Origin of the sequence: Trinickia symbiotica, assembly GCF_002934455.1 — a bacterium.
GTDB classification, from domain to species: Bacteria; Pseudomonadota; Gammaproteobacteria; order Burkholderiales; family Burkholderiaceae; genus Trinickia; species Trinickia symbiotica.
Window position 1 is genome coordinate 115,344 of sequence record NZ_PTIR01000011.1, and the last position, 57,671, is coordinate 173,014.

At 62.6% G+C, this 57,671-nt stretch carries 45 protein-coding genes, 1 tRNA gene and 1 pseudogene (2 of these 47 cut by a window edge); 15 read left to right on the forward strand and 32 right to left on the reverse strand.

All coding sequences use genetic code 11. The features are described 5' to 3' along the window. A protein-coding gene (locus B0G57_RS17045) for a D-(-)-3-hydroxybutyrate oligomer hydrolase (protein WP_018444144.1) crosses the window boundary here: on the forward strand, window positions 1-674 show its 3' end. 1,450 nt of this gene lie to the left of the window's left edge; 674 of the gene's 2,124 nt are visible here — the last part of the coding sequence; its start codon lies beyond the left edge, outside the window; the stop codon is at window positions 672-674. Here B0G57_RS17045 and B0G57_RS17050 read toward each other — a convergent pair. The 9 genes from B0G57_RS17050 to B0G57_RS17090 form a co-directional block, all read right to left on the reverse strand. Continuing rightward, window positions 637-2,199, reverse strand: a complete 1,563-nt coding sequence (locus tag B0G57_RS17050) for an efflux transporter outer membrane subunit (RefSeq protein ID WP_018444143.1) — start codon at window positions 2,197-2,199, stop codon at window positions 637-639. The genes B0G57_RS17045 and B0G57_RS17050 overlap by 38 nt on opposite strands. A 2-nt stretch (window positions 2,200-2,201) precedes the next feature. Continuing rightward, a complete protein-coding gene (locus tag B0G57_RS17055; RefSeq protein WP_018444142.1) occupies window positions 2,202-5,531 on the reverse strand; it encodes an efflux RND transporter permease subunit in 3,330 nt (1,109 codons plus the stop codon). Next, on the reverse strand, window positions 5,528-8,638 hold the full coding sequence (locus tag B0G57_RS17060) for an efflux RND transporter permease subunit (RefSeq protein WP_018444141.1): 3,111 nt from the start codon (window positions 8,636-8,638) through the stop codon (window positions 5,528-5,530). The genes B0G57_RS17055 and B0G57_RS17060 overlap by 4 nt, the downstream gene beginning before the upstream one ends. A gap of 18 nt (window positions 8,639-8,656) precedes the next feature. Then, the gene (locus tag B0G57_RS17065; RefSeq protein ID WP_020566590.1) at window positions 8,657-9,922 is read right to left on the reverse strand and encodes an efflux RND transporter periplasmic adaptor subunit; all 1,266 of its coding nucleotides are present in this window, start codon (window positions 9,920-9,922) and stop codon (window positions 8,657-8,659) included. 274 nt (window positions 9,923-10,196) lie between these two features. After that, a complete protein-coding gene (locus B0G57_RS17070; protein WP_018444139.1) occupies window positions 10,197-11,402 on the reverse strand; it encodes a vWA domain-containing protein in 1,206 nt (401 codons plus the stop codon). Beyond that, entirely contained in the window at window positions 11,399-12,355 is a 957-nt protein-coding gene (locus B0G57_RS17075) for an AAA family ATPase (protein WP_018444138.1), read from the reverse strand. The genes B0G57_RS17070 and B0G57_RS17075 overlap by 4 nt, the downstream gene beginning before the upstream one ends. A gap of 14 nt (window positions 12,356-12,369) precedes the next feature. Beyond that, the gene (locus tag B0G57_RS17080) at window positions 12,370-14,733 is read right to left on the reverse strand and encodes a xanthine dehydrogenase family protein molybdopterin-binding subunit (protein WP_026230313.1); all 2,364 of its coding nucleotides are present in this window, start codon (window positions 14,731-14,733) and stop codon (window positions 12,370-12,372) included. A gap of 12 nt (window positions 14,734-14,745) precedes the next feature. Continuing rightward, window positions 14,746-15,192, reverse strand: a complete 447-nt coding sequence (locus B0G57_RS17085; protein ID WP_199189640.1) for a (2Fe-2S)-binding protein — start codon at window positions 15,190-15,192, stop codon at window positions 14,746-14,748. A 26-nt stretch (window positions 15,193-15,218) separates the two neighbouring features. Continuing rightward, window positions 15,219-16,085 carry an FAD binding domain-containing protein gene (locus B0G57_RS17090; protein WP_035469832.1) on the reverse strand — a complete coding sequence of 289 codons (867 nt, stop codon included), beginning with the start codon at window positions 16,083-16,085 and terminating at the stop codon, window positions 15,219-15,221. A 350-nt stretch (window positions 16,086-16,435) separates the two neighbouring features. Between B0G57_RS17090 and B0G57_RS17095 the strand changes: the two genes are divergently transcribed. Both B0G57_RS17095 and B0G57_RS17100 read left to right on the forward strand, forming a co-directional pair. Continuing rightward, window positions 16,436-17,416, forward strand: a complete 981-nt coding sequence (locus B0G57_RS17095) for an AraC family transcriptional regulator (RefSeq protein WP_018444134.1) — start codon at window positions 16,436-16,438, stop codon at window positions 17,414-17,416. A 200-nt stretch (window positions 17,417-17,616) separates the two neighbouring features. Beyond that, window positions 17,617-19,008, forward strand: coding sequence for an aminotransferase-like domain-containing protein (locus tag B0G57_RS17100; protein WP_026230312.1), 1,392 nt, complete (start codon window positions 17,617-17,619; stop codon window positions 19,006-19,008). Here B0G57_RS17100 and B0G57_RS32140 read toward each other — a convergent pair. The 11 genes from B0G57_RS32140 to B0G57_RS17155 form a co-directional block, all read right to left on the reverse strand. Beyond that, window positions 18,963-20,252 (reverse strand): methyl-accepting chemotaxis protein, encoded by a 1,290-nt coding sequence (locus tag B0G57_RS32140; RefSeq protein ID WP_018444132.1) that lies wholly within the window; start codon window positions 20,250-20,252, stop codon window positions 18,963-18,965. The genes B0G57_RS17100 and B0G57_RS32140 overlap by 46 nt on opposite strands. A 78-nt stretch (window positions 20,253-20,330) precedes the next feature. Next, entirely contained in the window at window positions 20,331-21,467 is a 1,137-nt protein-coding gene (locus B0G57_RS17110) for a porin (protein ID WP_018444131.1), read from the reverse strand. Between the two features lie 89 nt (window positions 21,468-21,556). Next, window positions 21,557-22,921: a purine-cytosine permease family protein gene (locus tag B0G57_RS17115; RefSeq protein WP_026230311.1), complete on the reverse strand. Its 1,365-nt coding sequence runs from the start codon at window positions 22,919-22,921 to the stop codon at window positions 21,557-21,559. 142 nt (window positions 22,922-23,063) lie between these two features. After that, complete coding sequence (gene capA, locus B0G57_RS17120) at window positions 23,064-25,154, reverse strand: caprolactamase subunit alpha (RefSeq protein WP_018444129.1); 2,091 nt, start codon at window positions 25,152-25,154, stop codon at window positions 23,064-23,066. 10 nt (window positions 25,155-25,164) lie between these two features. Next, the gene (capB, locus tag B0G57_RS17125) at window positions 25,165-26,931 is read right to left on the reverse strand and encodes a caprolactamase subunit beta (RefSeq protein WP_026230310.1); all 1,767 of its coding nucleotides are present in this window, start codon (window positions 26,929-26,931) and stop codon (window positions 25,165-25,167) included. Window positions 26,932-27,291: 360 nt separating this feature from the next. Continuing rightward, entirely contained in the window at window positions 27,292-28,725 is a 1,434-nt protein-coding gene (locus B0G57_RS17130; protein ID WP_018444127.1) for an aldehyde dehydrogenase family protein, read from the reverse strand. Further along, a complete protein-coding gene (gene gabT / locus B0G57_RS17135) occupies window positions 28,722-29,999 on the reverse strand; it encodes a 4-aminobutyrate--2-oxoglutarate transaminase (protein ID WP_018444126.1) in 1,278 nt (425 codons plus the stop codon). Before gabT ends, B0G57_RS17130 begins: the two co-directional genes overlap by 4 nt. Before the next feature lie 184 nt (window positions 30,000-30,183). Further along, on the reverse strand, window positions 30,184-30,795 hold the full coding sequence (locus tag B0G57_RS17140) for a PqiC family protein (RefSeq protein WP_018444125.1): 612 nt from the start codon (window positions 30,793-30,795) through the stop codon (window positions 30,184-30,186). A gap of 20 nt (window positions 30,796-30,815) precedes the next feature. Further along, window positions 30,816-32,462: a PqiB family protein gene (locus tag B0G57_RS17145; protein ID WP_083925841.1), complete on the reverse strand. Its 1,647-nt coding sequence runs from the start codon at window positions 32,460-32,462 to the stop codon at window positions 30,816-30,818. Next, window positions 32,437-33,705, reverse strand: coding sequence for a paraquat-inducible protein A (locus B0G57_RS17150; RefSeq protein WP_018444123.1), 1,269 nt, complete (start codon window positions 33,703-33,705; stop codon window positions 32,437-32,439). Before B0G57_RS17150 ends, B0G57_RS17145 begins: the two co-directional genes overlap by 26 nt. A gap of 217 nt (window positions 33,706-33,922) precedes the next feature. Further along, the gene (locus B0G57_RS17155; RefSeq protein ID WP_018444122.1) at window positions 33,923-34,522 is read right to left on the reverse strand and encodes a TetR/AcrR family transcriptional regulator; all 600 of its coding nucleotides are present in this window, start codon (window positions 34,520-34,522) and stop codon (window positions 33,923-33,925) included. Between the two features lie 206 nt (window positions 34,523-34,728). On the opposite strand from B0G57_RS17155, the gene B0G57_RS17160 reads away from it, so the two are divergent. Next, complete coding sequence (locus B0G57_RS17160; protein ID WP_018444121.1) at window positions 34,729-35,391, forward strand: DUF3313 domain-containing protein; 663 nt, start codon at window positions 34,729-34,731, stop codon at window positions 35,389-35,391. Here B0G57_RS17160 and B0G57_RS32270 read toward each other — a convergent pair. Beyond that, window positions 35,383-35,652, reverse strand: a pseudogene (locus B0G57_RS32270) (aspartate/glutamate racemase family protein); the annotation flags it as partial. The gene B0G57_RS17160 and the pseudogene B0G57_RS32270 sit on opposite strands and share 9 nt — an antisense overlap. A gap of 209 nt (window positions 35,653-35,861) precedes the next feature. Here B0G57_RS32270 and B0G57_RS17170 point away from each other — a divergent pair. Continuing rightward, complete coding sequence (locus B0G57_RS17170; RefSeq protein WP_020566587.1) at window positions 35,862-36,803, forward strand: LysR family transcriptional regulator; 942 nt, start codon at window positions 35,862-35,864, stop codon at window positions 36,801-36,803. Window positions 36,804-36,919: 116 nt separating this feature from the next. Here the strand turns inward: B0G57_RS17170 and B0G57_RS17175 are convergent, their stop codons facing one another. Further along, on the reverse strand, window positions 36,920-37,714 hold the full coding sequence (locus B0G57_RS17175) for a substrate-binding domain-containing protein (protein ID WP_018444118.1): 795 nt from the start codon (window positions 37,712-37,714) through the stop codon (window positions 36,920-36,922). Window positions 37,715-37,727: 13 nt separating this feature from the next. Next, window positions 37,728-39,032, reverse strand: coding sequence for an MFS transporter (tcuC, locus tag B0G57_RS17180; protein WP_020566586.1), 1,305 nt, complete (start codon window positions 39,030-39,032; stop codon window positions 37,728-37,730). Between the two features lie 123 nt (window positions 39,033-39,155). Here tcuC and B0G57_RS17185 point away from each other — a divergent pair, with 123 nt between their 5' ends. Then, a complete protein-coding gene (locus B0G57_RS17185; protein ID WP_018444116.1) occupies window positions 39,156-39,659 on the forward strand; it encodes a hypothetical protein in 504 nt (167 codons plus the stop codon). Window positions 39,660-39,791: 132 nt separating this feature from the next. Here B0G57_RS17185 and B0G57_RS17190 read toward each other — a convergent pair. Beyond that, window positions 39,792-39,867, reverse strand: a tRNA-Ala gene (locus B0G57_RS17190). Between the two features lie 136 nt (window positions 39,868-40,003). Continuing rightward, entirely contained in the window at window positions 40,004-41,416 is a 1,413-nt protein-coding gene (gene gltX, locus B0G57_RS17195; RefSeq protein WP_018444115.1) for a glutamate--tRNA ligase, read from the reverse strand. 277 nt (window positions 41,417-41,693) lie between these two features. Here gltX and B0G57_RS17200 point away from each other — a divergent pair, with 277 nt between their 5' ends. Beyond that, window positions 41,694-42,650, forward strand: a complete 957-nt coding sequence (locus B0G57_RS17200) for a patatin-like phospholipase family protein (protein WP_018444114.1) — start codon at window positions 41,694-41,696, stop codon at window positions 42,648-42,650. 369 nt (window positions 42,651-43,019) lie between these two features. Here B0G57_RS17200 and B0G57_RS17205 read toward each other — a convergent pair whose 3' ends face one another. The 5 genes from B0G57_RS17205 to B0G57_RS17225 all read right to left on the reverse strand — a co-directional run bounded on the left by B0G57_RS17205 (window position 43,020) and on the right by B0G57_RS17225 (window position 49,528). Further along, window positions 43,020-43,703, reverse strand: a complete 684-nt coding sequence (locus B0G57_RS17205) for a C40 family peptidase (RefSeq protein WP_026230307.1) — start codon at window positions 43,701-43,703, stop codon at window positions 43,020-43,022. A gap of 134 nt (window positions 43,704-43,837) precedes the next feature. Next, on the reverse strand, window positions 43,838-45,490 hold the full coding sequence (locus B0G57_RS17210) for an ABC transporter ATP-binding protein (RefSeq protein WP_018444112.1): 1,653 nt from the start codon (window positions 45,488-45,490) through the stop codon (window positions 43,838-43,840). Next, a complete protein-coding gene (locus B0G57_RS17215; protein WP_018444111.1) occupies window positions 45,487-46,599 on the reverse strand; it encodes an ABC transporter permease in 1,113 nt (370 codons plus the stop codon). The genes B0G57_RS17210 and B0G57_RS17215 overlap by 4 nt, the downstream gene beginning before the upstream one ends. A gap of 1 nt (window position 46,600) precedes the next feature. After that, the gene (locus B0G57_RS17220) at window positions 46,601-47,653 is read right to left on the reverse strand and encodes a microcin C ABC transporter permease YejB (protein ID WP_018444110.1); all 1,053 of its coding nucleotides are present in this window, start codon (window positions 47,651-47,653) and stop codon (window positions 46,601-46,603) included. Between the two features lie 6 nt (window positions 47,654-47,659). Beyond that, window positions 47,660-49,528 (reverse strand): extracellular solute-binding protein, encoded by a 1,869-nt coding sequence (locus B0G57_RS17225; protein WP_018444109.1) that lies wholly within the window; start codon window positions 49,526-49,528, stop codon window positions 47,660-47,662. A gap of 129 nt (window positions 49,529-49,657) precedes the next feature. Between B0G57_RS17225 and fabI the strand changes: the two genes are divergently transcribed. Beyond that, window positions 49,658-50,449, forward strand: coding sequence for an enoyl-ACP reductase FabI (gene fabI, locus B0G57_RS17230; protein ID WP_018444108.1), 792 nt, complete (start codon window positions 49,658-49,660; stop codon window positions 50,447-50,449). Between the two features lie 177 nt (window positions 50,450-50,626). On the opposite strand, the gene B0G57_RS17235 is transcribed toward fabI, so the two are convergent. Both B0G57_RS17235 and B0G57_RS17240 read right to left on the reverse strand, forming a co-directional pair. After that, entirely contained in the window at window positions 50,627-50,959 is a 333-nt protein-coding gene (locus B0G57_RS17235) for a hypothetical protein (protein WP_026230305.1), read from the reverse strand. A gap of 180 nt (window positions 50,960-51,139) precedes the next feature. Next, on the reverse strand, window positions 51,140-52,048 hold the full coding sequence (locus tag B0G57_RS17240) for a LysR substrate-binding domain-containing protein (RefSeq protein ID WP_018444106.1): 909 nt from the start codon (window positions 52,046-52,048) through the stop codon (window positions 51,140-51,142). Window positions 52,049-52,251: 203 nt separating this feature from the next. On the opposite strand from B0G57_RS17240, the gene B0G57_RS17245 reads away from it, so the two are divergent. The 7 genes from B0G57_RS17245 to B0G57_RS17275 form a co-directional block, all read left to right on the forward strand. Continuing rightward, entirely contained in the window at window positions 52,252-53,289 is a 1,038-nt protein-coding gene (locus B0G57_RS17245) for an ABC transporter substrate-binding protein (RefSeq protein ID WP_020566585.1), read from the forward strand. A gap of 94 nt (window positions 53,290-53,383) precedes the next feature. Further along, window positions 53,384-54,451: an ABC transporter ATP-binding protein gene (locus B0G57_RS17250; protein WP_018444104.1), complete on the forward strand. Its 1,068-nt coding sequence runs from the start codon at window positions 53,384-53,386 to the stop codon at window positions 54,449-54,451. After that, entirely contained in the window at window positions 54,444-55,349 is a 906-nt protein-coding gene (locus tag B0G57_RS17255; RefSeq protein ID WP_018444103.1) for an ABC transporter permease, read from the forward strand. The genes B0G57_RS17250 and B0G57_RS17255 overlap by 8 nt, the downstream gene beginning before the upstream one ends. 14 nt (window positions 55,350-55,363) lie before the next feature. Further along, window positions 55,364-56,158, forward strand: coding sequence for an ABC transporter permease (locus B0G57_RS17260; RefSeq protein WP_026230304.1), 795 nt, complete (start codon window positions 55,364-55,366; stop codon window positions 56,156-56,158). 7 nt (window positions 56,159-56,165) lie between these two features. Beyond that, window positions 56,166-57,299: an NAD(P)/FAD-dependent oxidoreductase gene (locus tag B0G57_RS17265; protein WP_018444101.1), complete on the forward strand. Its 1,134-nt coding sequence runs from the start codon at window positions 56,166-56,168 to the stop codon at window positions 57,297-57,299. Beyond that, a complete protein-coding gene (locus tag B0G57_RS17270) occupies window positions 57,289-57,636 on the forward strand; it encodes a (2Fe-2S)-binding protein (RefSeq protein WP_018444100.1) in 348 nt (115 codons plus the stop codon). The genes B0G57_RS17265 and B0G57_RS17270 overlap by 11 nt, the downstream gene beginning before the upstream one ends. Next, window positions 57,623-57,671 carry the beginning of an FAD/NAD(P)-dependent oxidoreductase gene (locus B0G57_RS17275; protein WP_018444099.1) on the forward strand. 1,334 nt of this gene lie beyond the right edge of the window, so the window shows 49 of its 1,383 coding nt (coding positions 1-49); its start codon is at window positions 57,623-57,625; its stop codon lies off the right edge, out of view. Before B0G57_RS17270 ends, B0G57_RS17275 begins: the two co-directional genes overlap by 14 nt.

The following is a 57,671-nucleotide window of genomic DNA, read 5'->3' on the forward strand; positions in this document are numbered from 1 at the left end:
GCACGACGAATCCGTCGACGGGCGCGGCCGGCTTCACGCCCGCCGTCTCGCCGATGCCGACGATCTTCGGTCTCGGCAATGGCGTGCCGCCTACGAACGGGATCAACCTCGTCTATAACGAAGCGCCCGCGGGCGGTGCCGATCATCGACTGGCCACGCCGGATGCCAGTTTCGCCGGGGCCGCCTGCTTGCGCGCGCTATGGACGAATCAGGACCCGCGCATGGTGGCGAGCGTCGACGCGATTCGTGTGCGCGCCGATCTGCATGGCAAGCCCGCGATCGTCGTTCAGGGCCGCAGCGATGCGCTCGTGCCGATCAATCATGCGTCGCGCGCGTATCTGGCGGCGAATAGCGTCGTCGAAGGGTCGCGCAGCAAACTGTCACTGATCGAAGTGACGAACGGCCAGCACTTCGACGCGTTTCTCGGCTTCCCTGGCTTCGACACGCGCTTCGTGCCCGTTCATTACTACTATCTGCAGGCACTCAACTTGATGTGGAATCACCTGAAAAGCGGCACGCCGCTGCCGCCGTCGCAGGTCGTTCGCACGGTGCCGCGCGGAGGCACCCCGGGTGCCGCTCCCGCGCTGACGATCGCCAACCTGCCGGCGATAACCGAAAGCCCGGGCGCCAACGCGATCAGCGTGAAGCATGGAGTGGTGAACGTTCCGCACTAGCATTGGAGCTGGCGGGCGCGGAGGCGGCGGGAGCCGATGCGCCCGAATTCCCCGAGGCGGGCGCTTCGCACTTGGCGTGCCGAGGATCGCAAAGCGCGTCGGCCGACCATCCGCCGCCCAGGTCACCGATCAGCGAGACAGCATCGACGAGCCGCGTCTGCTCGACACCGAGCGCCGTCTCCTGCGCGCTCAGCAGCGTCGTCTGCGCCGTAGCCACCGTCGTGTAATCGACCGTGCCGGCCTGATATTCGTCGAGCGCGATCTGCGCGCCGCGCGTCGCGTCCTTCACTTCGGCGTCGAGCACTTTCGCCTGTTCGCCGAGAATGCGCAAACCCGCCAAGTCATTATCGACACCTTCGAACGCCGTCAACACCGTCCCCCGATAGTTGGCCACCGCCGCATCGTAGGCCGCCTTCGCGGCGGCGACCTTGCCGCTACGCTCGCCGCCGTCGAAAAGCGTCTGGCTCACATCGGCGCCGAGCGACCAGACGTAGTTGCCGATATTGAGCAAGCCGGCTAGCGGCGAGGCCGAGAAACCGGCGGCGGCCGAAAGCGAGATCGTCGGATAGTAGGCCGAAACAGCCACCCCGATCGCAGCATTTTGGGCGGCCATCTCGCGTTCGGCCACGGCGATATCGGGCCGCCGCTGCAGCAGAGTCGACGGCACACCGACTGGGATCGACGGCAGCACCGGCATCGACGTGCTATGCGAAATGTCGAGGTCCTCCGGATTCTTGCCGACGAGTACCGCGATCGCATGCTCGTACTGCGCGCGCGACACGCCGAGCGCGATCAGGCTCGACTGTGCACTCTCGAGCTGCGTTTTGGCGGTGATGAGATCCGACGGCGGCTCCGTGCCGGCCTGGGCTTGGTCCGAGACGACGCGAAGGTACTCCTTGTAGTTCTCGACCGTCTTCGTCAGAAGGTCGATATTCGCATCGGTGATGCGCAAGTCGATGACGGCAGTCGCGAGCGTCACCTGCTCGGACAACGTCGCGTTGGCCAGCGTCGCCTGGCTCGCCTGCGCCGACGCAGCGTTCTCCTCGACCGTGCGCCGCACTTGGCCCCAGAGATCGGGGGCCCAACTGACGCTGCCTTCGAGAGACGCGGAATTATTGACGTTGCGTCGCGACACCGAGAAGTTGCTCGCCGAGAGCGACGAGCTGGACGAGCCGGTCGACGACCGTTCGCGCGTCGCGGAGCCGGTTACGCCGATGCTGGGAAAGAGCGACGCCCGCGCGACGCGCACTTCGGCGAGCGCCTCCTCGTAGTTTGCGTAATCCTGCCTCACCGTCTGATTGGAGACGACGACCATGGGCTCGAGTTCGTCGAGCAGCGGATCGTGGAAGACGGTCCACCAGTCGCCCTTCGACGCCTCGGCCGCGGGCTGCGCCTGCGTCCAGCCGTCGAGCTCTTTGAACTTGGTGGGCACCGCGACCGCCGGCCGACGATAATCCGGCCCGACCGCGCAAGCGCCGAGCGCCAATGCCAGAGCCAGAACGATAGGAGTGCGAACGAATTTCATGCTTATGCCGCCGTGTCGGGTGTGGTGCGATTCCACGGGAGACGTGAGGACCATCTTGCGAGCCTTGCACGCAAGCGGTCGAGGTAGAGGTAGATGACGGGGGTCGTATAAAGCGTGAACACCTGCGATAGCAGTAGGCCGCCCATCACGGTGACGCCGAGCGGCTGGCGCAACGACGCGCCCTGCCCGATCCCGACCGCGAGCGGTACGGCGCCGAGCACGGCGGCGGCCGTCGTCATGAGGATCGGCCGCAGACGCATCACGGCGGCTTCATGAATCGCCTGCCTCGTATCGCGGCCTTGCTGGCGCTGAAGCTGGATCGCCACATCGACCATCATGATGCCGTTCTTTTTGACGATGCCGATGAGCAGAATGATGCCGATCAGCGCGATCACGGAAAACGGCGTACCGAAGATCAGCAGCGCGAGCGTGGCCCCAATGCCGGCCGACGGGAGCGTCGACAGGATCGTGAGCGGATGGATCGTATTCTCGTAGAGGATGCCGAGCACGATATAGACGACGCCGAGCGCGGCAAGAATCAGCAGCGGCACCGTGCCCATCGATTGCGAATACGCTTGAGCCGCGCCCGCGAACGCGCCGTGCACCGAGGCGGGCATGCCGATGTTCTCGGTGGCGTCGCGGATCGCCACCGCCGCCTGGCTCAGCGACCCGTTCGGCGGCAGGTTGAACGATATCGTCGCGGCCACGAGCCCGCTTTGATGGTTGACTTGCGTCGCGGTATGGCTGTTCGTAAAGGTCATGAATGCCGGCAGCGGTACCATCGTTTCGGCCGCGGTGCTGTCCGCGCTGCCTGTCGAGCCGCCGCCCTTGCTGTTGGCGATGCTGTTCGTCGTCGCGTTCGCTTCGGCGTTCGCGTTCAGCGAGCTGGTGCCTGACGTCGAGGCCGTCGTGCTGCTCGTGCTGCTCGTGCTCGACACGGCCGAGTAGGAGGAAACCGCGGAGACCGTGCCCGACGACATTTGCGTTTGCGCCGTTCCGCTCGCGTTACCCGCCGCTTTGCTCAAGAAGATCTGGTTGAGCGTCTGCGGGTACTGCCAGTACTGGGGCGCCACCTCCATGACGACAAAATACTGATTGAGCGGGTTATAGATGGTCGATACGGTGCGCTGACCGAAAGCATCGTAGAGCGTATTGTCGACTTGATTGGGCTGAAAGCCGTACCGCATCGCCGTGGCACGGTTGATGTTGATGAAGGTTTGCAGGCCGTTTTGCTGCAGGTCGGAGTTGACGTCCTGCAGTTGCGGGTACTTGCGCAGTGCATCGACGAGCTTCGGCGTCCACTCGAACACGGCTTGCGTGTTGTCGCTCGTCAGCGTGTATTGATACTCGGCCGCCGATTGCCTGCCGCCGATGCGCAAATCCTGCTGCGCCTGCAGAAAGAGCCGTGCGCCCGACACCTGATTGAGCTTTGGCCGCAATCGATTGACGACCTGTTGAGCGGAGGCATGCCGCTCGTTGAGCGGCTTCAACTCGATGAACACCATCGCCGTGTTCAGCGCGCGGCCTCCGGCGAAGCCCGCGACCGATGCCACGGCCGGGTCCTTCTTGACGATCGCCTGCAGCTGCGCAAGCTTCTTCGCCATCGCGGGGAACGAGATGCTCTGGTCGGCGATGATCTGACCCATCAGAACGCCGTTGTCCTGCTCGGGAAAAAACGTCGACGGCAGCAGCTTCGCGAGGAACACATTCGCGACCAGCAAGCCCAAGAGGATCAGGACGACGATGAACGAGTGATCGAGCGCCAGGTAAAGCGAGCGCGAGTAAGCCGCTTTGAACCGTTCGAACTGCGCCTCCGTCCAACTCGCCCAGCGGCTCGTCGAATGCGAGGCGTTCTCGCGGCTCAGCACGTAGGCGCACATCGCCGGCGTCACGGTCAGCGAGACCACGAGCGAGACGAGGATCGCAATGGAAAGCGTCACCGCGAACTCGTGAAACAGCAGGCCGACGATGCCGGGCATCAGTAGGATCGGCAGGAATACGGCGATCAGCGAGAGGCTCATCGAGATCACCGTGAAGCTCACTTCGGCGCTGCCGCGCATCGCCGCCTCTCTCGGGCTCAACCCCAGCTCGAGATACCTGACGACGTTCTCGAGCACGACGACGGCATCGTCGACGACGAAGCCCGTGCCGATCGTCAGCGCCATCAACGAGAGATTGTCGATGCTGTAGCCAAGCAGGTACATCGGGCCGAACGTGCCGACGATCGACAATGGCAAGGCGACCGCGGGCACGAGCGTCGCGCGCGGCGAGCGCAGGAAAACGAACACGACGCCGACGACGAGCAGCACGGCGATGAAAAGCGTGCGCTGTGTATCGGCCACGGATGCTTTCACCGACTCGGAATGATCGAGTGCGACATCGACATCGACGCCTTTCGGCAGCGTCGCCTCGATCGACGGCAGAATCTTGTGGATCTGCTCGACCGTGTTGACGATATTGCTGCCAGGCAGCGGATAGAGAATCGCGATGACGGCCGACTTGCCGTTATAGAGCCCGACGTTGCGGATGTTTTCGTTCGAATCGATGACGGACGCGACGTCATGAAGCATGACGGGCGCGCCGTTTCGATAGGCGATCACGACGTCGCGATACGGCGCGGCTTTCGTGATCTGATCGTTCGAGAGCACTTCGTAGCGCTCGCCTTCGACGTCGAGATGCCCTTTTGCGCTATCCGCATTGGCGGCGCCGATCGCGGCGCGGACGTCCTCGAGCCCGATGCCATAGCTATTGAGCTTGCCCGGATCGAGTTCGACGCGCACCGAAGGCAGCGCGCCGCCGCCGAGCGTGATCTCGCCGACGCCGCTCACTTGCGAAAGTTGCTGTTGAAGGACCGAATCGGCGGCGTCGTAGAGTTGGGCCTTGGTCAACGTATCCGACGTCAGCGCCAGCACCATGATCGGCGCGTCGGCCGGATTATATTTGCGGTAGGTCGGGTTCGCGCGCAGCGTCGTCGGCAGATCGGCGCGCGCGGCTTGCATCGCCGCCTCGACATCTCGCGCGGCACCATTGATGTCGCGATCGAGCGCGAATTGGACGATGATTTGCGACATCCCCACGTAGCTGATCGAGGTGAGCTCGTTCACGCCCGCGATCGTTCCGAGCCTCCGTTCGAGCGGCTCGGCCACGGTCGTCGCCATGATCTCCGGGCTCGCGCCCGCCATCTGCGCCTGCACGACGATCACGGGAAACGTGACGTTCGGCAGCGGCGCCACGGGCAGCTTGAAATAGGCGAGCATGCCCGACAAAACGATCGCGACCGCGACGAGCGTCGTCGCGACGGGCCGGCGAATGAAAAGCCCCGGGAGGTTCACGACGGCAGCTCCCCGCCCGCCGCGGTGCTGGGCCTGCGCCCGAAGCGACGGGCCAGCCGGTCGAAGAAGAGATAAATCACCGGCGTTGTGAAGAGCGTCAGCACCTGGCTCACCGTCAGCCCGCCGATGATCGCGAGGCCGAGCGGCCGGCGCATCTCCGAGCCCGTGCCGGTGCCGACGAGCATCGGCAGCGCGCCGAGCATCGCGGCCAGCGTCGTCATCAGGATCGGCCGAAAGCGCAGCAAAGACGCCTCGAAGATCGCTTCTCTCGGCGACTTGCCCTCATCACGCTCAGCCGCGAGCGCGAAGTCGACGATCATGATCGCGTTCTTCTTGACGATACCGATCAGCAGCACGATGCCGATGATCCCGATGACGTCGAGATCCTTGCCCGCGATCATCAGGGCAAGCAGCGCGCCGATGCCGGCCGAGGGCAGCGTCGAGAGGATCGTCACGGGATGGACGAAGCTCTCGTAGAGCACGCCGAGCACGATGTAGACGGCCACGATCGCCGCGACGATCAGATAGATTTCACTCGAGAGCGAATCCTCGAACGCCTGCGCAGCACCCTGGAACGATGCCGTGATCGACGGCAGCAGGCCGACGGCGTTTTGCGCATCTTCGATCTGACGCACGGCCGTGCTCAACGATGCGCCGTCGGCAAGATTGAACGAGATCGTCACGGCGGGGAACTGCGCAAGGTGGCTGATCACGAGCGGCGACTTCACGATCTTTATCGTCGCGATTCCCGAAAGCGGCACCTGACCGCTCGATCCCGTCTGCGTCGGCACATAGAGGTTGCCGAGCGACTGCACGTCGGGAATCGCTTCGGGCTTCGCGACGAGAATGACGCGATATTGATCGGACTGTTGGAAGATCGTCGAGACGATGCGCTGCCCGAGCGCGTCGTAGAGGGCATTGTCGATCGTCGCGGGCGTGATGCCGTAGCGCGCGGCGAGCTGCCGGTTGACCTCGACATCGATGCCGAGACCATCGTTGTTGAGATCGCTCGTCACGTCGACGATCGAATCGATCCGCTTCATGCGGTCCACGAGTTGAGGGACGTACTTAGCGAGCACGGCCTGGCTCGGCCCGCGTAAAACGAAGCGATACTGATTCGGGGAGATCGTCGTATCGAGCGTCAGGTCCTGTTCGGGCTGCACGTAGAGCTTGATGCCGGGCACGTTTTCCACTTCGCGCCGCAGCCGCCTTGCGATGGCTTCGGCGCTATCGGAACGCTCGTCGACGGGCTTCAGGTTGATCAGGAAGCGCGCATTGTTGAGCGTGACATTTGTGCCGTCGATGCCGACGTATGAGGTCAGCGAAGTCACGTCAGGATCGCGCAGAATGACGTCGGCCAGCGCCGATTGGCGCTCGACCATCGCCCGGTACGAGACCGAGTTGTCGGCCACGCTGATGCCTTGGATGACGCCGACATCCTGCACGGGGAAGAGTCCCTTCGCGATGACGACATAGAGCAGCACCGTGAGCGCCACCGTCGCGCCCGCGACCGCGAGCGTCAGCCGCTGATGATCGAGCACCCAGCGCAGCCCGCGCTCATAGGCGGCGAGCGTCTTGTCGAAAAGTCGCTCGCTCACGCGCTCGAAGCGGCTTGGATGCCGCTCGGCTTGCGCGCGCAGGATGCGGGCGCAAAGCATCGGCACGACGGTCAGTGAAACCACGGCCGATAGTACGACCGTTACGGCCAGCGTCACGGCGAATTCGCTGAATAGACGCCCGATCACGCCGCCCATGAACAGCAGCGGAATCAGCACCGCGATCAGCGATACGGTCAGCGACAGAATCGTGAACCCGATCTGCCCTGCCCCTTTGAGCGCCGCCTGCAGCGGACTGTCACCCTCCTCGAGATAGCGGACCACGTTCTCGATCATCACGATCGAGTCGTCGACGACAAAGCCCGTGGCGATGATGAGCGCCATCAGCGAGAGATTGTCGATCGAGTAATGGAGCTCGTACATCGCCGCGAGGGTGCCGATCAGCGAGACGGGCACGGAGATGCTCGGAATGATCGTCGCCGGCACGTTGCGCAGGAAGACGAAGATGACGGCCACGACGAGCACGACGGCGAGCACCAGCTCGAGCGCCGCGTCGCGCACCGAAGCGCGAATGATCCCCGTGCTGTCCGAGACGACCGTCACCTTCATGCCCGCCGGCAGCGTCGATTCGAGCGCCGGAAGCTGCTTCATGATCTGATCGACCGTCTTGATGACGTTGGCCCCCGGCTGGCGCTGCACGTTCAGAATAATGGCCGGCGCACGGTTATAGGTCGCTCCCTGCGCCACGTCCTGCGCCGCCGAGGTCACGCGCGCCACGTCGTGCAGATAGACAGGCGAGCCGTTCTGATACGCAATGACGGTATCGAGGTAGTCCTTCGGGTCCGCGATCTGATCGTTGTCGTTGATCGTATAGTCGAGCTCCGGGCCGTCGAAGTTGCCCTTCGGCTGACTCACGTTGACGTTCGCGAGCAGCGTGCGCAGGTCATCGAGATTGAGGTTGTAGGCGGCGAGCTTCTTCGGGTCGGCTTCGACGCGAACGGCCGGCACATTCCCGCCCGCCGTCGTGACCAGGCCCACCCCGGGCACTTCAGAGAACTTCGTGCCGAGCCGATTGTTCGCATAGTCCTGAAGCTGAGTCAGCGACATCGACTTCGACGTAACGGCCAACGTGATGATCGGCCGGTCCGCGGGATTGACCTTGGCGTACGTCGGCGGCGCGGGCAAGCCGCTCGGCAAGTAACTGTTCGCCGCGTTGATCGCCTGCTGGACGTCCTGCTCGGCCACATCGAGGCTCAACGAAAGATCGAATTGCAGCGTGATGATCGACGAGCCGTCCGAGCTGTACGACGTCATTTGCTGCAAGCCCGGGATCTCGCCGAGCTGCACTTCGAGCGGGGCTGTCACCGTGGTCGCCATCACGTCGGGGCTCGCGCCCGGATATGACGTATGGACTTGGATCGTCGGATAGTCGACGTTCGGCAACGACGAAACAGGCAGATAGCGCACCGCCACAATGCCGATGAGCACGAGGGCGATCATCAGCAGCGACGTGGCAACCGGCCGGAGAATGAACGGACGGGAAAGACTCATCGGGTCGTCGGCCTTTGTTCAGGACGCTCGAGTTTCATCATCGCTCGAGCGATGGTGCGCATGCGCCCCGCTGGCCGCGCTGGCCCCGCTCGACGCTGCCGCGCCGCGCGCGCCAGCGGTACCAGCACCGGCGACGCGTATCTTGGCGCCGTCGCTCAATCGGTCCATGCCGTCGGTGACGACCCGCTCGCCTTGCGAAAGACCCGAGAAGATGGCCGTGTACCGTCCGTCGGTCGGCCCTGTCGTCACTTTGTGCACGGAGACCGTATCGTCCGCATTGACGATATAGACATACGTGCCCGGCGCCCCGGTTTGAACGGCCGGCGTGGGCACGAGCACGGCATTGTGCAAAGTATCGACCAGCAGCTTCACGTTGACGAACTCGTTCGGGTAGAGCTTTTCGTCGTTGTTCGCGAACATCGCGCGCAGCGTGACGGTACCCGTGCTCGTCGCCACCTGATTGCTGATGGCGTAGAGCGTGCCCGTCGCGATCTGCTTGTTGTCGTTGCTGCCATAGACGGTGACGGGCAGCTTCGCGCCTGACTGCATGCGCTCGAGCACCGAACCTAGCGAGTCCTGCGGCACCGTGAATTCGACCGTCGTCGGCTTCATTTGCGTCACGACGGCGACGCCCGTCGAGCTCGACGCCGTCACGTAGTTGCCTGGATCGACGAGACGCAGACCGACGCGCCCCGAGATCGGGGATGTGATTCGGCAATAGGCCAGATCGAGGTCGTATTGCGCGATGCTGGCCTTGTCGGCCTTCACGGCGGCCTCGTCTTGCTGGACCGTGAACTGCTCGTCGACGTAAGTCTGCTGCGCGATCGATTTTCTGGCGTTGAGTTCCGCGTAGCGTGCAAGGTCGGAGCGCGCTTGTCCGAGCGCCGCCTGATCCTTCGCGAGCTGTGCCTCGGCCTGCTGCTTGTCGATCTCGTACTGGCGCGGATCGATCTGCACGAGCAACTGCCCTTTTTCAACGTCCTGACCTTCCTTGTATGCGACGGACGTCAAATAGCCGCTCAATTGGGGCAGCACCGTCACGGTCGCGACCGGCGTGACTGTGCCGAGCTCGGCGAGCGTTTCGGGCATATCGCCGAGCGTCGCGGGCGCGACCGTGACGACTTGTGCCGGCGTGCCCGTGCGCGCTGCGCCTCGATGCGTCACGTGATAGATGATGAGGGCGACGACGAGCGCGACGAGCAGCAGCACCGCGACCGTGCGCAAGCGACGCGAACGGTTGACCGGGTTCGAGACGGTTTGACCGACTTCGTTCAATTCCTGCATAGGGCGAGCCAAATAGTTGAGCGCCGCGACGGTTCGCCGTGGCAAGCGGAATGCAGGCTCGACTTTATCGAAAAGTCAGGAAGATGGCGGCAACGATCCGTTACGGCGCATTTCGTTCGTTAACATGAAGGCCGTTTGTAATACTGTGTGATGTGGCGCGCCGCTCGCGCACGTGGCTCAATCCGGCTTGCGGCGGCCTCCATATTTGCCAACCTGAATCGTCCGCAGACGCTCGGCCGCACATGCCGCGCTTGCCAAGACGTGAGCGACGTCTTCATGCCGATGCCAGCAATCGCGCGAGATGCGCCGCGGCTTCTTCGAGCCTATGAAGGTTGTGGGCCGCAAGCATCGTGTCCGCATATCGATGAAGTGCGCTCGCTCCGCGGGCGACTGGTGTGTATTCCTCGAAGCGCATCATCGGATTGAGCCATAGCAGACAGCGCGCACGGCGTTTGAGCCAGCTCAACTCGTCGTGCAGCGCCTCTGGGCTGCCCGTCTCCAGCCCGTCGGTGATGATCACCACGATGGTGCGCCCGCCGACGAACCGGTGCGCGTAGCGCCGCCGCAATTGGGCGAGCGAACCTCCGATACGCGTACCGCCCGCGAAGTCGTCGATCGCCGCATTCGCGCGCGTCAGCATCTCATCGACATCGCCGCACCCGAAACATCGCTTCAAATCGGTGATATGCGTGCCGAACGCAAACACATCGCGCCTGCCATCGAGCGGTATGGCCATATGCAAGAATGCAAGCCACATCCGCGCGTAGCGCTCCATGGAACCGGAGACATCGACGAGGGCTAGCAATGGAAGCCGTTTCTGCCGACGCCTTGCTCTCGGTAGGCGAATCAGCTCACCGCCGGTACGCACGCCTTCGCGCAGCGCACGCGGCCAATCGATTGGGCTTGAGCTCGCGGAGCCGACTGTCGCCTGATGACGTCTCGCCTTCGCGCTCGGAAGTGCCACGGCAATGCTGCGAGCCAGCCGCTGCACCTCGCGATACTCGAGCGCGTCGAGCGTACCGAAATCCGAAAACCTGAGCCGTTCCTTGTCGCTTGCGGTCAGCAGGCCGCTGAATCGAATGCGGTACTCCACGGCGGGCGCTATTTTCGCACGCGGCCATTGCGGGGCCGCGTCTCGGACCCGTCGGCGCTCCTGCGTTGCGGCCGAGCCTACCGCTTCCTGGAAGGCCTCTTGCGCAATGGGCTGACCGTGCGATGCGCCCGCATCGAACCAAGCGTCGAATAGCGCATGAAAAACGAACCGGTCCGCTTCGCGGCAAATCAACACGCATTCGAGCGTCGCACAAACGTCTTCGCGCGTATCGATGCCCACGAGCGAAACCGCCTCCAGGGCGAGAGCGATCTTCGATGAATCGGCACGAATGCCCGCCGTCCTCAGCGCGCGTGCGAACGCGAGAACGTGCCGCGAAAACGCGATGTGGGAGGACGCGCCCGGCTTCGAGACGCGTGCGTCGCTCATTGCTCGAATGCCGTGCTCGCTCGAAGAAGGCCTGCCGCGCGCTCGGGCGTCAACGCATCGAGGTCATCCGGGTCTTTGAAGAGCACGCCGGCCGTTTCAGCGACGATGTCCGGATCGAGTTCGGAGATGCCGAGCACGTTCAGCGCGCGAGCCCACTCTACCGTTTCGGCGACGCCCGGGACGCGATGGAAATCCCCATCCGCTGCCCCTTCCCGCAAACGCCGGGCGAACGCGGCGATCTGCTCGCCGAGGGCTTGGCTCGTGTTGGGAACCTGTTCGAGGATGATCGACAGTTCACGCTGGGCGTCCGGGTGATCGAGCCATTGATAAAGACAGCGGCGCTTGACCGCTTCCCCGAGATCTCGCGTTCGATTGCCGGTGAGGATCGTGATCGGCGATACCTCCGCCCTGATGGTACCCAGCTCGGGAATCGTGACCTGATATTCGCCGAGATATTCGAGCACAAAGGCTTCGAACGGCTCGTCGGCACGATCGATTTCATCGATGAGCAGGATGGCGCCAGGCGCCGGCGTCAGCAGCGCCTGCAACAGCGGGCACCGTAAAAGGTAACGTGTGTCATACACCGCCGATTCGCTCTCGCCCCCCTCGCCGGCCGCCTCCGCTGCGCGGATATGCAGCAACTGCGCGGCGTAGTTCCATTCGTAAACGGCTTGGCGCTGCTCGATCCCGTCATGACATTGCAGCCGAACCAGGCTGCGCCGCAGCATCTTCGCGAGTGCCTTGGCGAGCTCCGTCTTGCCCACACCGGGCTCGCCCTCGAGCAGCAGCGGGCGATTCATCCTCAGCGCCAAAAAAACCGCGGTAGCGAGTCGCCGAGTCGCATGGTAGCCGACACTGCGGAGGCCATCGGCCACGCTGTCGATCGTAGGAAAAGTCGCGCCGATCGCCGCGTCGCAGCTTTCATCGGCCCCTTCTTGCGGATCGATGCGCATGTCTGGAGCCGGGGCTACGCACATTTGGGCTTAGCGAGGACGTTGTCAGACCATGTTTCGCGAATGTGCGGAAAGCTTGGCTGGGAACACTCTCCGAGCATTATCTCGAGCACACGCGGCGGTGTCAGGGGCAATTCGTAAACGCTCTTGCCCGTGGCATTCGAAACCGCGCAAGCAATAGCGGCGGCCACATTCAGGATTGGAACTTCGCCGGCCCCCTTGACGCCCAACGGTCCGATCGAAGGCGCGCCTTCGTGGAGGTGGATGTCCACCGGGACGACATCCTGCGCAAGCGGGACACGGAATGTATCGAGCCCGTTCTGGCGAACACGCCCTTGGTCGTCGAGCGTGATCTCCTCATGAAGCGCATACCCAAGGCCTTGTACCACACCGCCCTGGATCTGGCCGGCGATCGCACGCGGATTGAGTGCCCGCCCAACATCCTGAACGACCGTGTACGAGAGTACTTCGACATGTCCGGTCTCGGCGTCCACCGCGATCTCGCAATCGTGAACGGCGAAGACGGGAATATCGATCGCATCGATGAAATGCCCCGCCGCGCAGCCGGGCATTGCCGCGACGCCCGGCCTGGTGAACGAGCCGGTGCCGGCTAACGGCCCAACGGTTTTGTGCGCGTGCTCCACCAGTTTAGAGAGGGTGACACCCGAACCGTTTGCGCCGACGATCTCGACTCGCCCGTTCCGAAGAACCAGGTCATCGGCACCCACCTCGAGCATCTCGGAGGCGATGTCGAGCAGCTTCTTGCGAACCTCGACGCTTGCCGCGAGGCTGGCAGCGCCGAGGGCGACTGTTTGCCGACCTCCTCCGATGCCGACATCGTATCCGGCCGCATCGGTATCAGCCGCGCGTACGACGACGTTTTCGGGCTTGATGCCGAGCGTATGCGCGACGATCTGAGGAAGCGATTGCATCATCGATCCCGATCCGATCTCGACGCCCGATGTGACGAGCGTCGCGCTGCCGTCGGCATTGACGTTGACCGTCGCCGCCGAAGGGCCGACGAAGATGAACCATGTCCCGACCACCGTCGCGCGTCCGTAGAGACGGCCATCGGCCAGATGACGCTTCGAGCCCCGATCCTTGATGACGTTCGACATCTTGTCGAGCATAGGACCCAGGACATCGCCCTCGAAGACCTGCCCTGTCGATCCGAGATCGCCATTGCCGAGCACGTTGCGCCGGCGAAATTCGGAGCGGTCCATGCCGATCTCGGCGCAGATCTCGTCGGTGTGACGCTCGAGCGCAAAGGTGTTGTACACGCCGTTGCAGGCCCGGAACGCGCCGTTGGGCGGCGTGTTCGTATAGACGGCGCGCGTGGAGATCCGCACGGACCGGAGCCGATAATTTCCGCCGAGCGTGTGTGCGGTCATCGTCGTCAGGAAGATCTGCTCTCCGCCATACGCGCCGCAATCCATCAGCACGACCGCCTCCCGTCCAACGATCTCTCCTTCGCGCGTCACGGCAGACCGGATCCGTATCTCAGCGTTCTCGCGGCACAGGCAGATCTGCATCTCCTCTTGACGGCTGTTGACGATGCGCACAGGTCTTCCGGTCGCACGCGCAAGCAATGCCGCAAACGGCTCAAGCGCGCAGTCGAACTTGAGACCGAACGCTCCCCCCACGGGCGGCACTGTCACGCGAACCTGACTCGGCGGAACGCCCAGCACGCGCGCCGTCGTATTGCGGATCGTCCACGGAACCTGCGTCGACGTTTCGATGTGGAAACGCCCGTCCTCGTAGCTTGCCAATACCGCGCGCGGCTCGAACGACAGATGGTTCTGGCGGCCCACACGGAACGTCGTGTCGACGATGCGAACGTCGGGACGCGCAAAAGCGGCCTCCGTATCGCCGCGAACGACGGTCGCTTCCCAGGCGATGTTGCCGGCGCGCTCGCTGCCCTCGAAAAGTACTTCGTAGTCCTTCCAATTCGGGTGGACAAGGGGCGCGTCATCGGCCAGCGCTTCTTCCATCGTCAGCACGGCGGGCAATGGCTCCCATCGCACGATAATGGCTTCGGCGGCGTCGCGCGCCTGCTCGAGCGTGTCCGCGGCGACCGCCGCAATCGGCTCTCCGACGAAGCGAATTTGGTCCGTGGCGAACAATTGCTCGTCGGCGATGCCAATGCCGTGACGGTTCGGCGCGTCCTCGCCGGTCACGATCGCGCGCACGCCTGGCATCGTGCGGGCGCGCGTCAGGTCGATGCCTGTGATACGCGCCGACGCGACTGTCGAGCGCAGTACGAAGCCATGCAGCATTCCGGGGCGTAACCGGTCGATCGTGTACTGCGTGCGGCCCTGCAATTTGTCTCGGGCATCGCGCCTAGGGAGGTTCGACACCGCGGTTGTCGGGTCTGACATATCGGAGATCCCCTATTTGGCCGCCGCGAGCGACACGGCTGCGTCGATGATGCGCTCGTAGCCTGTGCACCGGCATATGTTTCCACTCAACGCCGATCGAATCTCTTCGCGCGTGGCGCCAGGCAGGCGCGCCAACACGCCGGTGAGCGCCATCACCATGCCGGGAAAGCACATTCCGCACTGCACGGCATCATGTTCTTCGAGCGCCGCCTGCACCGCGGATAGCTGCCCGCCTGCGGCCAGCGATTCGACCGTCACGACTTCTCGCTCGCCGAGCGCGCCGATCGGCGTCAGACACGAGGCCGTCGGCTTGCCGTCGACGAGCACCGTGCATGCGCCGCAAAAGCCTTCCCGGCATACCGGCTTCACGCCGGTCAGATAAAGTTCGTCTCGCAGGACATCGATGAGCGGCGTAAGCGAGCCGCCGCGCGCCGTGCATGATTCGCCATTGACTTTCAAGCAAATCGCCAATTTCTCCTCCCGCCTTAGGTCCGAAGTTGTGTCTGGATGTCGGCGACGGCGCGAGAAAGAAGCGTCGGCAGCACTTGCAGGCGGTACCAGCCCGGCGCTTCCGCACCCTCTCGGCCTTTGAAGACCTGAGCGTGGCGCGTGGCGAGCAGCTTCGAGTGCTGCGCATCCAACGGGCGTCCGACGAGTTCATTCTCCAACTCGAACCATCTCCGTGCTTTGTCTTCAACGGATCCAACCGCGACCATCGCGTTGCTCACCGATCCATTGGAAGCGACGTCCAGCGCGACGCTGACGATCGCAACGGGGTAATCTCCGGCCTTGCGCAATGGGAGCCTCGCATGCGCCGAACGATACGCGCGCTTCGGTATCGAAACGCAGCGGACGATGGTGCCCGGCTCGAGCGACGCCCTCGTCTCGAGGAACGCTTCCATCGACATCCGTTTCGATCCGTTCTCGGATGCCAGTTCGACCTCGGCAGAAAGACTCATCAACGCTGGCACAAGATCGGCCGCGGCAAAATCGGTCGCGGACAGGTTGCCGCCGATCGTCGCGGCGCCGCGCACGGCGGGGTTCGCCGATTTGCCGGCCGCGTCGGTCAACGCCCGGAAGCCTGGTATGGCGGCGAACTGCAATACCAACTGATCATGAGTCACGCAAGCGCCGATGCTGAACTCCCGGTCCGTGCTCCTGATGGCCCTGAGCTCGTCGATCGCGGCGAGCGATACATACGCCCTCTTGAGCGTTTCTCGACGAATCGGCGCCCGCATAATCCACGTTGCACCGGCCAGGGGCGCGCCGCCGTCGCCATAGTCGCGCAAAGCAGCGACCGCTTCTTCGACCGTTCCGGCTAGATGTAGGTGGGGGTCAAGCTTCGAGGCCATTCGGCTGTGTCCTTTCATCAACGTTCGCATTGCAAGACGAATCCGCAAATGGGCTCGATGGCCGAGTCCGAGACCGCGGTATCCGAGAGTAAGAGTCGCAAATTCCAGCCACCAGATACATCCGAGCCCCCGCACTCGCGCACTGTGCGGCCATCGGGAGCAGCACACTAGTCGCGAGTTTTCGCTGGGCTTCGGTAAACGCTTCATTCGATTTCCAGCGCATACCCTTGTTGCTCAGGCTATTTCGGCGATGTAGAGTCAGGCCGCAGCTGCTTCATTGGCGCCAAGACATCACCTCTTGCTGCTCCGCAGACCTGCAGTGACCAGTCCGTCGTAAGGGGTACGCGAGCATGCGGAATCAGACCGGCAAGCCAACGCCGATCGCACCGGTTGTCCGGCAGACTTGCACCTATGAAGTGCCGGCTTATCTACAGCGCGAGCGCACCGCTCACGAGTGGGCCGACATCATCGAGATCAATTACTTCCCGATGGACGTCAAGATCGGGCCGGATTTTCGCGGCGGATCGATCGAGCGAATCGATGCGGGCGGGATCCGCGCGTGCACGTTGTACTGCGATCCGATGGTGACGCAGCGCCATCGCTCACATGCGAATGCGGAAGCCGATGAGTTCTACGTCATCGAGATGCCGCAACTGAGCCCGGTGCTGATCACTCAGCGCGGCCGAGAGGCTTTCGTCGAACCGGGAAACTTCACGATCGTCAACGGTGCCGAGGCCTATCTGTTCGAGAATCCGGAGCACCTCTGCTTACGGACGCTGCGTATCCCGTGCCGATCGCTGCGCTCGAGGTTGCCTGGCGTCGATGACTGCGTCGCGACGCTCGCTTCCGCCAACCAGCCCTGTACGGCGCTCTTTCTCGATTTCGCCGCGTCCTACTTCAGGCATGCGCCTGCGTTGCCGGCGGAGATCAATGCGCGGATCGAGCAGCAATTGCTCGACCTGCTGATACTCGCGCTCACCGATGAAAGATCGAGCCCGAACGAGACGTCAGTCCGTAGCGGTCACAGGCTTCGCGCGATGAGATTCATCGAGCAACGGTTTTCCGATCCTGCATTACAGCCCGCAGACGTGGCGAGCGCGATCGGCGTGTCGGAGCGGTATCTGCAGAAGATTTTCTCCGAGAATGGAGAAACGCTGACGGCAGTCATTCGAAGCCGGCGACTGACCGAAGCGAAACGGCTCCTCGCCAATAGAAGGCAAAACAGACTCAGCGTGACGCAAATCGCCATGATCGTCGGATTCTCCGATCCGGCTTATTTCAGCCGCGTCTTTCGACAGGACGCCGGCATGGCGCCCATCGACTACCAATAGTCGGCGTTCAGCGGCCAAAGCCGCCCCTGTCCAAAAGTTTGGACGCTCACGGACAAGCCCGATTCTTTTCAGCTTCGTAAAGTAGCGGCATGGCGGCCATCGTCATGGAGACCAGGCGTGCGCCGTGCCTTCACGAGCGCTGCCCGTCAGACTCACAACTACAGCCAAGCTCAGTTGCAGCAAAGTAAAGGATCGGTACCGTGCTTTCGTTGTCCGCTGACCCGACAAAGTCCCTGACGCAAAGGATCATTGAGCATTTTCATCGGTTGATTGCGGAAGGCAAGCTCCAATCCGGCATGAAGGTGCCTTCGATTCGCAGCTTCGCCGAATCGCATGGCGTCAGCGTCTCAACCGTTGTCGACGCCTATGACCGTCTCGTCGCCGACGGGTCTCTCGTTCCGCGCCAGAACTCCGGGTTTTTCGTCCGAAGCTTCCAGCACGCGTCTTATCTGAACCCCGAGACGGTTGCCAACGAGAATACCTCTTTCGACTCTCTCTGGATGCTGAACCGGATATGGCAAAACCATTCGGCCGAAATCAATCCAGGGTGTGGCTGGCTGCCGCCGCGTTGGCTCGACGAGGAAGGATTGCGCCGCACCCTCCGGAACATGGCACTGAATTCGGCAGGCTCGATGACCGGCTACGGCATACCGAAAGGCTACTTGCCGCTGCGGTGGAAGATCTCGGATTGTCTCAATCAGCAGGAGATATATTGCCCACCGGAACAGGTGCTGATGACGAGCGGTGCCGCGCATGCGCTGAGCCTGCTCATTCATCATCTGATCAAGCCCGGCGACACCGTGTTCGTCGACTCTCCCGGCTACAGCCTGCTTTTCGCGCATTTGAAACGGATCGGAGTCGATATCGTCGGAGTGCCGCTGACACCGACCGGACCGGACCTCACCACCTTCACGGAACTACTTGCAAAGCATCAGCCTAAAGCGTACTTCACGAATCCGCGCCTTCACAACCCGACCGGGATCTCCTGTTCGTCCGCCACGGCGCATAAGGTCCTGCAGCTCGCGGCCAAGCATGACTTCCTCATCGTCGAGGACGACGTCTGCGCCGACATCGACGCGTCGGCGCGCCGACCGCTCGCGAGCCTCGATCAACTCGAACGCGTAATCTACGTCGGCAGTTTCTCGAAGACCATATCACCGAGCCTGCGCGTCGGGTACATCGCTGCGCATCCGGACCTCATCGAGGACCTGGCGCAATTGAAAATGGCAATGGGCTTGACGAGCTCCGAGATAGGCGAGCGCATCGTCTACCAGGTGCTCATCGACGGACGCCATCGCAAGCATCTGAAAGGCTTACGTGAGCAGCTTGCTAACGCGCAATGCAGCGCGCGGCAAAAACTCGCCGAGGCGGGCCTGGTCATGTTCAACCAGGCCCCGGAGGGAATCTTCGTATGGGCCCGTCATCCGCGTTACGAAGACTCGCGCGCCCTTTCAAGCCTTGCGCTCGACAAGGACATCTATCTGGCGCCAGGGCATCTTTTCACTCACCACGAAGCGCCAACTCCCTGGCTGCGGTTCAACGTGAGTTACTGCGACAACAACGCACTCTTCGAATTCCTTGCCGCCGCGTGAGTGGACTGACTCGAATTTGACCGGGCACGTTGTCGGCGATCGAGCTCCGACTGGATTTTCATCGCTGCTTCGGTCGCCTCGCGCGTACGGGTGGATAGCAGCCGAACCTCGCCCGCGATCACCGAGAAGCCCCGGCCCGACGCGCCGGCTCGCGCTGCTTCGACGGCTGCGTTCAGCGCAACGAGGTTCGTCTGGCGCGCGATGTCGCGTATCGTGGACACGATTTCGCCGATCTCCTTGATGCTTTCGAGCATGCTTGCCTTCAGCGCCTCCTCCGCGGCGGCAAGCTGTTGCGCGATCTTCGACGCGTGGATGTCCGTCATGACACCCACCGTCCGCAACGGCAAACCGCGCTCGTCGCGAAGCGTCTGGCCGCGCGATCGGACCCAGCGGTATTCGTCGTTCTTGCAACGCAGCCGATATTCGACGTCATAACCGGTACGCCCGGAGCGATCGGACAAGTGCTCGATGAAGGCCTTCCCCGCTTGTTCGGCATCGTCCGGATGAAGCCGGCATGTCCAGCTCTCGGCGACATCGGGAAACTCCTCGACCGTCGAAAAGCCGAGCAGCCGCCTGACCTGATCCGACCACCACAGGACGTTCTTTGGATTGAGCGGATCGCCCGCAATGATCTCGACATCCCATATGCCGTCGACCAGCAGTTCCCGCGATAGTTCGAAGCGGGCGCGTACCTTCTCGAGTTCGCGCTGGTGTTGCGCGGCTTCTTCGGTATCGGTAAGCGTGCCGACGATCGTGACGCCGTGCGGCGTGTGCCCATCGCCGGGCCACTCGTAGCGCCCGGCGATGTGCATCTCGTACCATCGATAGCCGCCGCGCCGATGCTTGGCACGGTGCGCCACCGTCGCCGCCGCATCGGCACCGCCGCGCGCCGCCCGCCGCAGCGCGTTCGACAACGCGGGCTGATCGTCGGGATGCACGCAAGCAAGCCACGCATCGAAAGCGGGCCCGAGCTCGCCCCCGCCGTATCCCAACAGCTCGCAAAACCGTTCGGACCACGAGCTTAAGGCCCGGCCGACGGGTACCGCATCGTCGTGCAGATGAATTTCCCACCAACCGCAACGCATCGCGCGCTCGACCGCATCGAGCCGAACGATGAGTGCGGCGTTCTCCCGCTCGAGCTCGTCGGCCTGTTCTCGCAACGTCGAGACACTCGCGATGAGCGCGTCCTCGTGACTTTCTTCCTTCGTCGGCGCCGTCCCGTTGCGCTGGCCGAACCATTTCATCAGCTTTCTCCGAGAAACCTCGATGCAAAGCGCGACGCAGGCGTGCCGAGACACGCATGCGCCAAGCTTCGCCCGACGTCAGAACGAATGCGTGATCCCGAGCCGGGTCGCGAGCTGCCGCTTCGAGCTCGACGGGTTGAATCCGGCTATCTGTGCGACCGGCGCGTCGCCGGACGCTTTCTGCCCGGCCACCATCGCGTAGACCGATGTCCGCTTCGAGAGCGCATATTGCGCGAGCAAATTGAGCTGCTCGTACTTCGGCGAGGTATCGGTACGATCGTCGTGGCCGACCGTGTACGTGAACCCGCCGGCGACCACGAGCGCAGGCGTCAGCTGATACGACCCGGACAGTTCGTAGTTCTGGAACGTCAGGTTGGCGCCGCCCGACTTCGGCCGAAATACGGTGTTCGAAAAGTCCGTCGATACCTTGAACGCGCCGAGCTTGTACGACGCGCCGACGGCGAGCACCGATTGGCTGCGTGCGGCGGCCAGCGCATCGCCATAGACGGCATTGGCGAAGCCGCCGCCCGACACGTAGCCTGCAACAGCCGTCGACGGATCGGTGATATGCAGGTATCCGACGGCCGCACTGACCTGCGAGCCGGCATACGCCACCGCGGCGCTGTAGGTAGAGTTCGTCGAGAACTGTCCGGCTACGCCGCCCGGCGAGTAATGGCCTTCGACCGTCACGCCGCCGAACGTCGGACTCACATACTTGATGGCGTTCGGCACGGAGAACCCATTGTCGAGGTTGTCCATATCGTTCGGGTGCGCGAAATACCAGCCGCCAAATTGGCCGTTGAGCGTAAAGGCCTCGAGCTGATCGACGTTTGCGTCCCACTGCCGGCCGAACGTGACCGTACCGAACTGCTTCGAAGACAGACCGACATAAGCGTTGCGCGAAAATGCGAGGCCACCGCCGAGCGCACCGTTTGCGGCGTCGAAACCGCTTTCCAGCCGGAACACCGTTCTCAGGCCGCCGCCGAGGTCTTCGCCGCCGAGGAGCCCCCAGCGGCTTCCGAGCGGCACGCCGCTTTGCATCTGGAAGAGCCGGCCGCCGCTTCCCGCTATGCCGGTCCCGTTCGACGCCTTGCTCACATTACTTGCATAGTCGATGCCGAGATCGACAATACCGTACAACGTCACCGTGCTTTGCGCACGCGCACCCAAAGACATCAGGGCGAGCGTGGCCCCTACCATTGCTGCTTTTTTCATTACCGGATTCCTCTTGTGTCGTCGTTTTGCGCGCAGCGACAGGCGCGCGGTTTTTTGTGGAGCAGTCGATCAGGCCGCCGCACGGCGGCTCATTCGCTTGCGACTAGCTCGCGAACGAACGACCGCTTGCTCGCGAGCGAAAGCCCGATGCGATAGATGATTGCGGAAGCCACGGCTGCCGCGGGCGCGGAGAACGTTGCCGTCGTGCCGCCCGCTTCGAGCAAAGCGATACCAAGCGCCGACGACGCGAGCCAGGCAACGAGGCCACACGGATTGAACGCGACGACGCGCTCGGAGCGATACTCGATCTGCTTGCCGAAGATCGCCTCGTAGTGCGGGGAGACGATATGCATGACGGCGATGCCCACCCACGCGACGACGAAAATGCCCTGGAACGCCAACGCCTGGAGGATGAAGCTGAAGACGTTCGTCAGCATCAGGAAATAGACGATCACGCCCGCCACCACGGACCAGAAGAACTTGGGCAGATGAAGACCGAATACGGCGGTGAAGAACGAATGCATATTCGTGGAGGCCAGATAGAAATTGGCCGTATTGATCCGCGTCTGGCTGACCCAGACGAACAGCAGTCCAGCGAATCCCATCAGCTTCAACAACGCGAAGACGACCGATACCTCGCTCAGCGCTCCGCTTCCCGCCAACGTGCTCGCGAGGAAAATTCCGGCGATGCCGTTGATGACGAATGTGAACGTGTAGAAGGACCAGCCGAAGTTGAAATTCTCGTGGTAGCGCGTGTCCGACTGGCGTCCGAAGCGGGCATAGTCCCAGGTGTACATCATCATGATCCATACACCCATGAACGCGGTGAAGCAATTCCACCAGCCGTACGTCGGCGCACCGCCCGCCGGGCCAAGATGGATCCACGCCGTATGGTCCCCGCCGCTCATGAGCGCCAGAACAACGGCTGCGATCAGGCCGAGCAGATAGAACGGAAGCAGCGCCCCGTTGAACTTGTCGAGCCACGTCTGCACGCTGCCGAAAACGAGCAAGACGCTGTAGACAACGACGATCAGGTACGCCAGCTTCACCGATATCGCCGGGAAATAGGCGTTGATGGCGACCGCAATGACCGATCCCTCGAAGAGCGCGTAGTAAATCGCCGTCGCGAAGAAAATCAATGTCGCCAACGCGGCTCCGACGCTGCCGAACAGCACTCGTGAAAAGAGCGCCACCGACAAACCGTTGGAAACCACGTATCGGACGATGACTTTGTTGATCAAGCTATAGAACACGACGGATAGCCCGAGACCGATCAACGTGTTGACCGTACCGAAATTGATCGCTAGCGTCGCCGACACGACGAGCCAGAACATGGCGCTGCAGGTCGCCCACCATGCCATCGTCAAAGACCACTTCGACATCCTTGCATTTGCCGGAACGGCTCTCGTCGCATAACCGTCGTCCGAGCCATCCTGTATAGCGTTCAGTTCCATATGCGCTCCCACGTAACGAATAAAAATCGGCTCACATCGATGCAACCTCGATGGCCAGCCAATGAGGACTCCTAAGCAATAAACTTCAGTCGCCGACGCATCGGCCGATTTGCGTCGGCGTGGTCTCCTTTGTTGTCCGGAATCAGCTTTCGTCGGTCAGGACGTAAGCGCCTGTCTGGTCCAGCCGTGCACGCCAGCCGGGCGGCAGCACGATGGACGTCGTGATTTCCTCGATGACGGCGGGACCGACGATCAGATCGCCCGCGCCGAGGCGCGTTCCGTCATAGACAGGCGACGACAGCGTTTCGATATCATGGCCGTTGGCGAAGACCATATCGCGGCGTGCCTTGACCACGACCTCAGGATCGCCAACGCCGGGGGGGATCGCCTGAGCGGGCGGCTGATCGAGCACGCCGTAGACCGTGCTCTCGATATTGACGATCTCTACCTGGCTGTCGGGCTCGGCGTACGTATAAAGCGCCTTGTGACGCGCGTCGAACATCTCGCGAATCCCGTCGATGGTATCGGCGCCCACGTTCATGGAGCCGATGGTCACCGAGCATTCGTGGACTTGGCCCGTGTAACGCATATCGAGCTGGCGCTCGATGCGGATTCGATCGCGCGCAAAGCCCTCCTTTGCGAGGGCGGCCACGGCATCGGCTTCGAGCCGCTCGAACTGCTGTTGAACGCGGCCCAGATTGGCATGCTTGTCGACGCGCATCGGGCAAGCCGCCATATAGTTGTATTTCACGTCGGACAGCAACTGCCCGAATGCGCATAGGCCCGAGGCCAGCTTCGGCACAAGGACGGTCTTCACGCCGATCTCGCGCGCCAGCGCGGCAATGTGCAAAGAAGTGGCACCGCCCGCCGCGATCAGCACGAAGTCGCGCGGGTCATATCCACGCTCGATCGACACACGGCGAATGCCGTTGATCATGTTGACGTTGACGATGTTATAGATGCCGTATGCCGCCTTGCCGACGGAAAGGCCAAGAGGCTTTGCAATCTTCGTTTTGATCGCCGTCCGCGAGGCCTGACCGTCGATCTTGACGCGTCCGCCGAGCAGCGAGACCGGGTTGAGGTAGCCCAGCGCCACGTTCGCATCCGTCACGGTGGGCTCTTGCCCTCCGCGCATGTAGCAGGCCGGCCCCGGCACGGCACCCGCGCTCTGCGGGCCCACTTTGAGGAGCCCCATCGGGTCGATCCACGCGATCGAACCGCCCCCCGCGCCGAGCGTCTCGACCTGAATCATCGGCGTGCCGATCCGGTAGCGCAGGAAATCGATGTCCTTGTTAACGTTCGTCACGCCCTCCTTCGTCAGCGTGATGTCGAACGACGTGCCGCCCATATCGACCGTGATGAGGTTGCGGTAGCCGAACGGCTTCGCAACGAACAAGGCAGCTTGCGGCGCCGATGCCGGGCCCGAGTTGATGGCGTTGACGGCGCGCGCGCTCATCACCTTCGGCGAAGCCATTCCCCCATTGGATTGATAGAACCGCACCGGCGCCTTCAGGCCGTTGTCCAGGTAGAAGTTCTCGATCCGGCTGACATATCGGCCGAGCACCGGCCCCAGATACGCATTGACGACCGCCGTCGACGTTCGCGTGTACTCGCGCATCTGCGGAAACACTTCGAGACCCACGGACACGTAGACGTCGGGAAGCAGCTCGCGAACGATTTCGGCCGCCCGTCTCTCATGCACGCCGTTCGAGACCGACCAAACGAACGAGACCGCCACGGCCTGCACGCCTTGTGCTCTGAAGAACTCGCAGGCCTCCCGAACGTCGTCCTCGTTCATCGGGGTATGAATGGTGCCATCGGCAAGTACCCGCTCGCGAATCGGCCGGCGCAAGTAGCGCTCGACAAGCATCGCCGCCGGCGGATACTTGGCGTCATAGCGATGCCCCTCCTCCTTGTGCCCGAGACGGATTTCGAGCGAATCCTCGTGACCCGAGGTGCAGATCAGACCGGTTTTGACGCCCTTTAGCTGAATGAGTGCGTTCAATGCCACGGTGGTGCCGTTCACGCATAAATCGAGGTTCGACAATATCTCGCTGACCGGCTTGTCGAGCGCTTCCGAGATTTGTGCGAGGCCGTCGGCGATCGCGCGCGTACCATCCTCCGGCGTCGACGTCGCCTTGAAGAGGCGCATCTGGCCCGCTCCATCGGCGAGGACAAAATCGGTGAAGGTGCCGCCCGCATCCACACCAAGGCGGTATCGTGTGCTCGTCATTTGGTTGGCCTCATTGATGTTGGGATGTTTGGCGCTCGGCGCGCAATGCCTCGGTTGCCGCGAAGTCGATCTCGAGGCTTTCCGCATCGATGACGACGCCGTATTCGGCACGAGCGGCTTCGATCGATACGATCCCGTTGCGCACGTCGCCCGCCACGCTTTGCGGCTGGCGACGCAGCGGCGAACCCCAGCCGCCTCCGCCCGGATTGAAGGTGGCGAGCGAATAACCGTCGCGCACCGTCATCACGGCGTTTTGCTTGTAGGTCTCGATAACCTTGCCGTGACGCTTGAGCTCGACGCGCCCGAGCTTGCGCTCCGGCATCGCGCTCGTGGCTTCGTTCGCGCCTATCGCGGGCAGCTTGCGGCCTTCGCCGAAGCTGACGACCGTCATCTCGTGTCCAATCGGCTCGACCTCCCAGACCGTGCCGCTGCCGCCGCGATATTCGCCGGCCCCCGCGCTGTCGGTGACGAGCCCGAAACGATGAATGACGATCGGATAGGAATATTCGAGCGTTTCGATGTCGCCCGAATAGAGCGCGCCGAAGCAGCATTGCGGCCCGCACGCGTGCCAGCCGTCCATATAACCCGTCGCGCCTGCGCCCGAGATCAGCGAAGCGAGGACCATCGTGACGTACTCGTCGCCCGTGCGCTGATCGTGGCCCGCGATGTTGACGCCGCTCGAATGGCCCCAGGAGCCGACGGCGCGCTCGCCTTGTGCTTTTTCGAGCGCGAGACGCACGGCGTCGGCGAGCGTTTCCATCGGTGTCGTCGTGCAGTTGACGTGCGGCGCGGGCTCCTCGGCGTTGCAGAGCGTACCCTTCGGGCCGAGATCCACGCTGACGCATCGATAGAGGCCTTCGTTGTACGGCGGATCGAGCTGGGCGAACATCATGAGACCGAGGTAGACGCCCGACATCGAATTGCCTTCATAGGAATTGATGAAATAGGGAATTTGCGGCGGGCTCTCGATCTTGATGTGACACGTATCGGCCTTGATCTCGACTGTTGCCTTGATTTCGATCTCACCGTAGCCATGCCCGGAATCCTCGAGCCTCGCGCTCGCTTCGTAGACGCCGTCGGGTACCGCGTGGATGATCTGGCGCATATGGCGGTCCGCCATCTCCATGAGTTCGTCCACGCACGCACGGACCGTCTCCACACCGTATTTGTCGAGCAGCGCGATCAGGTTACGAGCACCGACGTTGACAGCGCCGAGCTGCGCCTTGAGGTCGCCCTCCTGGTCGCGGCGCGAGCGCATGTTGCTTAGCATGAAGTTGACGACGTCGTATCGCTCGACGCCCTTCTCCCATAGCTTGACGGGAGGAATGCGCAGGCCTTCGGCATAGATCTCGCGCGCGTCGGGGTTGTATCCCGCCGGGACCGGGCCGCCGATGTCGGTGACGTGCCCCTTGCAGACGGTCCAGAAGAGGAGTTCCCCGTGGTAGAACACCGGCTTGTACATGCAACAGTCGACGATGTGACTGCCTTTGTAAACGGGGTCGTTGTGGTAGACGATATCGCCGTCGTGGATGTCCTTTCCAAAGAAGCGGGCGACCTCTTTCATCGCGGGGATAAGGCCGCCGAGGTGGATCGGAATGTCTTGCCCCTGCAGGATCATCTCGGGGCGATGGTTGAAAATGGCGTTGCTGTAATCGTGTGCGACATTGAACACACTCGACCGAGCAGTCTTCTCGAGCGTCATGGTCATTTCGCGCTGAGTGGTCTCCAGCACCCCTCGCACGACGGCCAGCGTAATCGGATCGACATCTCGTGACATCACGTTCTCCGGTTGATCGTCTTCGTTCGTCGGGCCGCGCGTTTGCGTAGCCCAGTTCGATGTCAAGCAGGTTATAAACGTCAAAATCCCGGGGCAATGCACAGCCGCACAACCCGTCGCGGATGCTGTGCTGCTCGCGCGAGCCATACACGTGGGAAGCCGACGTTCGACGGCGTTCGACGAAGAACGCCCTACGGTGCGGCGCAAGCGCCGCCCACTGCCTCAAGACGGGAATTCGCGGAGAAACCGCTGGAAAGAGGAATGCATCGAGTCACTCGTTGCGACTCGAGAACGAAAGCCGGAGCCGGCTTCTCGCGGCAGCCGGCGGGCGGCGGGTAGCGAGGCGGTGCGATGCCTTCGTTACCCGTGATGGGTGTATGAAGTCTTTACTGTGGTGAAGAATTCGGCTGCGTAGCTTCCCTGCTCCCGGGAGCCGTAACTCGACGCTTTCCGGCCGCCGAACGGCACATGGTAGTCGACACCCGCCGTAGGTGCGTTCACCATGACCATGCCCACTTGGGCTTCCCGCTTGAACCGATTCGCGAGCTTGAGTGACGTGGTGCAAATGCCGGCCGAGAGGCCAAACTCCGTGTCATTTGCTATCTCTAGCGCGTCATCGAAGTCCTTTGCATGAATGAGACAGGCGACCGGCCCGAATATTTCTTCCCGCGCGATACGCATGCGTGCATCGACGTCGGCGAAGAGCGTGGGTTCCATATAGAAGCCCTTGGTTTCGCAATCCTTGAGCGTGCCGCCATAGACGAGCGTTGCCCCCTCGTCGGAACCGAGCTTGACATACTCCAGATTGGACCTCAATTGTTGCTCGCTCACGACCGGGCCGATATCCGTGTACGGCGACAGCGCGTGCCCCACGCGCAATCGCGAGACGCGCTCGACTAGCGCGTCGCGAAACTCCGCGTAGATTCCGGACGTGACAATGATGCGGCTCGTCGCGGTGCATCGCTGCCCTGTCGAATAGAAGGCGCCTTGGATTGCGCAGTCGAGCGCGACTGCCATATCGGCATCGTCTGCGACGACCAACGGGTTCTTGCCGCCCATTTCGAGCTGCATCTTCGCGAACCGCGGACCGGCCGCGGCCATCACTCGAGCGCCGACGCCTGTCGAACCCGTAAAGCTGATGGCTCCGACTTTCGGGTTCGACAATATCGCCTGCCCCGCACCACTTCCGCGTCCCAGTACGAGATTGAACACACCGTCGCCGAATCCAGCGCGGCCGATCACATCGGCCAGCGCCCACGCCGAGGCCGGAACGAGCTCCGCGGGCTTCAGCACGACACAGTTTCCGTACGCCAATGCCGGGGCGACCTTCCATGCCGGGATGGCGATCGGGAAATTCCACGGCGTGATGATGCCCACGACGCCGACAGGTTCTCTGACCACATCGATCGTCATGCCCGGTCGCACGGAATCGAGGCGCTCGCCGCGCTGGCGCAGCACTTCCCCCGAATAAAACTTGAAGATCTGGCCCGCTCTCCTGACCTCCGCGATACCTTCCGGGCGCGTCTTGCCCTCTTCGCGCGAAAGCAGTTCACCCAGCTCCTCGGCTCTCGCGAGGAGTTCGCTTCCCACCTTGTCGAGCGCATCGGCTCGCGCCTGGATCCCGAGCATGCGCCCGCCCTTGAATGCATCGAACGCCGCGTCGATGGCATGGTCCGCGAGCGCTTCGTCGCCGAGTGAGAACTCGTCTACGACATCGGAGGTATCGGACGGATTGACGTCGCGGTAAACATCGCTGCCCGGCACCCACTTCGCGCCGATGTAGCTGTGCTTCATGCGAACACCCCACCGACACTTTGCGCCGATGTGTGGGCGAGCAAGATCTGCTCGATGATGTCGAGGCCTTCATCGACCAATTCGTCGGAGACCGTGAGCGGCAGCATGATTCGCAGCACGTTGCCGTGCGTCCCGCTCGTGAGAAGCAGCAAACCACGCTCGAACGCCTCGGCCTTGACTGCGTTCGCAATCTCGGGAGCGGGTTGCCCCTCCTTGCAGAACTCCACGCCTGTCATCGCGCCGAGACCGCGAACATCGGCGATTTCCGGAACGCGTTGCCGCAACGCATTCATGCGATCACGCAGGCGCTTGCCGAGCGCTTCGCTGCGCGCGCACAGTTGCTCCTCTTCCATTGCGTCGAGGACGGCGAGCGCTGCAACGCATGCCATCGGATGACCTGCGTAGGTGCTCCCGAGTCCGCCGGCCGGGATGGAGTCGAGCACGTCGGCGCGGCCGACGACCGCCGAAATCGTCATGCCGCCCCCGAGTCCCTTCGCGAGCGTCGTCAGATCCGGCACCACGCCCGAATGTTCCATCGCGAACATGCGCCCGGTGCGTCCAATGCCCGTCTGGATCTCGTCGGCCACGAGCAGTATCCCGTGCTCGTCGCAAAGCGCCCGAAGCTGTCTCAGGAATTCCGCGGGCGCCGGAATGTAGCCCCCTTCCCCAAGAACAGGTTCGACGATGATGGCCGCGACACGATCCGGGTCGACTGTATACTTGAACAACCGCTTGATGCCCGCGATCGAGTCCTGGATAGAGATGCCGTGCAGCGCCGACGGATAGGGGGCTTGATAGACATCCGCCGAAGTCGGGCCGAAGCCTGCCTTATAGGGCGCGACTTTTCCGGTGAGCGCCATCGCCATGAAAGTCCGACCATGGAAGGCCCCGTCGAACGAAATGACGGCGGTGCGCTTCGTATAGTGGCGTGCCACCTTGATGGCATTCTCGACGGCCTCGGCTCCCGTCGTCATGAAGAACGCCTTCTTTTCGAAGTCGCCGGGGGCCAGCGACGAGATCCGCTCCGCCAACTCCACGTATGATTCGTAGGCCACGACCTGGAAACAGGTGTGCGTGAACTTTTCGGCCTGTCGCGCAACGGCGCTCGTGATCTTCGGATGGCGATGCCCGGTATTGAGCACGGCGATGCCGGCGCAGAAATCGATGTAGCGCTTGCCTTCCACGTCCCAGATCTCTCCGTTTTCCGCACGCGCAGCGAACAGGGGATGCGCGTTGCCGATACCCTGTGGAATGGCCTTTTGACGGCGGGCCATCAAAGCCCGGTTCGTTTGCTCGGTGTGCGACACGTTCGACTCCTGGTTGTTGAGGTACAGGGCAATCGTCGGAATGCGTCTGGGCTCTGCGACTTTGGCAGGTGTGTGTCTTGCTTCGATTGCCGGACTGTCCGGTCAGAATATGCCGTGGGCCGATGTGGATGCCAGACACATTGGGACAGCGCTATTTGGGCACTGTATGGTTTGGCGAGGCAATACACATCTCACAGCCGGCGCTTTGCCGCTGCGTCGCCACGGCAATATCTTTCGCCACGGATGCAAGCGCTCGACTATGTGCGTTGACGAGCGCGTCGTAGCCAACGCCGCTAACGGGCTCGCGCACCACACTGCGTCCATCAATGGCATTGCCCTTGGACTGCCGTACCGACCAGATCACCGCCAGCGTCACCGCTCCCCCATTTATCGGCGAATCAAAGGTCTGGACGTCAACGGACACCGCATAGGCGCTGCCATTCGCACGCTGCGGATAGACTGACACGACCAAACCGGGGACAAGCTCCATGAGATCGTCAGCCAGCGCGCGGCCAATTTGACTCTTCAGCGGATCGGCCCAGCGAGCGAACTCGTCGATGGATACCCGGTTCGCGTCGATGGTTGAGACGATTTGCGGTCGATCGACCAAATCCGGAATCGTAATCGGACCGATCGCGACCGTCATCGGCTTGATAGCCGGTCTCGACTCGGCAACTCGAACCGCACTCAACGTATAAAACCGTGAAGCGGGCGACGTCGCACATCCCGCGGCGATAATGATCGACACGGTCGTCAACGCCAAAGCGACTGCTCGGTATCGGCTCATGGTTTCTCGTCGGTCTTGCCTCGGATCAGCGCTTCGGGGTGGCGTTCGAGGTATTCCGCCAGCGAGCGAATCGACACCGCCGCCCGCGACAGTTCATGCATCGTCTCGGCAGTGCTCTGCTGCAACGGGGAGTCGCTTTGCAACGTGCGATTCGCAGACGACAGCGCCTCTCGAGCCGCGGCGAGCGTCGCCTTGGCGTCGGGCGCGATATCGGTATTGATCGTTTTCAACAGCACGTCTGCATCGCCGAGCGTTTTGCGCAGGTCGGTGCTGAGTCCCTCGAACGGAATCGCATTGAGCTTGGTGACGAGACTCGTGATGGAGTCCTGCAAGCCCTGCAGGTTACCCGGCACCGTCGGCAATTGCGGCGGCTTATTGCTCCAATCCACTGCCGTCTTGGGGGCCGCTGGAAAGAAGTCGAACGCCACATACAGTTGTCCGGTAAGCAGGCTCCCTGTCCTCAACTGTGCCCGCAGCCCTTTCGATATCAGGTAGTTTGCGAACTGCTTCCCCTCCGCCGATGTGCTCCCGGCGCTACCGTCCCAGTTATCGCGCGAAATCAGACGCTCGGGATAAATGTTCACGTCGACCGGAACGCTGAACTCCCTGGTGGCCGGATCGAAGTGCGCACGGATCGCGGTGACCTCGCCAATGACGATCCCGCGGAAGTCGACCGGAGCGCCAACCGTCAGCCCGCGCACCGACTCCTTGAAGTTCAATACATACTTGTCCACGATCGTGTCATGCGGCTTCATCGCCTCGGCGCGCGTGGCGAAAAGCTCATACTCGCGCAGCGCCTCGGCCTCCGCGCCCTTGGTCGATTCAGGCAGGTTCTCGAAGGCAAGGCCGCCGATGAGGATCGACACCATGGACTCCGTGTCGATCGTCACGCCGGTCGTGTCCAACTTGACGTCGACACCGCTCGCATGCCAGAAGCGTGTGTCGTCCGTTACGTATTTGTCGTAAGGCGCGTTGATGAATACCTGTATCGTCATTCCGGCGCCGTCCGGGTCAAGTGCATACGAGACTATCTGACCCACCTGGAGCCGCCGGAAAAAGATGGGGGAACCAATATCGAGCGAGCCGATATTTTTGCTCTTAAGCATGAACGCTCGCCCGGGCGTGCCCGTGGCGAGGACTGGCGGTGACTCGAGACCGACGAAATCGCGTCGAGCCTTTTCCGATCTGCCGATGTCCATGCCGATATGGGAACCGGATAGCAAGGTGCTGATGCCCGATACCGTGCCGCCGGCAATACGCGGTCGGACGACCCAGAAGCGGGTATCGTCGACGAGCATGCTGGCCGCGCTGCGAGTCATTTCGGCACTGGCAACCACAGTCTTGTGATCGTCCGAAAGCGCAAGACCTTTGATCACGCCGATGTCGACGTTCTTGAACTTGATCTTCGTCTTGCCGGCCTCGATGCCGTCGGCTGTCGCGAAGCGGATGGTGATGGTCGGCCCCCTTTGCATGATCGACTGCACGAGCAGGCCGCCGGCAATCAAAATGGCCACGAGCGGTACGATCCACACAATCTGTATACGGCGTCTCGACCGCTTCGCAGCGACTGCTGTCGGAAAATCGACCGCGTCTTCGTTCTCTTTCCGTCCCGACAACTTATTCACTTTCCCACTCCACTGCATCCCAGATAAGCCGGGGATCGAACGACAAGGCGGCAAGCATGGTCAGCACGACGACCGCTCCAAATGCAATCGCACCAGGACCGGCATCGATCGTGGCCAGCGAGCCGAACTGCACGAGCGCAACCAGGATCGTGATGACGTAGATATCGAGCATCGACCATCGGCCGACTAGTTCCACCGCCCGGTAGATGCGGGCTCGCATTCGCGGGACGACGGAAGAGCGCAACTGAGTGCTCCAGGCGAGATAGGTGAGCAACAGGATTTTGACCATCGGCACGACAACGCTAGCGATGAACACGACGATGGCAAGCACCGATGACCCGGAGGTCCAGAGAAACGCGACGCCGCTCAGAATCGTGTCGGATTTGGCACCAAACACCGTACTAGTAACCATGACCGGCAGGAGTACAGCTGGGATGTAGAGGACCATCGCGGCCGATAGAAATGCCCAGGTGCGGGCGAGACTGTGAGGCTTGCGAAGGTGCAACACCGCGCCACAGCGTGGACATATCCCGCCCTGGAAGTCAGCGAAAGGTTTCGATACCAGGCTGCAGTCGTGACATATGAATAGCCCCGTGCGAGCCGCGGTTAGCGCCGTCGCGGTCTTCCTCGATACGAGCGACGCGGCATTGCTATCCGTGAAGCTGTTGATGCATGCGCAACTATCGGCCGGATTGAACGAGACCCCAGCGGCTGCGAGCAGCACCATCACCGAACCGAAGGCCCACATCCCGAAACCGGGAATGACGGTCGCGAAGTGCTCGAGCTTGACGAGCGCGACCAGCATAGCGAGCATGAGTACTTCGATCATTGCCCAGGGCGCAACATGCTTGAGCACGCGAAGAGCGAGCGCAGGACGGTAAGGCGAACGCCCCATGCGCAACGGCAAAAGCAGATAGATGACTGCCCCGATGTTCAACGAAGGCATCAGGATCGTCGTCACAAAGACGAGAGCGGCCAAAGGCCACATTCCGTCGCCCCACAACGACGCGATCGTCCCTAACAATGTCGTTTCCACGAATGCGCCCTTGGCCCACAGCTCGACGATCGAAAAGCAGTTCGCGACCGCAAACAAAACGGCGGCTGGCAGGGTCAGCGCCAGCGCGCGATCGTGCGTCGCCGGCAGGCTGCGATAGAGAACCGCATCGCAGCGTCGGCAGCGGGCAGTACCGTGTTCCGGTAGCTGCGCCGTCCACTGGAGAAGATCGCATTCGTGACATGCGACAAGCTTGGCTTCATTCATTTTTGGACATTCCGGTTTCGGACGCGGCGCACAACGGGCAGCTCATGAGAGGCAGCAGATTCACTCTGCTAGAGAAACGTGTAAAACCGGACAGACGGTTTGTTAATTGGACAAACGTCGGATCGAGTTCGGCACCGGCAACTCGGCCGAACGTTGTCGGCCTGGTGTCCTCAGGCCAACACCAACGCTAGCCAGCCGATGAGTTCACAGCGCGATGTCAGCCCGCGGACCGCGCGGAACGACGTTTCCTGGGTAACGTTCGCACCTCCCAGCTCTTTTCGTCGAGGAGCCTGTCGAACAGACGCTTGCGAGCCGATTCGCTCAACGTCGACATACCCAGCAAAGCGTGAAACGCGATACCGCTGGCCGCGAAGTATCGCAGCAGCGACAAGTCCGGGTCGGCCGCGCCATCTTTCACGGCCTGCATGACTGCTTCGTCAGACGTCTTCATATCTTCGACCAAGGCCGGACTCTCGATCAGCGCGGCGAGACTGGCCCGCGCCACGGAATACGGCTGCTTGATGGCTTCTTGGAAAATCGCGATCTGGGCCGCGAGGATCGGTTCGGCCTTGGTCGAGCCTTCCTTCTGCAGATAGTCGCGAGCGATCTGCTCGAACTGCTGCCGCTGATAATCGAGCAGCGCGCAGAGCACGCCGTGCCGCGTACCGAACTGATGCAGGAGCCCGCCCTTGCTGATGCCGCTTTCGCGCGACAGCGAATCGAACGTCAGTCCACCGACACCATCCCGCGTCAGGATGGTAAGCGCGGCTTCAATTGCTTTTCTGCGGGAGATCTCCGAGCGAGTCTGATTGTCCATTGTCGATATCGGTGGCGTTGCGACGATTGCGGCGGGGCGTTGGGGGCTCGCTAAGCCGACGAGGAAATTATACCGTCGCCTTTGCATAAAAACAATCCGTCTAGACGGTTTACAAAGCAGCACGGCAATGCTACTGTCCGGTCTCGTCGAATCCGCCCGGAACAGAGGGTTTCCTAGGCTCGAACTGCCCTTTCAAGGAAGGCAAAATGCTCAAGAAAAACGTCGTCCCGCTTCTTCTCACTGCGGCCACCGTGTTGGCGCTGTCGGCATGCGCCGGTGTGCAGCCGGTTCCCTACACGGGTATTTCCTCGTCGTCACACATGCAGCAAAACCGCGACGACGACGCCGGCAAGGTGCCGTACAAATACAGTGCCCTCGCGGCCTGGTCGCGATACACGCGGGTGCTCGTGGACCCGGTCGTCGTCTATCAGGGCAGTGACAACCAGTTCGGTGACATGAAGGCGGAGGACCGGACCGAGCTTGCCGATTACATGGGAAAGACGTTCGCGGAAAAGCTGGGCACTCGCTTCCAAATCGCGCAACAGTCGGGCCCCAACACACTGCGCATCAAGCTGACCTTGACCGGCGCGGAAAAAACAAAACCGCTGGTTGGGCAGTTCATGCACTTCGACCTGGCAGGCAATCTCTATAACGGCGTGCAGTCGGTCCGCGGCGGACAGGGGGCGTTCAGCGGTTCGGTTTCCTACGCCGTGGAAATCTATGACAGCAGCAACGGCCAGCTGCTGAAGGCCTATGTGTCGAAGCAATATCCCAACGCGATGAACCTTGTGGCAGCCTTCGGCTCATTGGGCGCCGCAAAGACCGGCATTGACAAGGGGGCCGACGCGTTGGTCGCCGAGCTTCACTGACACGACTACCGAATCCGCACCAATCGCATCTTCGATCGCGCGACCGAGGTCGGCCATGCCGGCGCAGCCCAGCACGATCGCGTCGGCGGCATCTTCCTCGAGCGCGCGGCGGCACTCGTCAGTGATCAGCCGCCGCGCCCCGCTGCCCGGCTGATCGAGATCGAGCACGGCGACATCGATTGCCCGCACGTTGCGGTAGAACCGCTTCATCCCATAGCGCTCGGCCAGATGCCAAGCCATTCCTGTCGTACGGGAAAGCGTCAACCGTGACGAGCGAGAACGCGAGGAAGTTGACCGGCAGCCCCCAGAAATTGCCACGCTTCACGCTCGCCAGTACAGTGCATCTGCCCGAGTCTTGTGCACGATCGACGCGTGACGGCCGCATGAAATTGTTAACAATCTGCCGCCGCGATCGCACACCAGCTCACTTCATGCACAATATGGCATCTTCAAATCAGTGAGCACTTACGGTGGCCATCCACTTGGATCTTGGCGATCTGCAGGCATTCACAGCGCTGGTCAAGCTCGGTAACTTCCGCAAGGCCGCCGAATCGATCAACATCTCGCAGCCGGCACTGAGCCGACGAATCGATAAGCTTGAAGAGGCACTTGGCGTGCGCCTGTTCGAGCGCACCACGCGCCGTGTGTACCTGACGACGGTCGGCCAGGCCTTCGCGCCGAGCGCCGAGCAGTTGCTGGATGATCTGGACGCCGCGCTGCTCAGCATCCGCGAGGTATCGTCGAGCCACCTGGGGCACGTGACGATTGCATGCGTGCCGTCGGCTGCGCACTATTTTCTGCCAACCGTCATCGCGCAGTATCGTCTTCGCTATCCGCGTATCCGCGTCAAGCTCTTCGACGCGAGCGCGACCGAAGTATTGAACGCGGTCAAGAACGGTGAAGCCGACTTCGGCGTTGGCTTCGTCGGTAGTCAAGACGCTGACGTCGAATTCAAGCTGCTTATGCAAGATCGATTTGTCGTGGCATGCCGACGCAACCATCCGCTGGCGAGTAAGAAGCGCGTTTCGTGGAGCGAGTTCTATGAACACGACTACGTGTCGGTCGACAAGACGTCTGGAAACCGCCTGCTGCTCGACCAGGCGCTCGGGGCCATCGCACCGCGCGCACCGAGCGTCTGTGAAACGCGCCATGTGACTACCACGCTCGGGCTCGTCGAAGCCGGGCTCGGAATTGCCGCCGTGCCGTCCATGGCGATGCCTCAGTCCGAGCATCCGTTACTGACGAGCGTACCGCTCGTCGACCCGGTAGTGACGCGACGCGTCGGTCTCGTGAGCCGCCGCGGTCGCCAGCTGACACCCGCGGCGCAAGAGTTCTACCGCATGGTCGTCGACTTACAAGGCGCACGGGGCCCCCGCGGCGCCGCGAAAAAAACAATGCGAAGGGAATCGTGAGCCGCTCGGGCAGGTGCGCTCAAAAGTGTTTCTCGGTCAGGTTCGGCAGCGCCATCGAACATTATTGGACATGGACCGTTGCCGCAGCCCTGCCCCCTGCCCGCGCGCGGATCAGCTCAATGCTGACTGACCGGTTGGAGACCTGTCGATTCGACCACAGGCCGGGCCTCGGGCGACGAGAGATAATCGAGCAGCGCCTTGGCTTCCCGAGGATGCGACGTACCGGTCGGAATACCCGCGGCGTACCGCGTGACGGACTGCACGGATTCAGGAATCGTGCCGACGAACGTTACGCCCTTGACGGGCAGCAACTCGCTGACCTGTTGAAAGCCGACCTCATAGTCACCCGTCGCAACCACCGATGCAACAGGAATCCGTGGAATCATCTTCGCCTTTTGCTTGACGTCGTCTTCGATACCGAGCTTCTTGAAAAGCTCGCGCTCGATATATACGCCGCTTGCGCTGTCGGAATAGGCGATAGACTTCGCGTGCAACAGCGTCTGCCGCAATGCATCGAGCGAACTGATATCCGGTTTCGGCGCGCCTTCGCGAACAACCATGCCGATGCGTGAATCGGCGAGCTCGACACGGGAGCCAGGGATGACTTTGCCTTGCTTGATCAGATCGTCGAGTGCATAGCCGACCATGATCACGACATCGGCGGGCTCGCCGCGCGCAAGCCGGTTCGGTATGGCGGCGGCGGACTTGCCCATTGACGGCCCTTGGATCGTATTCAGCGTGTTTCCTGTTGCCGCGGCGAAGCGCGGACCGAGCAACTGATACGCCGCCGTGAAGCCGCCAGAGGTCATCACGTGCAGCTCCGCGCTTTGCACGTTCGTCGCGGCAACCGTGCTGCCAATAAACGCGACGGCAAGGCACTTCAGCAAAACGGCTCGAAAAATGCGCATCATCAAACGTCTCCTCTTATTGTGATTGGACCGCACCCAGTGCAGTCGGCACGCGCCGGTACAGCACGAACGTCGCGCAGCAGGCGCAGGCGGCGGCAAAGCTCAGCCAGTATCCCGGTGCGGCCTTGTCGCCCGTCCATTGAATCAGCGCCGTGGAAATCGCGGGCGTGAAGCCGCCGAACACGGCCGTTGCCAGACTGTATGCGAGAGAGAAGCCGGCCACGCGTACCTCGGCGGGCATGATCTCGGTGAGCGCGACCACCATCGCACCGTTATAGACGCCGTACATGAAGGACAGCCATAGCAGGACCCCGAGCATGCTCGTGAAGCTGGGCGCATGCGCGAGCCAGGAGAGCACCGGATACGCGGTCAGCACAGCGAGCACACTCATGCCGATCAAAAGCGGACGGCGGCCAAAACGGTCCGACAGCGCACCGCCAATTGGCAACCAGATGAAATTCGACACGCCGATACATAGTGTGACAAGCAAGCTATCGGCCGTACTCAGGTGCAGCACCGTCTTGCCGAACGTGGGCGCATAGACGGTGATGAGGTAAAAGCTCGTGGTGGTCATCGCGACCAGCATCATGCCGGCGAGCACGATGGCCCAGTGTCGAGCCAGCGTGCGGAATACCTCACGCACATTGGCCCGATGCTGGCGCTGCTCGAACGCTCGGGTTTCCGTGAGATTGCGGCGCAGCGCGAAGATGAAAGGCACGATCAGGCAGCCGACGAAGAACGGCACCCGCCACCCCCATTCGGCGATCATGCTCTTGCTGAGCCATTGGTTCAGCGCGAATCCGAGCGTGGCCGCGACGACGATCGCGACCTGCTGGCTCGCCGACTGCCAACTCGTGTAGAAGCCTTTGCGGCCCGGCGTCGCCATCTCGGCCAAGTAGACCGAGACTCCGCCGAGCTCCGCGCCGGCCGAGAAACCCTGCAGCAGACGGCCTAGCAGCACGAGCGCAGGTGCGGCGAGGCCGATGCTGGCATAGCCAGGCACGAAGGCTATGAGAATCGTGCCGACAGCCATGAGCGAAAGCGTGACGATCAGGCCCTTGCGGCGACCGACATCGTCTATATATGCGCCAAGGACAATCGCGCCGATCGGTCTCATCAAAAAGCCCGCGCCGAACACGGCGAAAGTCATCATCAAGGAGGCGAACTCGCTCGACGACGGGAAGAAAACCGCGGCGATTTGCGTCGCATAGAAGCCGAACAGGAAAAAGTCGAACTGCTCGAGGAAGTTGCCGGCGGTAACGCGGAGTACGGTCGCGCTTGCACGACCGCGATCGGAAGCGATGGCGGCTGATTGTTGCATGGAGGTGTCTCCTGACGGTTCTAGTTCATGCGCCGCAGGCAGGTCATGCGATGAGCTACTGAGCGACCACGCATTGTTCTTTGGAACGGCCTCCGATGTGAAGTGCAAGTTTCGGATCGATTGATGCGCAATGTCGATCAATCGATGGTGATGGCCGCTCGCCACCTCTGTCCTACATTGCTGCGCGAATCCGTCGAGAGTTTCAGGCGTCGCTATCATCGGAGCCATTCGTCCGCCGGGAAGCTGCGGCGCCTGACTGGCAGCGAGGAGCGTTCTCTGATCGTCGTGACGAGCGTTTCAATCGCTTCCGTCGCGGCATTTCATCTTCTGCCGCCACCGGTGCTCGGCGCGCTCGTCTGCCTCGCGGCATGGGGCGCGGCCCTCGGAGCCGGAGCGCCCTCGGCGACGACCGTGCTGGCCGAACGTTCGGGCCAAGACAAGGGCATGGTGCTGGCAACCGCCGAGACGCTCAACAACGTCGTCATCGTGTCACTCGTCCCCATCGCATCGATGACGCTCGAGACTGGGTCAATCGCTATCGCGACAGCGGTCTTCTCAGTGGGATTGGGTATAGGCGCCGCGCTAACGCTGTACGACGCGCTGTTTGGACTCTCTCGGAACCGGTAGACACGCTTGGCCTATGATCGGCGACGTGGAAAAACTGCGGACTACAGGGGCGATCTACGGACCGTAGAAAAAGACAAAGCCTTGATCTCTCAAGGCTTTTCTGACTGTTCTGTGCTTCCCCGGATTATCGGGTGGTGGAGGTAAGCGGGATCGAACCGCTGACCTCTTGCATGCCATGCAAGCGCTCTCCCAGCTGAGCTATACCCCCTTGCAGAACAGAAACGAGATTCTATATGCCCTTCTGTAACTTGTAAATACCCCTTACATCGCTTCGTGCAGTTTCCGGTGCACGAGCAAAACACGCCGCACCGCGACCGCGACCACCGCGCCGTCCGCGCCCGCAATCAGGTGGCCGACAAGCCCTTCTCGATTCGCGCCACCGCCGCTTCGCGACCGACGAGCGCAAGCACTGCGTCGATCGACGGCGTATGCGTCGTGCCGACAACGAGAAGCCGCACCGGCATCGCGAGCTGCGGCATCTTGAGCTTGTGGGCGGCGAGCGTCGCCTTCATCGCCGCCGCGATGCCCTCTTTCGTCCAGTCGGCCGAACGCAAGGCCGCGGCCAACTCCGCGAGCGCCGGGCGAACCGCGTCAGTGACATGCTGAGCCAACGCATCCGCCTCGGGCGCGGGCATGCGATAGAACATCGCGGAAGTTTCGGCGATCTCCTTGATCGTCGTCGCCCGATCCTTCATGAGCGCGATGACGCCGACGAGATCGGGGCCGCTCGCGAGCGTCGCTTCATCAATCCCGACCTCGTCGAAAAAAGGCTTCGCGAGTTCGGCCAGACGCGCGTTATCGGCTTCCTTGATGTAGTGGTTGTTGAGCCAGTTCAGCTTGTTGTGGTCGTATTGCGCCGGCGACTTGCCGAGGTGCTCGAGATCGAACCATTCGACAAACTGCTCGCGCGAAAAGATTTCTGCATCGCCGTGCGACCAGCCGAGCCGAGCCAGATAGTTCAGCACGGCCTCGGGCAAGTAACCCGCGTCGCGATAGCCCACGACGCTCACTGCACCGTGGCGCTTGCTCATCTTCTCGCCCGCTTCGTTGAGCACCGTGGGCAGATGCGCATAGATCGGCGGCTCGGCACCGAGCGCACGCATGATGTTGATTTGCCGCGGGGTGTTGTTGACGTGATCGTCGCCGCGAATCACATGGGTGATCCGCATATCGATATCGTCGACGACCACGCAGAAGTTATAGGTCGGCGTACCGTCGGGCCGTGCAATGACGAGATCGTCGAGCTCGTCGTTCGAGATCTCGACGCGCCCTTTCACCGCATCGTCCCAGGCGACCACGCCCGCGAGCGGATTCTTGAAGCGAATTACGGGGTCGACGCCGGCAGGCGGCGTCGGCAGGACTTTGCCCGGCTCGGGGCGCCAGGTTCCATCGTAACGCGGCTTGAGCCCCGCCTCGCGTTGCCGCTCGCGCAGCGCGTCGAGCTCCTCCGTCGACATGTAGCACGGATAGGCGAGCCCTTTCTCGACCATCTGCGCAACCACTTCGCGGTAGCGGTCCATGCGCTGCATCTGGTAGTAAGGGCCTTCGTCGTAATCGAGGCCGAGCCATGCCATGCCTTCGAGAATCGCATCGACGGAAGCGGCGGTCGAACGTTCGACGTCAGTGTCCTCGATGCGCAGTACGAACGTCCCCTTCATCTTGCGCGCAAACGCCCACGGATAGAGCGCGGAGCGGATGTTGCCGAGATGGATGAAGCCCGTGGGGCTCGGGGCGAAACGGGTACGGACGGTAGACATAGGCGAGTTAGCGCGCGAAAGCGGCGATGCGGACGGCGAAAAAGAGACCGCAATTATAACGTGTGACGCAAACACGCCTCGCCGCGCCGAGCGCGTCGTCGAGCGCGGAATGGATACGACACCGGGCGCTCGCGAGCGGCCGTTTGCCTTATGATGTGCCCGCGCGCCGTCCAGGCTTCGTCGCATCACACAGGCAGTGGCGTGGATCAACGCTGCCTGCGAGCGACCCGTCCGCTTGTTCGGGACACGGCGCATTCACTGCAGTTGGAGACATCGTTTGAGCTCATCTTCATCCCGCCCGCCGCGCCTTTCACGGCGCGGTTTCTCGATCGCCTGTGCCTCGGCCCTCCTCGGCGCCTGCGCGTCGCCGCCCTCGAAAACCACGAGCGACACCACCTCCGCACTCGCGCCGAGCACGCCCGTCGCACCGATTCCTCCGCGCCCCTTCAGGATCGGCCTCGCCCTCGGTGGCGGCGCGGCTCGCGGGTTCGCCCACATCGGCGTCATCAAGGCGCTAGAAGCGCGCGGCTTGCACGCCGACATCGTCTGCGGCACCAGTGCGGGCTCCGTCGTGGGAGCGCTCTACGCGTCGGGGATGACGGGCATTGCGATCAACAAGCTCGCATTGACGATGGACCAGGCGTCCATCAGCGACTGGGCGATGCCGTTTCGCGCACGCGGCTTCCTGCAAGGCGTCGCGCTGCAGAACTACGTCAATGCAACGCTCGCCAACCGGCCGATCGAAAAGATGGCGAAGCCGCTCGGCATCGTCGCGACGGATCTGCGCACGGGCCAGCCAATCCTCTTTCAGCGCGGTAACACCGGTGTCGCCGTGCGTGCGTCATGCAGCGTTCCGTCGATTTTCGAACCCGTGACGATCGGCGGGCACGAGTATGTGGATGGCGGGCTCGTGAGTCCCGTTCCGGCATCGTTCGCGCGCCGCATGGGTGCCGACTTCGTCGTGGCCGTCGACATCTCGGCCAACCCCGAAACGGCGCTCACGCAAAGCTCGTTCGACGTGCTGCTTCAGACATTCACGATCATGGGTCAAACGATCAAGACCTACGAGCTTGAGAAATACGCCGACTTCGTGATTCGCCCGAATCTCGCCGCGATGAGCGGGAGCGACTTTGGGCAACGAAATGCGGCTATCCTCGCTGGCGAGGAGGCCGTTGCCAAGGCGTTCGGGCAACTCGAACAAAAACTGGCGGCAAGTCAGGCGCGCGCGGCGTAGTCAGCAATGGGGCGAATTCGCGATAATGATCTTCCATCAACCTTTGGGTCGACAACGCTCGAGCAGCCCTCGCCGAGAGGGTTTCCTCATACGAGGATGAGCCCTCCCGCGTCGCTCGTTCATTTTGGGTTATTTGCAAGCGCTACCGGTACCCGAGAAGAGATCTGCCTCCGGCGGTTTTGGGACGTCGGCGAGTAACTCGCTCAACCGAAAAGTATGGCGAATTGAGTTGGGCGTGAAAACGCCGCTCCTCGCCTGCAAAACTACAGGGCGACAAGACGCGTTCGACTAGGATTTAGGGGGCGGAACGGACGTCCGTAAGCGAGGCCCTGAGAAGGGGCCCCGTTTGAGAGAAGTACCGGAAACGGCTCAGTTGCTACCCTTCGCGTCCATGCTCACGCGTTGGCGCAACTGCTCCGCTGGAAAATCGGTCTCGACTCGGCGCGCGCCGGTGAAGCGCTTTTCCCAGTAACGATCGTCGAGATCGTCGACGCGGATCGTGCTACCCGTCGAGGGCGAATGCACGAACTTGTTGTCGCCGATATAGATGCCGACGTGAGAAAACGTCCGACGCATCGTATGGAAAAACACGAGATCGCCGGGCTTCAAATCGGTGATCCGCACCTTTTCGCCCACCCGGCTCATCTCCTCGGCGCGGCGCGGCAGCGCCAAACCGAGCGTGTCCTGGAAGACGTAACGGACGAATCCGCTGCAATCGAGCCCCGAATCGGGGGAATCGCCGCCCCAGCGATAGCGCACGCCAATCATGTTCAGCGCGCCGACGACGACATCGCCGGCCTTGCCCGCCATTCCCGACAGAAACGCCTTCGCGCGGCCGCCACTGGTCGTGGGCGCCGGGACGGCTTGCGAATCAGGGGAAGGAGCGACGAAAAGAGGGGTAGGCGCGGCGCCGGGTTGAATCGAGATTGCGGTGCTTTGCGACAAATTGTTCGCTTCGTCTGCGAACGCGCTGGCAGCCGCTGTCATTAGCGCGCCAACTAGCATTACGGTGACGACGCGCGAGCGAGCCTGGGCAAAGTATCGATGCTGCATCGGTCGGTAGAATTTGCTTAAGAATCAGCGGTCTGGCGAAAAGTTTGGACGATACTAGCCAGAATGTAACTAGTTGTCAAAAGAATTTAAAAAAACGATAACAGGACGCGATCAGCGCCCGGGGCCTGGCATTTTCACGCCTGCCCTGTCCCCATGCTTGCGGCCAGCAGCCTTTGTGTATACGAATGCTCGGGAGTCGAAAATATCTTCTCGACATCACCCGTCTCGACGATCGCGCCGTTTTGCATAACGACGACACGATGCGCCATCGCGCCGATGACCGCGAGGTCATGACTGATGAATATAAAGCCGAGATTGTATTTATGCTGCAGTGCGGTCAGCAGCGCCAACACCTGCTGCTGAATCGAGACGTCGAGCGCGCTCGTGGGTTCATCGAGTATAAGCAAGCGCGGTTCCAGGACAAGCGCGCGTGCGATCGCAATCCTCTGACGTTGGCCGCCGGAGAACTCGTGCGGATAGCGCGCGAGTGCGGTGCGATCGATCCCCACTTCGCGCAGCATGGCGATGACTTTTTCGCGCCGGGCCGCCCTGCCGAGTTCAGGCCGATGCAGCTCGAGCCCTTCCCCGACGATCCGCTCGACCGTGTGGCGCGGCGAGAGCGAGCTGAACGGATCCTGAAAGACAACCTGCATATTCGATCGCAGCAGCGTGCGCTCGCGCCCGCGGTAGCTCGCGAGCGCACGCCCCTGAAACTCGATCGCGCCCTGGGACGCGCGCTGCAGGCCCAGCAGCGCCATCGCGAGCGTCGACTTGCCGGAGCCGGACTCGCCGACGATGCCGAGCGTCTCCCCTTGGCGTACGGCGAGGCTCGCGTTGGAGACAGCGGTGAAGCGCCCGGCCCGAAACCAGCCGGCGATACCGGTTGCTCGCGTGCGAAACGTCACCGAGACGTCGCGCGCATCGAGCACGGTCGGGGCGATCGGCAGGACGGGATGAACGGCTCGCTGCGGGCGGCTCTCGATGAGGCGGCGCGTATAAGGATGCTGCGGCTCGGCGAAAATCCGCTCGACGGGTCCGCTTTCGACGAGCACGCCCTTCTCCATCACGGCCACGCGCTGGGCGAAGCGGCGCACGAGATTCAGATCGTGCGTGATGAGCAGCACGGCCATGCCGCGCCGCTCGGCCTCGTGGATCTGCAGCTCGAGCAGGAGATCGACGATCTGCGCGCGAATCGTCACGTCGAGCGCCGTCGTCGGCTCGTCGGCGAGCAACAGCCGCGGACGACATGCAAGCGCCATCGCGATCATCGCGCGCTGCCGCTGGCCGCCCGATAGCTGATGCGGATAGCTGGTCACGCGCTTTTCGGGTTCGCCGATGCCCGTGCGTGCGATGAGCGCGATCGCGCGCCGACGCGCCTCGTCGGCCGACACCCCGTCGTGCGCGACGATCGTCTCGGCGATCTGCTCCCCGATCGTATAGAGCGGGTTAAGGGCCGTCATCGGCTCCTGAAAGATCATCGCGATATCAGCGCCGCGCAGTCCCCGCATTTCGCGCTCGCTTTTCATCATCAAGTCTTCGCCCGCGAACCGAATCGCCCCGCTTACTTCGGCATCACGCAACAGACGCAGTATGGCGAGCGCCGTCACTGTCTTCCCCGAGCCCGATTCGCCGACGAGCGCAACGCGTTCGCCGCGCGCGATCGCGAACGTCACATCGCTGACGGCAACGGTGTCGCCGAACGACACGCGCAGATTTTCGAGCGAAAGCAGCGGCTCGCCGTTGGCTTCATGCTCCGCTCGCGCCTCACGGGTCGGCTTCGAACTCACTGGTTGCCTCCCGCGCGCATCGCATCGGCAATACGCGTATCGAGCGCGTTGCGCAACGCATCGCCCATGAACGTCAGCAACAACAGCGTGGCGACGAGTACCCCGAACGTCGCAACGGAAATCCACCAGGCATCGAGATTCGCTTTACCCTCGGAGAGCAGCTCGCCGAGGCTCGGCGTCGGGGGCGGCACACCGAGGCCGAGAAAATCGAGGCTCGTGAGCGCGAGAATCGAACCGCTCATCCGGAACGGCAGGAACGTGATGACGGGGGTCATGCTGTTCGGCAGCACATGGCGCCAGATGATCTGCCAATTGGATAGACCCATCGCGCGCGCGGCGCGCACATAGTCTTGCGTCCGGTTACGCAGGAATTCGGCGCGCACGTAATCGGATAGGCCGATCCAGCCGAACAGCGACAGCAGCACAACGAGCAGTAGCAGGCTCGGCTCGAAGATCGACGCGAAGATGATCAACAGATAAAGCTCGGGCAGCGAGCTCCAGATCTCGATTAAGCGCTGCCCGATGATATCGATTCGGCCTCCGAAATAACCCTGCACGGCGCCCGCGACGATGCCGAGAACGCTGCCGATGAACGTCAGCACGAGCCCGAACTCGACGGAAATACGAAACCCGTAGACGAGCCGGGCGAAGACGTCGCGGCCCTGCTGGTCGGTGCCCAGCCAATTTTCGTGCGACGGCGGCGCGGGGTTCGCCGCTTTCGAAAAGTAGTTCAGCGTGTCGTAGTAATAGTGATTGAGCGGATAGACGGCGAAGTTGCCGGGCAACGCGAACCGATGCCGGACGTAGGGATCGAGATAGTCGGCCGGCGTCGGGAAATCGCCGCCGAACGCCGTCTCCGGGTAGGTCTTCACGAGCGGGAAATAAAGCCTGCCGTCATAGCGCACGACGAGCGGCTTGTCGTTCGACCATATCGGCCCCGCGAGGCTCAGGACGAACGCGACGACAAAGACGATGAGGCTCCAGTAGCCGAGACGCTGTGCCTTGAAGCGGCGCCAGACACGGCGCGCGGGCGTCGGCGAGACGAACGCGGCCGGCAGGTCGCGGCGCGGTTCGGCGTCGGTGTCGAGACGGGGACGGGCTCGGCTCAAATCAGCGCTCCAGTTGCTCGAATTGAATGCGCGGATCGACCCAGACGTAGCAGAGGTCCGAAATGAGCTTCGTCGCGAGCCCGATCAGCGTGAACAGATAAAGCGTGCCGAGCACGACGGGATAGTCGCGCCGCACGACCGACTCGTACGAGAGCAGGCCGAGACCGTCGAGCGAAAACAGCGTTTCGATCAGCAGGCTGCCCGTGAAGAAGGCACCGATGAACGCGGCCGGAAAGCCCACGACGAGCGGCAGCATCGCATTGCGAAAGACGTGCTTCCACAGCACGCGCCGCTCGCCGAGGCCTTTGGCGCGCGCCGTCAGTACGTACTGTTTCTTGATCTCATCGAGAAACGCGTTCTTCGTCAGCATGGTCACGACGGCGAAACTGCCGACCACCGATGCCGTCACCGGCAGCGCGATATGCCAGAGATAGTCGACGATCTTGCCGCCGATCGAGAGCTGAGAGAAATTGTCGGAGACGAGTCCGCGCAATGGAAAGATCTGCAGGAACGAGCCCCCGCCGAACAGCACGAGCAGCAGCACGCCGAGCACGAAGCCTGGGATCGCATAGCCGACGAGTACCACGAGACTCGTCGCCACATCGAACGGCGAACCGTTGCGGATCGCCTTCGCAATCCCGAGCGGCACCGATATCAGATAAGTCAAAAAGAACGTCCACAACCCGATGCTGATGGAGACAGGCAGTTTCGAAATCACGAGCGACCAGACGCTTTGATGACGGAAGTAGCTTTGCCCCAGATCGAACCTCGCAAAGCGCGAGAGCATCAGCCAATAACGCGTGAGCGGCGGCTTGTCGAATCCGTAGAGCGCTTTCAGTTGCGCCATCTGCCGGGCATCGACGCCCGTGTGCGCGCGCAGGCCGAACGGCGGCGCCGCGGCCTGCCCTTCCTGCGCGGTTCCCTTGCGCAACTCGTAGGCGAGCTGCTCGACGGGACCGCCGGGCACGAATTGAATGACGATGAACGTGAGCGTCAGCACGCCGATCAACGTCGGGATCATCAACAACAGGCGTCTAAGAATATAGGCCCACATGGTCAGTCATCCTCGGGAGCGCGGATCGAGCCACCACATCGTTACGATCCAGTCCTCCGCCGAATAGTACAGCGGTAGCGTATCGGGGTAGCGCAGCTCGCGCTTGTACGCAATGCGATGCGTCGTGCTGAACCAATGCGGCACGACGTAGTAGCCGTTCATCAACACGCGATCGAGTGCATGCGTCGCGTCGACGAGGTCCTCCTTCGTCTGCGCACCGACGAGCGAGTGCAGGATGGCGTCGACGGCGGGCGACTTGAGCCCGATCATGTTGTCGGAGCCGGGCTCGTCGGCCGACTTGCTGCCGAAACGCGATACTTGCTCGACGCCCGGCACTTGAACGCCGGGATAGCGCAGCGAGGTCATGTCGAAATCGAACGTCTCGTAGCGCTTCTGGATCAGGGCGAAGTCGGCGGCCCGAAAATTGGCCTTGATCCCGAGTTTCGCCAGGTTGCGCGCATAGGCCGCGACGATGGGCTCCATCGCGCCGCGCGAACTTTCGTCTTCGAGAACGTCGAATTCGAACGGCTGACCGTTGGCATTGCGCAGCGCACCGTTGCGATAGGTCCAGCCAGCCGCGGCAAGCAACGCCCTCGCCTTCAGCAGGTTCGCACGCAGCGAATTCGGCGGGTCCGTATCGGGCTGCACGGGCATGGGGCCGAAAACAGCCGGATCCAGTTGCGCGCGCAACGGATTCAGAAGCTTCAGCTCACCTTGCGTCGGCATTCCCGTCGCCTGCAGATCGCTGTCCGCGAAATAGCTTTGCAGCCGCGTATAGGCGCCGAAGAACAGACGGCTGTTGAGCCACTGAAAATCGAATGCGAGATCGAGCGCCTTGCGCACGCGCAGATCTTGAAATAGCGGGCGGCGCAGATTCATGATGTAGCCCTGCATGCCCGCACCGTTGTGCTGCCGAAACTCGCGCTTGATGAGCTCGCCGTCGTCGAATCGCTTGCCGACGTCGCGCCGTGCCCAGTTTCGCGCCACGTATTCGACGAGCGCGTCGTACTCGCCGGCCTTGAATGCCTCGAGCCGGGCCGTGTTGTCCGAGTAGAGCTTGTAGGTGACGCGATCGAAGTTGTCCGTCCCGATTCGCACGGGCAACGATGCGCCCCAATATGAAGTGTCGCGCCGGTAAGTGATGGTATGGCCGCCGTCGTAGCTCTCGATCAGGTACGGTCCGCTGCCGATCGGCTTTTCGAATGCGAGCTGATCGAACGGCACGCGCGTGCCGTCGGGCTTCATGCCCCACTTGCGCGAAAACACGGGCATCGCGCCGGCGATCAGCGGCAACTCGCGGTTGGGCTGGCGAAAGTCGAAGCGGATCGTCGCGGGATCGACGGCGACCGCGCGCGAAATCTCGGCGAAATAGGCCGCGAACTGCGGGGCGGCCAGCCGGCTCGTCAGTGTATCGAACGAGTATTTGACATCGGCGGCCGTCACGGGGTCGCCGTTCGAAAAGCGCGCGCGCGGATTGATGTGGAACGTGACCGACAGGCGATCGGGCGCGACGCGGATATCGTCGGCAAGCAGGCAATACGCCGTGGCCATTTCATCCGAGCTGTTCGTGGTCAGCGTCTCGAACAACATCCCAATGCCGGGCGCCGCGTTGCCGCGCAGCGTGAATGGATTGAACTTGTCGAAACTCGTCAGGCGGTCCGGGTTCGAGAGGACGAGCGTGCCGCCTTTCGGCGCATCCGGGTTGACATAGTCGAAATGCTTGAAGCCCGGCGGATATTTCGGACTGCCAAATTGCGCAATGGCATAGACGGCCCACGCGGGCGACGGCACGGCGAACCAACCGGCACAGGAAAGAGCGATCAATGAACGAACGAGAAAACGCAGCGCGGCGGTCCTTCGCAAACCGGTCTTCATGAGCACCTTTCGGTTGGTCGAGGTGGGCGTTGTGAGAGAATTCTACCCAAACCCACGCCGGGCGGGCCGAACGTGCCATCGCGCGCTGTGCCGGCCGGCGCTGTCTATACCGTCTTTAGAGGAGAATTCATGGGCTTTCTCGCCGGAAAACGCATTTTGCTGACCGGTCTGCTGTCGAACCGCTCGATCGCCTACGGCATCGCGCAAGCGTGCAAGCGCGAAGGCGCCGAGCTCGCGTTCACGTACGTCGGCGACCGCTTCAAGGACCGTATCACCGAGTTCGCGACCGAATTCGGCAGCGAGCTTGTCTTTCCATGCGACGTGGCCGACGATGCGCAGATCGATGCCCTTTTCGCATCGCTCAAGGCGCATTGGCCGACGCTCGACGGTCTCGTTCACTCGATCGGCTTCGCGCCGCGCGAAGCAATCGCCGGCGATTTTCTCGACGGCATGACGCGTGAGAACTTCCGCATCGCGCACGACATCTCCGCCTACAGCTTTCCGGCATTGGCGAAGGCCGCGTTGCCGCTGCTCTCGCAGGACGCGTCGCTCTTGACGCTCTCCTATCTCGGCGCCGAAAAAGTCATTCCGAACTACAACACGATGGGCGTCGCTAAAGCGGCACTCGAGGCGAGCGTCCGCTATATGGCCGGCTCGCTCGGTCCGAAGGGCATTCGCGTGAACGCGATCTCCGCGGGCCCGATCAAAACGCTCGCCGCGAGCGGCATCAAGGGCTTCGGCAAGATTCTCGACTTCGTCGAGCAAAACGCGCCGCTCAAGCGCAATGTGACGATCGAGCAAGTCGGCAATACCGCCGCCTTCCTTCTCTCGGAACTGGCGAGCGGCGTGACGGCGGAAATCGTTCACGTCGATAGCGGCTTTCATGCGGTCGTCGGGGGAATGGCCGCCATTGCCGAATAAGAGGTGCACGCGGGCCTGCCCGGCCCGCCTCGAGGCATAAAAAAGTCGCCCGCCGATTATCTCGACGGGCGACTTTTTGTTTCCTGGAAGCAGAGATATCGCGTCAGATGGCGTTGGCCGCCTGCAGCACTACCCCCGGGGCATTGAAAGGCCAGACCACGGAGTGCCCTTCAGCTCTCAGCGCCATCCCTCGTGCCGCCCGCGATCATGCCAATCGCGATCGTGCCAATCGCGGCCGCGCCAGCCGCCGTGATGGCGATACCAATCGTCGCGGTCCCACCAGCGTCCGCCATCCCAGTACCGGTCGCCATGCCAGCCGATGACGATCGCCGGAGGCGCCGGCGCATAAACGACAGGCGGCGGAGGAGGCGCATAGACGGGCGCCGGCGCGACGTATACAGGCGCCGGTACGCCGATATTCACCCCGATGTCCACGCGCGCCATCGCCGCGCTCGAGGCGCCGATCGCGAGTGTAGCGACGGCGTACGAAAGGATGCGTGCAGGTTTCATCATGACAGCTCTATCCAATGGAAGCGTTCGACAGGTTCGAGAGCGATCCTCGATGGAACTGACTATACCGCATGCCTCCTTTCGTGATATTTCATACTTGTAACTGTTGCTGCTCTATATAGCAGGCGCTGGCAGCCACTAGCAGTCGCCGGCCGTCGCGGCAGTCGTCGCGTAGGTGGCTCAGGCCTCGACGAAGCGGGGATCGAGTTGCTCGAGCGCGAATCGCCGCACATGCTCGACGAACGATTTCAACAACAGCGCGGGCGGACGTTGCGACGGCGTCAGCATCGAGAAATCGGTCAATAGTTCAGGCTCGAACGGCTTGAAGATCACACCGGGGCCGCGATAGCCCCAGGCCGTGACCGCATCGACGAGCGAAACGCCGGCACCCGCCTCGACGAACGAGCAAATGGTATGCGACACCTGCGTCTCGAGCTGTACCTTCGGCGCAATGCCGTGAGCGGCAAAGAGCGCGTCGATACGCAGCCTCGAATCGAGCGTGCGCGGATGCGCGACGAATCGCTCTCCCGCAAGATCCCGCGGCCGCACGACACTGGCCGAGCAAAGCCGATGGCCGGCGGGCAGCGCGCAAACCATTTTCGTCGAAATCAGTCGCTCGCCGTGCGCGCCCGGATGGTTCATCGACAGAATCGCGATGCCGAGATCGCAGCGCTCGCCGACCACCATGTCGACGACCGTGCGCGACGAATGCACGAGCAGCGATACGTTCGCCTCCGCATGAGTCGCCAGATAGTCGGCAATCGCATGCGGCAGGAACGACAACGCGATGGCCGGCGCCGCGGCCACCTGCAAGGTGCCGCGCTGCAACGCCCGGATCTCGTCGGCCGCGCGCGCGATCCGGTCGAGGCCCAGCAGCGAGCGCTGCACTTCCTCGTAGAGCGCCTGGGCTTCGACGGTCGGGTGCAGCCGGCCCTTCGCGCGCTCGAACAGGGAAAACCCCAAGGACTGTTCGAGATCGGCGATGAGCCGCGTCGTGGCCGGCTGTGAGATGTGCAGCATCTCGCTCGCGCGTGTGACCGTGTGGCAAAGCATGACGGCCCTGAAGGCCTCGAGCTGGCGCAGCTTCATGTGAGTCTCGGACGGATTGGCTGGATTAGCCCCATAACCGAATGTTATTGTTCTCCGAAAAAAAACGATTTTCCATCTGTTTTCGGCATCCGTATTGTTTGCTACATCCATGCGAAGCGGCGCTTCGGCCCCAACCGGGGAGCCATACCGTTTTGTGTTTGAAAACGAATTTCGTCAACCGTGCAGGCAAGAAGGAGCGGACATTGAGAAAGACCAGCCTCGCCGCCGCGGCACTCGCGGCCACGCTCGCGCTAGGCGCAACTGGCGCGTCGGCCCAGCCTACCCTCTACGTCGGCTCATATGGCGGCTCAACGCAGACGGCCTTCGAAAAGACGATCATTCCGCAGTTCGAGAAGGCACACGACGTAAAGATCGTCTACGTGCCCGGCAATTCCACGGACACGCTCGCGAAGCTGCAGGCTCAAAAGGGCAAGGAAGAACTCAATGTCGTGCTGCTCGACGACGGACCGATGTATCAGGCGGTGCAATTCGGCTTTTGCGACAAGCTCGCCGATGCGCCCGTTTATCACGATCTCTATCCGCTCGCGCACATGAGCGATCGCTCGGTGGCGCTAGGCGTCGTTGCCACGGGTCTCGCCTATAACGCCGATGCGTTCAAGAAAGCGGGGCTGCCGCCGCCCGATTCGTGGTCCGCGCTCACCGACAAGCGATTCAAACAAAAGATCGCGATTCCGCCGATCTCGAACACCTACGGCTTGCAAACTCTCGTCATGTTCGCCCGGATGAATGGCGGCGGCGAATCGAATATCGCGCCGGGCTTCGATGCGCTCATCAAGAAAGTCGCGCCGAACGTGCTCGCCTGGGAGCCGTCGCCGGGCAAGATGACGGAGCTGTTCCAGAACGGTGACGTGACGCTCGCGGTATGGGGCAGCGGCCGCACCTACACGCTGGAGCAGACCGGTTTTCCCATCCGATTCGTCTATCCGAAGGAAGGCGCGATGGCGTTGCTGACCGCGACCTGCCCCGTCGTCGAGAACAAGGAGCCCCAGCTCTCGCAGCAGTTCGTCCAGTACCTGCTCTCTCCCGAGGTGCAGACGGTTCTCGCCAAGACGCAGGCTTGGGGCCCTGTCAACAGTAAAACGAAGCTCGACCCGGCAGTCGCCGCCACCGTGCCCTATGGCAACGACCAGATCGGCAAGCTCGTCAAAACGGATTGGACCATCGTCAACGAAAAACGAACGCAATGGACCAATGAGTGGAACAGGCAGGTGGAACGTTGAGCGTGATGCGAACGGCGGCCGACGCAACGTGCGCCGCCCTGCCTATCGCCTGACGTCGAGCCTATTGCATTCCGAAGTGGAGCCGCATCACACCATGGCGTTCCTGCAACTCGAGAACCTAACGAAACGCTACGGCGAGTTCTCGGCCGTGGACGGTCTCTCGCTTGGCGTCGAGCGCGGCGAATTCGTTTCGCTGCTCGGGCCGTCGGGCTGCGGCAAAACGACGACGCTGCAGATGATCGCGGGTTTCGTCGAACCGACGGGCGGTCGCATCGTCCTCGGCGGCCGCGACATCTCCGGGCTTGCGCCTGAAAAGCGCGGCATGGGCGTCGTGTTTCAGAGCTATGCCCTCTTCGCCCATATGACGGTGGCGGACAACGTCGGCTTCGGCCTCGAGATGCGCAAGGTGCCGCGCGCAGAGCGCGTGCGCCGCATTCGCGACACGCTCGCGATGGTGCGCCTCGACGGCCTCGAAAAACGCTTGCCGCGCGAGCTTTCGGGCGGGCAGCGCCAGCGCGTCGCGATCGCGCGCGCGCTCGTCATCGAACCGCAGGTGCTGCTGCTCGACGAACCGATGTCCAATCTCGACGCGAAGCTGCGCGAGGAGATGCATATCGAGCTGCGCGCGATCCAGCGCCAGCTCGGCATCACGACGATCCTCGTCACGCACGATCAGGTCGAGGCGATGACGATGAGCGACCGAATCGCGGTCATGCACGGGGGCCGCATTGTGCAGATCGCCGCGCCGTTCGACGCCTACGAGCACCCGGAATCGCCTTTCGCCTCGACGTTCCTCGGCCGCACGAACGCGCTCGCGGGCAAGGTCATCGGGCGGCATGCGCGATGCTGCATCGTGCAACTCGGCTCACAGGTCGCGCATATCCCGCACGGCGAGCGCGAGTTCGGCGACACCGTGCACGTCTACGTGCGGCCGGAGAAACTGCGCTTCGCATCCGAAACGGAGGATGGGCTCGCGGGACGCGTGCGCACGCGGCTTTTCCTCGGCAACCACTGGATGCTCGAAATCGATAGCGCGCTCGGGCCCTTTCGCATGAGCCAGCCCAACATCGGCATGCCGCCGCCGCTCGAAGGCGAAGCGGTCAAGATCGCGTGGTCCGACTCCGATCTGCATATGCTGCGCGCGGAGGCACAGCATGTCTGAGCTCTCTTCGCCGCTGCCGGCGGCGCCGCGAGCGCGTCGCGCAAGCGAAGCGCGCGCGCCCTGGCTGCTGGCCGCCCCTGCGCTGCTGCTCTTCCTCGGGCTGCTCGTCGTGCCGATGATCATGATCGCGCTGCTGTCGTTCCACGCGTTCGACGGCACGCTCGGCATTCTCCCTGCCTACACGTGGGCCAACTATTCGGAGGTATTGGGCGATCCCTATTACCACGACATCTTTGCGCGCACAGCCGGCCTCGCCCTTATCGTCACCGCGCTCTCGGTCGTGCTCGGCGTGCCGGAGACGCTGATTCTTGCACGCATGAAGGCGCCGTGGCGCAGCGTATTTCTGCTGATCGTCCTCGGCCCGCTGCTGATTTCGGTCGTCGTGCGCACGCTCGGCTGGGCCATTCTGATGGGGCGCGAGGGACTCATCAATCAGGCGCTTCTCGCACTGCATCTGACGGACTCGCCGCTGAAATTTTTGTTCACGCTCACCGGCGTCACGATCGCGCTCGTCCACGTGCTTGTCCCCTTCATGGTGATCTCGGTTTGGGCATCGATCCAGAAACTCGACGCCCAAGTCGAAAACGCGGGCCTCTCGCTCGGCGGCTCGCGCTTGACCGTCTTCCGCCGCATCGTTTTTCCGCAATTGCTGCCCGGCGTGCTGTCGGGCAGCATCATCGTCTTTGCGCTCGCCGCCTCGGCGTTCGCGACGCCGGCCATCATCGGCGGCCGGCGGCTCAAGGTCGTCGCGACAGCCGCTTACGACGAGTTTCTGAGCACGCTGAACTGGCCGCTCGGCGCATCGATCGCGGTGCTGCTGTTAATCGCGAACGTCGCGATCATCATCGGCTGCAACCGGCTCGTCGAAAAGCGCTTTGCCGCGGTGTTCGAGTCGTGACGGGGGCGTTCGAAATGCGCAAGAACGGCTTCTTCTCGCTCGCTTATCACACGCTCTTCATCGCGTTCATGCTTGCGCCGCTCGTCGTCGTGGTGGCGGTCTCGTTCACGGGAAAAGGGTATATCTCGCTGCCGAGCGGCGGGCTTTCGCTGCGCTGGTTCAGGGCACTGGCGCAAGCCGACGACTTCATTACCGCATTCTGGCTTTCGATCCGCCTGGGCGCCGTTTCGGCCACCGTCGCCGTCGCGCTCGCCGTGCCGGCGGCGCTCGCGCTCACGCGCTACCGGTTCGCCGGGCGCGGCGCGTTGATGGGCTTCTTCCTCTCGCCGCTGATGATCCCGTACGTCGTGCTCGGCGTCGCGTTCCTGCGTTTCTTCACGATGGCGGGCTTGACCGGCTCGTTCTTCTGGCTCGCACTGATCCATGTCATCGTGGTCATGCCCTATGCGCTGCGCCTCGTGCTCGCCGCGGCAGCCGGGCTCGACCGCGACGGTGAGCGCGCGGCGCGCTCGCTCGGCGCCGGCCGGCTCACGGCTTTTCGCCGCGTGGTGCTGCCGATGCTGCTGCCCGGCGTGGCCGGCGGCTGGATTCTTTCCTTCATTCAGAGTTTCGACGAACTGACGATGACGATATTTGTCGCCACGCCGGGCACCACCACGCTGCCCGTCGCGATGTACAACGATATCGCTCAGAACATCGATCCTCTCGTGACTTCCATTTCCACCGTGCTAATCGTCGGCACGGTCCTGCTGATGATGGCGCTCGACCGCATCGTGGGGCTCGATCGCGTCCTGATCGGCAAAGGTTGAATGCTCGATGACAACAGTTGAACCCGATGTGATCGTGATCGGCGGTGGCCTCGTCGGCATGGCCATTTCATATGGCCTCGCGGGCAACGGCGCGCGCGTCGCGGTACTGGACGAAGGCGACGATGCATTTCGCGCCTCTCGCGGCAATTTCGGGCTCGTCTGGGTGCAAGGCAAAGGGTATGGCTTGCCCGAATATGCACGATGGACGATGAGCTCCGCCCGACTTTGGCCGCGGCTCGCGGCGGCGCTGAAGAAGGAATCGGGTGTCGACGTCGAACTCGAGCAGCCCGGCGGCTTTCACTTCGTTCATTCCCAGAGCGAGGCCATCGAACGCGAGACGCGGCTCGCCTGGCTGCGCGATCGGCTCGACGAGCCCTATCCGTTCGAAATGCTCGGCCACGACGCACTGAAAGCGCGGCTGCCCGCGATCGGCCCGGAGGTGTACGGCGCAAGCTACACGCCGATGGACGGTCATGTGAATCCGCTCAAGCTCTTGCGCGCGCTATACGGCGCGTGTGAAGCACGCGGTGTCCAGTGGTATCGCAATCAGCACGTCGATGACGTCGAGGCGACAGGCAGCGCGTTCGTCGTGCGCGGCGCCGGCCGCAGCTGGAAAGCCCCGAAGGTCGTGCTCGCGGCAGGACTCGGCAATGCGCGGCTCGCGCCTTCGCTCGGCCTTCATGCGCCCGTGCGGCCAAATCGCGGGCAGGTTCTCGTCGGCGAACGCGTGGCGCCGTTCCTCGACTACCCGACGACCTACGTGCGCCAGACCGACGAGGGGACGATCCAGCTCGGCGATTCGATGGAAGACGTCGGCTTCGACGATACGACGACGACGAGCGTGCTCGCGACGATCGCGCGGCGCGGCATCCGCAGCTTTCCCGTGCTCGAGGGCCTGCGCCTGGTGCGCGCTTGGAGCGCGCTGCGTGTGATGAGCCCCGATGGCTTTCCGATCTATCAGGAGTCCTCAACTTATCGTGGCGCTTTCGTCGCAACATGTCACAGCGGCGTCACGCTCGCCGCGGCGCACGCGCTGCGCCTCGCTCCCTGGATCGCCGGCGCCGAGGCGCCCGAGGAAATCGATGTCTTTGCGGGCGACCGCTTCTTGCATTCGGAATGGACCACCCATCATGCCCACTAGCAGCCTTTTCACCCGGCTCGCGCCGAACGGCGACGGCGTGCCACACGTCACGGTAGAGCTCGACGGCGCTCCGATCTCGGTGCCGTCGGGTTGCAGCGTCGCCGCGGCGCTCCTTGCAGCCGGTCTCGTACGCTTTCGCGGCACGCCCGTGAGCGGGGCGCCCCGGGCGCCCTATTGCATGATGGGCGTCTGCTTCGAGTGCCTGATGGAGATCGACGGCGAGCCGAACCGGCAGGCCTGTCTCATCGAAGTCCGCGACGGCATGCAAATTCGGACGCAGGAACGCGCACGCACGCTCTTTACCGTTGGGACGGAGGACGCGCATGGACAATCCTGAACTCGTCGATATCGCCATCGTCGGCGGCGGCCCGG

Coding starts and splice junctions, on each gene's coding strand:
- B0G57_RS17050 (WP_018444143.1), bottom strand. CDS start 2,199: ATGAAATTCGTTCGCACTCCTATCGTTCTGGCTCTGGCATTGGCGCTC.
- B0G57_RS17060 (WP_018444141.1), bottom strand. CDS start 8,638: ATGAGTCTTTCCCGTCCGTTCATTCTCCGGCCGGTTGCCACGTCGCTG.
- B0G57_RS17065 (WP_020566590.1), bottom strand. CDS start 9,922: ATGCAGGAATTGAACGAAGTCGGTCAAACCGTCTCGAACCCGGTCAAC.
- B0G57_RS17070 (WP_018444139.1), bottom strand. CDS start 11,402: ATGAGCGACGCACGCGTCTCGAAGCCGGGCGCGTCCTCCCACATCGCG.
- B0G57_RS17075 (WP_018444138.1), bottom strand. CDS start 12,355: ATGCGCATCGATCCGCAAGAAGGGGCCGATGAAAGCTGCGACGCGGCG.
- B0G57_RS17080 (WP_026230313.1), bottom strand. CDS start 14,733: ATGTCAGACCCGACAACCGCGGTGTCGAACCTCCCTAGGCGCGATGCC.
- B0G57_RS17090 (WP_035469832.1), bottom strand. CDS start 16,085: ATGGCCTCGAAGCTTGACCCCCACCTACATCTAGCCGGAACGGTCGAA.
- B0G57_RS17095 (WP_018444134.1), top strand. CDS start 16,436: ATGCGGAATCAGACCGGCAAGCCAACGCCGATCGCACCGGTTGTCCGG.
- B0G57_RS32140 (WP_018444132.1), bottom strand. CDS start 20,252: ATGAAATGGTTCGGCCAGCGCAACGGGACGGCGCCGACGAAGGAAGAA.
- B0G57_RS17110 (WP_018444131.1), bottom strand. CDS start 21,467: ATGAAAAAAGCAGCAATGGTAGGGGCCACGCTCGCCCTGATGTCTTTG.
- B0G57_RS17115 (WP_026230311.1), bottom strand. CDS start 22,921: ATGGAACTGAACGCTATACAGGATGGCTCGGACGACGGTTATGCGACG.
- capA (WP_018444129.1), bottom strand. CDS start 25,154: ATGACGAGCACACGATACCGCCTTGGTGTGGATGCGGGCGGCACCTTC.
- capB (WP_026230310.1), bottom strand. CDS start 26,931: ATGTCACGAGATGTCGATCCGATTACGCTGGCCGTCGTGCGAGGGGTG.
- B0G57_RS17130 (WP_018444127.1), bottom strand. CDS start 28,725: ATGAAGCACAGCTACATCGGCGCGAAGTGGGTGCCGGGCAGCGATGTT.
- gabT (WP_018444126.1), bottom strand. CDS start 29,999: ATGGCCCGCCGTCAAAAGGCCATTCCACAGGGTATCGGCAACGCGCAT.
- B0G57_RS17145 (WP_083925841.1), bottom strand. CDS start 32,462: ATGCAGTGGAGTGGGAAAGTGAATAAGTTGTCGGGACGGAAAGAGAAC.
- B0G57_RS17150 (WP_018444123.1), bottom strand. CDS start 33,705: ATGAATGAAGCCAAGCTTGTCGCATGTCACGAATGCGATCTTCTCCAG.
- B0G57_RS17155 (WP_018444122.1), bottom strand. CDS start 34,522: ATGGACAATCAGACTCGCTCGGAGATCTCCCGCAGAAAAGCAATTGAA.
- B0G57_RS17160 (WP_018444121.1), top strand. CDS start 34,729: ATGCTCAAGAAAAACGTCGTCCCGCTTCTTCTCACTGCGGCCACCGTG.
- B0G57_RS17175 (WP_018444118.1), bottom strand. CDS start 37,714: ATGATGCGCATTTTTCGAGCCGTTTTGCTGAAGTGCCTTGCCGTCGCG.
- tcuC (WP_020566586.1), bottom strand. CDS start 39,032: ATGCAACAATCAGCCGCCATCGCTTCCGATCGCGGTCGTGCAAGCGCG.
- B0G57_RS17185 (WP_018444116.1), top strand. CDS start 39,156: ATGCGCAATGTCGATCAATCGATGGTGATGGCCGCTCGCCACCTCTGT.
- gltX (WP_018444115.1), bottom strand. CDS start 41,416: ATGTCTACCGTCCGTACCCGTTTCGCCCCGAGCCCCACGGGCTTCATC.
- B0G57_RS17205 (WP_026230307.1), bottom strand. CDS start 43,703: ATGCAGCATCGATACTTTGCCCAGGCTCGCTCGCGCGTCGTCACCGTA.
- B0G57_RS17220 (WP_018444110.1), bottom strand. CDS start 47,653: ATGTGGGCCTATATTCTTAGACGCCTGTTGTTGATGATCCCGACGTTG.
- B0G57_RS17225 (WP_018444109.1), bottom strand. CDS start 49,528: ATGAAGACCGGTTTGCGAAGGACCGCCGCGCTGCGTTTTCTCGTTCGT.
- fabI (WP_018444108.1), top strand. CDS start 49,658: ATGGGCTTTCTCGCCGGAAAACGCATTTTGCTGACCGGTCTGCTGTCG.
- B0G57_RS17235 (WP_026230305.1), bottom strand. CDS start 50,959: ATGAAACCTGCACGCATCCTTTCGTACGCCGTCGCTACACTCGCGATC.
- B0G57_RS17240 (WP_018444106.1), bottom strand. CDS start 52,048: ATGAAGCTGCGCCAGCTCGAGGCCTTCAGGGCCGTCATGCTTTGCCAC.
- B0G57_RS17250 (WP_018444104.1), top strand. CDS start 53,384: ATGGCGTTCCTGCAACTCGAGAACCTAACGAAACGCTACGGCGAGTTC.
- B0G57_RS17255 (WP_018444103.1), top strand. CDS start 54,444: ATGTCTGAGCTCTCTTCGCCGCTGCCGGCGGCGCCGCGAGCGCGTCGC.
- B0G57_RS17260 (WP_026230304.1), top strand. CDS start 55,364: ATGCGCAAGAACGGCTTCTTCTCGCTCGCTTATCACACGCTCTTCATC.
- B0G57_RS17265 (WP_018444101.1), top strand. CDS start 56,166: ATGACAACAGTTGAACCCGATGTGATCGTGATCGGCGGTGGCCTCGTC.
- B0G57_RS17270 (WP_018444100.1), top strand. CDS start 57,289: ATGCCCACTAGCAGCCTTTTCACCCGGCTCGCGCCGAACGGCGACGGC.